The organism is Nonomuraea sp. NEAU-A123 (assembly GCF_018603905.1).
Taxonomy (GTDB): domain Bacteria; phylum Actinomycetota; class Actinomycetes; order Streptosporangiales; family Streptosporangiaceae; genus Nonomuraea.
The window spans coordinates 1-54,496 of sequence record NZ_JAHFZZ010000015.1; the positions used below are offsets into that span (position 1 = coordinate 1).

The following is a 54,496-nucleotide window of genomic DNA, read 5'->3' on the forward strand; positions in this document are numbered from 1 at the left end:
CCGTCTCCTCACGAAAGTCACGCACCGCCTCCAGCATGATCAGCGTCACCGGAAGCGTCGCCGCCGGAGCCACCTTCCCCGTGGAGGTCTTGATGAAGTCGGCCCCGGCCAGCATCGCCAGCCAGGAGGCCCGCCGCACGTTGTCGTAGGTCGACAACTCACCCGTCTCCAGGATCACCTTCAGATGCGCGCCGCCGCACACCGCCTTCACCGCGACGATCTCCTCCAACACCTTGAGATAGTCACCCGACAGGAACGCCCCCCGATCGATCACCATGTCGATCTCGTCGGCGCCCGCCGCGACCGCCAGCGCGGTCTCGGACACCTTCACCTCCAACGAGGAACGCCCGCTCGGGAACGCGGTCGCCACCGAAGCGACCTTCACCCCCGAGCCGCGCAGCACCCCGGCGGCCACGGCCACCAGGTCGGGATAGACGCAGACGGCCGCCACCCGGGGCGCTCCCTCGCCGGGGTGCATCGCCTTGGCGCACATCGCACGGACCTTGCCGTGCGTGTCCGCGCCCTCAAGCGTGGTGAGGTCGACCATCGAGATGGCCAAGTCGATCGCCATGGCCTTGGCGCTGGTCTTGATGGAGCGGGTGCCGAGCATCGCCGCCCGCTGGTCCGCGCCGACCCGGTCGACACCGGGCAGGCCGTGCAGGAATGCTCGCAGCGTCGCGCCGGACGAGCCGACGTCGGCGAGCGAGGTAGTCACAGTTGACACCCCCACAGGATCGCCGACCAGGTGGGCTACCTCCAAACCGGATCTCTAAGGCGGTTCCCGCACATCTCCTAGGTACCCCGCGGCCTGGAGTTTCCCGGAGATAGGGCATCCGCCCGATGTGCCGGTGGGTGCCTTAGCCCGAACCTTAAGAGTGTCAGCAAGGAACAAGAAGGAGTCACCGTGAGTCCCGAGATCGAATACCAGATCATGAAGAGCCACGTGAACGAGCTGCGCCAGGCGGCCGCCCGGCACCGTCAGGTACGCGAGGCTCAGGAGGGCAACAAGTCCGAGCGCCGCTCGGTCTTCGGCAAGCGCCGCTCCTCATGACCATCCCACAAGCGCCCGGCCGCAACCTCCCTCGCGGCCGGGCCATTATTCCTCCATAAATGCGTCGAAAGCGGCTGATGGGGCATGACATGCTGGATGACATGCTGGGACGTTCAGTAAGTCCCGTCTTCGTGGGGCGGGAAGAGGAGCTCACAGTCCTCTCTCAAGCCTTCGACGAGGCCCGGAAGGGCGCCGCGACGGCCGTGCTGGTCGGCGGTGAGGCGGGAGTCGGCAAGACCCGGCTGGTGCAGCGCTTCGCCGAGCAGGCGGCGCGCGACGGCGCCCATGTGCTGTACGGCGGGTGCGTCGAGCTCTCCACGGAGGGCTTGGCCTACGCGCCGTTCACCGCTGCCCTCAGGCAGCTCGTCAGAGAGCAGGGCACCTCCCAGATCGCCGCGCTGCTGCCGGGCGGCGCCGAGCGCGACCTGGCGCGGCTGCTCCCCGAGTTCGGCGAGCCCAGCGGCGACGGCGAGACCGACACCGGCCGGGCCCGCCTGTTCGAGCAGTTCCTGACGCTCCTCGAACGGCTGGCGAGCAACCGGCCGACGATCCTGCTCATCGAGGACATCCACTGGGCCGACCGGTCCAGCCGCGACCTGATCGCCTTCCTCAGCCGCAACCTCAGCGCGGCGCAGATACTGATCGTCATGACCTACCGCTCCGACGACCTGCACCGGCAGCATCCGCTCCGGCCGGTCCTCGCCGAGCTGGGCAGGGTCAGCGGGGTGCTCAGGCTCGACCTGCCCCGCCTGTCGAGGGACGAGGTCGCCCTGCAGATGGCCGGGATACTCGGCAGCGCCCCCGAATACCCCAAGGTGCAGAAGATCTACGAGCGCAGCGAGGGCATCCCGCTGTTCGTCGAGGCCCTGCTGGACTGCGGCGAGGACTGCACGTTCCCCGACTCGATGCAGGACCTGATCCTCGGCTCGGTCGAGCGGCTACCCGAGGAGACCCAGCGCGTGCTGCGCATCGCCGCCGCGGGCGGCATCAGGGTCGGCCACGCCCTGCTCGCCGCGGCCAGCGGCCTGTCCGACCTGGAGCTGGAGACCGCGCTGCGCCCGGCCATCGCCGGGAACGTGCTGCAGATCGCCGACAATCGCGCCTACGTCTTCCGGCACGCGCTGATCCGCGAGGCCGTACACGAGGAGCTGCTGCCCGGCGAGTCCCAGCGGCTGCACGCGCGCTACGCCGAGGAGATCTCCCGCGACCGCAAGCTCGTCCCGCCGGGCCGGGCCGCGGTGGAGCTGGCTCACCACTGGTACGGCGCCCGGAACGACCTGTGGGCGCTCATCTCCGCGTGGGAGGCCGCGCAGAAGTCATTCGTCGCCTTCGCATACACCGAGGCGATCCCGCTGCTCGAACGCGTGCTCATGCTCTGGGACCGGGTCCCGGACGCGGCCGAGCGCATCGGCGCGGACCACACGGCGGTGCTCGAACGGGCCAGTGAGGCCGCCCACGCGGGCGGCGAGCTCGACCGGGGCATCAAGTTCGTCAAGGCGGCACTGTCGGAGCTCGACGAGACCCGGGAACCCGCCCGGGTCGCCGCGCTGATCGTGCGCTGGGCCAACCTCAAGATCTACAAGGGCAAGCTGGGCGTGCTCGAGGACTTCCGCCACGCCCTGCGCCTGGTGCCCGAGCCGAACCTGGCCCGAGCCGAGGTCGTCATGCCGCTGGGCCAGCACCTGATGCTCCGCGGCGACGTCGAGGAGGGCACCCAGCTCATCGAGGAGGGCCTGCGCCTGGTCAGGGAGCTCGGCGACAAGTGCCTCGAAGGCGACCTGCTGCTGAACCTGGCGCTCGGCCACTCGATCGCCGGCGACACGGAGTCGACGCTGGCCACCAACCTGCGCGCCCTGGAGCTGGGCCGCGCGGAGGGCTCCGGGCGGCTGATCACGCGGGCGATCGGCAACAACATCGACGCGCTGAGCGATCTCGGCCGCTCGGACGAGGCACTCGCGCTGAGCGAGGAAGGCTGGCAGCTCGCCAAGCAGTACGGCCGGATGCGGCTCAACGGCCTGTTCATCCTCCTCAACCGGGCCGAGGCGCTGGAGGCGATCGGCCGCTGGGACGAGGCCATCGAGACCGTCGGACAGGCGCTCAGCTTCGGTCCGGCGATGCGCACCTATCAGCATCTGCTCCGCGTACGTGCCGACATCGCGCTGGCCCGAGGCGAGCTCGCGGTCGTCGAAGGCATCCTGTCGGAGCTCGGCGTGCTCAAGGAGCGGCCCGAGGTCTTCCTTCAGGACCTCACCAACAACACCCGCCTGCGCATCGGCTGGCACCTGTTCAGGGGCGAGCCGCAGGCCGCGCTGGCCGTGACGGAGCAGTTCCTGTCCCGGCCGTCCCAGTCTCCCAAGGCCATGCTGGGCTGGCGGCTGCTGGCCCAGCTCAGCAGGGTCTGCGATGCCATGGAGGCCGCCGAGCCGGCCCGGGTCCGCGCGGTGCGCGAGCAGGCCGCCGAGGTGTCGGCGGGCCTCAAGGTCAGCGGGCCGGTGGCGGAGGCCTACCGGCTGTCGTACTCACGCGACTTCGACGCGGCGGCGACCGCCTGGGAGCGGCTCAGACGCCCGCACAACCAGGCCAAGGCCCTCGTACGCGCGGCCACGGCCGCGGCGCGCTCCGGCGACCGGGAGGGCGCGGCGACCCGGCTCACCGTGGCCGCTCCTCTGGCCGCCGCGCTGGGGGCGCGGCCGCTGATGGACGAGATCGAGGCGCTCTCCCGCCGCGTCGGCGTCGTCCAGCAGCAGGCGGCCACCCCCGAGCTGCTCACGCCACGCGAGACCGAGGTGCTCCGGCTGGTGGCGCTCGGGCGTACCAACCGGGACATCGCCGCCGAGCTGTTCATCTCGGCCAAGACCGTCAGCGTGCACGTCTCCAACATCCTGGCCAAGCTGGGCGTGACCACCCGCGGTGAAGCCGCCGCGGCCGCGCACCGGCTCTCGCTGCTGTCCCGCTAGGACACCGCTGGACAGCGGCTACGAAGCGGTTAGAGGATCGCGTCCACCAGCAGGGCGACGCCGAAGATCGCGAACGCGGCGGCGGCACCATACTTGATCGCCTTCTCCGGCAGGTGCTTGCCCAGCAGGCGGCCCACCACGATCGCGAGGGCGTCGGCGGCGACCATGCCCACCGTGGACCCGATCCAGGTGCCCAGCCAGCCGTGCTGCGTCGCCAGCGTGATCGTGGCCAGCATGGTCTTGTCGCCGAGCTCGCTCAGGAAGAACGCCACCGTCACCGCGACCACGGCGTTCCTGGTGGTGCGCCGGGCCTTGCCCGACTCCTCCTCCGTCAGCTCGTCACCGCGCAGCGTCCACAGGGCGAAGCCGAGGAAGGCGATGCCGGCCACGATGGAGATGGCGGTGGTGGGCAGACGGTCGCCGATCAGCCCGCCCACCGCGACGCTGACGAGGTGCACGGCGGTCGTGGCGATCGTGATGCCGGCCAGCACCGGCCAGGTTTTGAAACGGGTGGCGAACGTCATCGCCATGAGCTGGCTCTTGTCACCGAGTTCGGCCACGAAAATGACCACAAGGCTGATCCAGAACGCTTCCAACGGTCCTCTTCCGCGCCACCGAGCCGGAAGCAGGGGCCCAAGGGGATTTCGGGCACGACTTCGGCCCGGTAGCGTCTTGATCCATAGCTACCAGGCCGAAGGTCTCGTCCGCCCGTTCAGGCCCGCGTGACCGGGCGCGCAAGCGCGCCAGCATGTCGATCACGCGATTGGGACTACTCCCCTTCGGTAATTCCGCACAACCCTAACAACGGCCGTCAGGGACCTATTCCGCCAGGGAGCAGCCGACCAGCACCGGCTCGTTGACGAGCGTGACGCCGTACTTCTCCAGCACCCCGTCACGCACCTCCCTGGCCAGCAGCAGCAGGTCGGCCGTGGTGCCCGCGCCGGTGGGGTTGGTCAGGGCCAGTGTGTGCTTGGTGGAGATGCGCACCGGGCCGCGTTCGTAGCCCTTGGGGTAGCCCGCCTGCTCGATCAGCCAGGCGGCGGGCACCTTGACCGAACCGTCCGGCATGTCCCAGCGCGGGTGGCCGGGCGCCCGCTTCGCCAGCTCCTCGGCCTCGGCGGGCGACAGGATCGGGTTGGTGAAGAACGACCCGGCGCTGCGGGTGTCGGGATCGGCCGGATCGAGCACCATGCCCTTGCCGCGCCGCAGCCCCAGCACCGCCCTCCGAGCCTGGTCGAGCGGCACCCGGTCGCCCGGCTCGACGCCGAGCCGTCCGGCCAGCTCCTGGTAGGCCACAGGGCCCGACAGCTCGGACACATCGAGCGCGTACGTCACGCCGAGCACCACATGCCGTGCCAGATCCCGCTTGAACGCGCTGTCGCGATAGGAGAAGCCGCACTGCCGCGCCTCCAGGTCGACCACCTGCCGCGTCTTGCGGTCGTAGGCCCGTACGCACCTGATGGTCTGGGCGACCTCCTGGCCGTAGGCGCCGACGTTCTGGATCGGGGTCGAGCCGACGAGCCCCGGAATGCCGGACATGCACTCGATGCCGGACCAGCCCTCGGCGACCGCGCGGGTGACCAGCGCGTCCCAGTCCTCGCCCGCCTCGACCGTGACCAGGACCTCGTCGCCGTCACGGGAGACGGCCACGCCCTGGGTGACGACCCGGATGACCAGCCCGTCGAACCCCTCGTCGGCCACCACGAGATTGCTCCCGCCGCCGAGCACCAGGGTGGGCTGGGCCAGCCGGTCGGCCTCGGCTATCAGCGAGACGAGGTGCTCCGCCGTACCGGCCTCGACGAATTCGCGGGCGGGGCCGCCCAGCCCCAGGGTGGTGTACGGCGCGAGGTTCTCCATGGGTCCCAAGCTTATGAGGCCCTCAGCATGCGCAGCACCTTGTCGTGGTTTCGCCGGGATTCGCGGTCCCAGTACTCGGGGGACACATCGTGGCGGCGCAACTGCCGTACCGGAAGGCGGTCGGAGGGCACGACCAGCTCGCCCTTCAGGGCCAGCGAGAGCTCCAGGTCGGCGTTCTCCCCGTAGCGGGCGTCCTCGGGCAGCGCGCCGATCGCGGCCGACCGGCGTACCGCCATCAGGTCGCCGCGCAGCGCGCGGACGGGGCCCGGTCCCGCCTCGTGCCATTCCGTGCCGTCCGGCGATGGGTCCGCGCCGCGCCGGCCCGCGGCCACCGCGCCGTCCGCGACCGCCGCGACGAGCGGCGTGAGCGCGTCGCCCGCCAGCGCGACCGAGGTCTCCATCAGCACGTGCACCTCGGACGTGTCGAGGCGCAGCAGCTTGTCGCGGCAGGCGCTCCACGTCGCCGAGCCGCCGCGCCAGTGCGGGGTCTCGGCCACCCGCCACTCGGTGATCCGGTCCGGATGGCGCAGCGCCAGCTTGTGCAGCACCTCACCGGCGCCGTCCACGTCGCCCAGGTCGAGGGCCAGGACATGGGCGTCCGTGTACTCGAGCACCGACTCGACGGACGCCCAGACGTCCTCCGGCCAGCCGTCGATGACCAGGCAGATGGACGCCGTGACCTCGGCGGTCGCCACCCGCTGCCGCTCGGCCGTCACCCCCGCGTCGTCGAGCCGGTTGGCGGCCAGGCTCCCGTCCCAGATGCGCTGGGCGTGCAGCATGTCGTCGCCGGGGTCGCCCCGCTGCTCGGGGTCACCGGAGAAGCCCAGCTCGGCGGCGGGATTGCCACGCGCACCCGCACCTGCCGGCCGAGCGCCCGCCGTACCGACACCGGTCGCGTCGCCGCCCGTCGTGTCGCGGCCCGTGCCCACGGCGCCCGCCACTGTGTCCGCCGGGGCCGCGGCTCTGACCGGACCGAGGTGGCCGGGCGGCTTGTCGGTCACCGCGGAGACCGGGATCGATTCGACCGTGGGCCAGATCCTGACGTGGTGCGGAGCTGTGTTCATAAGCTCCCGCGTACCCGAGAGCCGCCCGGCCTATCATCGCGCCAGGCTCACCGCCACCGGACCCACCGCCACCGGACCCACCGCCACCGGGCCCACCACGCCAGGCTCGCCGCGCTAGGCGAGCTGGACCACCGCGCGTGCCTTGGACAGCACCCGGGCGTCGCCCGCCTTGGCCGTCAGCGCGACGACCACCCGCTTGTCGGGCAGCTTCTCCTCCACGACACCGCTGACCGTGATCGTCGCGCCCTCGTCGTCGTCGGGGACGACCACCATCGAGGAGAACCGCACCCCGAAGTCGACCACCGCGCCGGGATCGCCGACCCAGTCGGTGACGAACCGTCCGCCCTGCGCCATCGTGTACATGCCGTGCGCGATGACGTCCGGCAGCCCGACCGCCTTGGCGAACCGCTCGTTCCAGTGGATCTGGTTGAAGTCGCCCGACGCCCCCGCGTACATCACCAGATTGAGCCTGCGGACTCCGTAGTCGGTGGCCGGGATCTCGTGCCCGACCTCGATCTCGTCGTACTGCACCGTGGCCGTCATCTCAGGCCGCCCCTCCGCGCTCGACGATCGTGTTGTACGTGGTGCAGACCGGCTCGCCGTCGACCGTGGTGATGTCGCTTCGCACGGTCAGCAGCTCGTTGCGCCCGGCGCTGCGGATGTCGGTGATCGTGGAGCTGGTGACCAGCTCGTCGCCGGCGTAGATGGGGCGTACGTACTCGAAACGCTGCTCGCCGTGGACGACCATGGCGAGGTTGAGGCCGAGGTCGGGGTCGGCCAGCGCCTCACCGCCGCTCTGCAGGCTGAACACGATGGGGAAGGTCGGCGGTGCGACCACATCGGGATGCCCGGCGGCCTGGGCGGCGTCCCGGTCGCGGTAGATCGGATTGCCGTCGCCGATCGCGGCGGCGAACTCCCTGATCTTCACCCGGCTGACCTCGTACGAGGCCTTGGACGCGTACGTCCGGCCCACGAAGTCGCGGTTCAAGGCCATCTGTGCTCCCTCGCATGTCCGTTAGGCAGACGCTAACAGAACAAGGTTCGGCTGTCGCCGTGATGACCGCGATTTTGCAACAGTAGGCGGCAGGTAGACACGACAAACCGGCGCCCTGAGGCAGGACGCCGGTTGTGCGTTATGTGGCCAGGAGAGTGCCCCCGGCGAGACCGCGCTCGGAAAGAGCTAGCGGGTCTCGCGGTGCGCGCGGTGGCAGCGGCAGTTGGGGCAGTATTTCTTCAGCTCAAGCCGATCCGGGTCATTGCGCCGGTTCTTCCGCGTGATGTAGTTGCGGTGCTTGCACTCCTGGCAGGCCAGCGTGATCTTCGGCCTAACGTCGGTGGCAGCCACGTGGGAGTGCCTTTCTACGTTTGGGACTGGGACATGCCCAAGCCCAGGTCGGCGACCTGGGGAGGGGCAGTAGCGGAGGCCGGACTTGAACCGGCGACACAACGATTATGAGCCGTTTGCTCTGCCTGACTGAGCTACTCCGCCTTTGAGCCGGACGAACGACCCCGGCCCGTAGAGGATACCTGACCTGGGGAGCACATACGTACTCGGCCAGCTCTGCTGGGCTGGCCAGCCAGTAAGCCTAGCAGCCAGTGCCTGGCAGGCAAAATCGGCGCAAAGCGGCGGCCGACCTATTCGATCGCGGTGACCGTGACGGCGTTGCTCAACGCCGACTTGTTGCCCGCGGCGTCCACCGCCAGCAGCGTGAGGGTGACCGGCCCGGGAGCGTGGGCGTAGGCGAAGGCGACGGAGCTGTTCGGGAACTGAGGGCGGATGAACGGGACGATGTCGCTCTCGAATACGCCGTCGAGATAGAGCTCGTACGTGATCGCGGCCTTCGGCGTGACATTGTCCGTCGAGAGCGAGTAGCCGAAGGACAACTCGAGGAACTGGTACTCGAAGGCCGACAGAATGGTCGGGGCACTGGGCGGGGTGATGTCGGTGGTGGCGGAGGCCGGCCCGGTGAAAACCGAGGCGGCGAGCGAGGCGCCTAAGAACAGGGTGATTGCGCGACGAGACATTGGCTGATTCCCATCTGCCGATGAACAACGACACGTGCGACTCTGCGCACCCTTAACACGTTCTGGGATGACGGATGGTTCAAGCCGACGCAGCTGCGATGGCATGACAGCCGCGGTCGACTCATGCCGCGGCCCGCAGCCGGGCCCCGGCCGTCTGGCCCAGTACGCTCCGCGCCAGCGCGTCGGCATGACGGAACAGCGGCGCATTGACGCCGGGACGGGCGAATCCCGCCGTGCCACGACCGCCGACGACCCACGGCCCCAGGGCGAACCGCCGTGGATGAGCGGCGCCGCCCTGCCCGAGCAGGCGGCGGTCCGGCAGGCGCACGTCCAGCAGACCCGCCGCCTCCCGGCACTCGCCTCTGGCGTAGAGCGCGCTGATGATCGGATCGGTGCTGCGGCTCACGCTCGGCGGGGGCAGCCGCGCCTCGACCAGCGCACGCGCCTCCACCGCGCCGGGGACGGTCGCGCTCGTCGCACGCCAGGTTCCCGCGCGTTCGTCCTGTTCGATCCGCGGGTCGGCGCCCAGGAAGGTGACCACGCCCGCCCGGGCCAGAGCCCGCAGCTCCGCCAGTCGCCGCGCGGGCGGCCCGCTGGCCAGGAAATTGAACAACCTCTGGAACCAAGGGTCGGACGGCGCCTCGGCCAGCACGGCGTGGACGGACAGCAGGCCGTGGATCATCGCCAGGTCGGCGCTGTGCGCCGGGTCGGCCCGCCGCCCCAGATCGGCCGCTATATAGCCGTGCATCCACCGCTGCAGCCCCGCCAAGTCGCCGAACCTTATACCGCGCAGCGGCTGCTCGATCCGCTCCAGGTGCAGCCGGTCGGCGAACCGGGGCACCGCCTTGGTGATCAGCGCGCGCATCTCCTTGCCGCCCCACCCGGCCTCGGTGAAGGCGGCCTCGAACTCGGCCCAGTCCAGCCGGGTCCGTGACGGGTGCGCGTGGAACAGCTCGTGGTAGTACGCGTACGCCAGCTCTTTGGCCACCAGCGGCCGCCGCTCCGCCCCATCGGAACCGAAGAACTTCGGCAGGGCCGCCGGAGAGCCGGAGAGCCGGTAGCCGGTCTTGCCGTGGTAGGGCACTCCTCTGCGCGATCCCACGTGCAGGAGCGGCTCGGCGCCGCTGGGCAGGTAGGTCAGGCTCCCGTCCGCGCCGCTGGTGAAGCGGCCGCCGCGGCCGGAGGTGAGCAGCACCATCAGGTCGATGAACGCCAGGCCCGCGCCGCGCATGAGCACCGGCTTTCCCGCCGGCACCACGTCCAGATCGAGGTCGGCGGCGTAGCCGGTGGGGAGGTAGGCCAGACCGCGGCGGGCGGCGAACGCGGCCTGCTCGACCTCCTGCGACGAGGGGAGCACGCTCTGGTGACCCTGGGCCAGCACCATCGCGTCCACCTCCAGCCACCTCCCGTCGGACAGCTCCAGCCGCTGGCCGGCACGGAGATCGGCCACGTCGAGCGCCACCGCCCGGTGGGCGTGCACCCTGACGTTGCGCGGAGCGGTGCGCACGGCCCGCTCGAACGCGTGCGACAGGTACCGGCTCAGCACCGGACGCGGGGCGAAGAAGCCGGGATCGCAACCGAGCCACTCGGCCAGGGACGGCCCCTGCTGGATCGGCCCCTCGCAGCGCACCGACCCGTCGGTGTGGATGGTGATGTCGGCGGCGGCGGAATTGGCCCACAGCAGGTCCGGCTGATCGGTACGCCAGACACGGCCCGCGCCATGCGGGTGGGGGTCCACTACGTGGATGTCGAGCACGGAGTCCCCCACCAACTCCGGCGCATTTGCACAGATCCGCTCAACGAGACACGTTCCGGTGGGTCCCGCCCCAATCACCGCGATCGCGCTCATCCGTCGGCCTCCCCTAATCAGCTTGAATGACTGCCCCTATATTCTCCCTATTTTCTATCTGTAGAGTTGGTTATTCGGAACTATCACCGGGTGGACGGGGCGGCAGACGAGCCTGTGTCGTGCTGGTCCGCGAGGAGATCGGCTTCTGACCAGCCGGAGTGGCAAGCGATCACATCGCAAGCGGGTCGTACGTCGCGAAAAAATCGCGTACAACGAAAAACGCCCGACTCCAAGTGACCTTGGGTCGGGCGATGCGCCTTGTCAGCGTGCGAGCCCCCAAACGGAATCGAACCGTTGACCTTCTCCTTACCATGGAGACGCTCTGCCGACTGAGCTATAGGGGCCTGTCCGGCGCTGCGGACAGGTGTAACCATACACGGCACTCAGCGATGATGCGAACTCGTCAGCCCCATCAACCGACCGCCTCATAACCGCGCTGGAACGGCAGATCGACGACCTCGCAAAGATCGGCCAGATCGACGTGTCGAGCCACCTCCGCGACCGACACGCAGTCGGCGACGGGAACCCCGTCCCTGCGCACCCGGAGCACCTGCCGGCCGTCACGCTCGGCGAGAACGACCTCGTAGCCGTCTATCCCGACCCATCGCCTGTCCATAGCGGCACACAGTAGCTCCTGGGTCTCTCAATTTCCGGTACGCGACAGGCGTTACACGCCATACCGAGTCGGTAGCGACAAGAATCAGCCGCCCAGCAGGCCGAGAATCGGCGTGCCGAGCGTGCCGAGCCAGCCCGCCGGGACCGGCAGCGGTCCCGCAGGGGATTCGCCCGCCTTGGCGACCGCCCCCGTCGAGGTCAGGACCTCGGCCAGCCGCGTCCAGCGGACGGCCAGCCGCGCGGTGGCCGGTATGGCCGAGCTGGCGTGGGGAATGGCCGCCGCGATGGTCCCCTACCTCGACCTTCGCTGACACTTCGGCACCTGGCAACGCACCCACCGAACCGCGCTGGCAGCCGCCAGGGCCACGTGTCCGGCCGGCGGCCAGCCCTGTCCAGCGGGCGGTCAGGCCCTGGCGATCAGGCCGCCGGTGGGTGCGAGGGAACAGGACCTGGTGCCGGTTTCGAGTCCATCTTGTCCCGCTCCGACCGGCCGATCCGGCGAAGCGTGTCTGGAAGGCGGTCCGAGCGTAGCGAGGCCCTTCAGGGGGCGGGCGTCAGCCCGCCTGGGAGAACGTCCGGAGCGTAGCGGAGGGCCTTTGTGGGCGGGTGGGCATCAGACGGCCGACCACCGAATCGGGTGACGGGTGGGGGGAAAGCGTCCGGAGTAAAGGGGAGGGCCATGGGTGCTGTCCGAATGGCGTGGCGCCTCGGGGATAATCCTGGCGCGGGCGCTACGAGGGATCGCTCAGTAGCGGTAGAAGCCCGCGAAGTCCTTGATTCGCCCGATGTCGTCGACGCGTACCGAGGCTCCGGTCTCGGGTGCGTTCATCATCTTTCCGTGGCCCAGATAGATGCCTACGTGGTGCGTCTTAACGGTTTTTTTCGTGATTTTTCCGAAGAAAACGAGGTCGCCCGGTGCGGCGGAGCCGACCCGGCGCATCCGGCGCACGTGGGCGTCGGTGGTGCCGGGCCCGAGCACGTCGACGCCGAAGGCCCGGGCGTACACCCACCTGGTGAAACCCGAGCAGTCGAGCCCCCGCGTCGTGTCCGCCGGGCAGGGCCGGGTCTTGCCCACGTAGCCCTGGCATGTGCCCTTGGACGGCCCGGGATCCGAGCCGTGGCCGCCTCCCCAGGAGTAGACGACGCCCCGCTGCTCGATCTCGTACGCGATCCTGACGATCACCGAAGGGACGGGGTACCGCAGGAGCGGCACCGACGCGGTGGCGGTCACCAGGACGAGCGCGATCGCCACCCAACGCCATCGCGACCCGGTTGACTCCCGAAAAGTAGACATCGGTATTTATTCTGCTTTATCGGGAGGCCAGGTAGGCGGCCCGGTTTATCGGGCCGCAAGGACGAGCTTCACCGAGCCGACCGTGAAGCGCATGCCCACCTTCCCCTTGGCCTTGGGGTTCGTGGTGAAGGTCAGCGTGACCTTCTGGCCCCGCCGCAGCTCGGCGACGTCGCAGCGGACCGCCGTACCGCTGAAGTCGCAGCCCGATGCCGCGACCACCCGCTGGCCGCCGTACGTGCGCCCGGTCAGCTTGACGTGCGTGACGGTGACCGGTCCCGTGTTGGCCACGGTGACCGTGTAGGACTTCCGGTTCCTGGCCATGCCGGAGACCGTCACCTCGGCGGGCGGGTTGGCCAGCTCCTCCAGCTCGGCCTCGGAGCCGTTGAAGGAGTTCTGGCCACCGGCCAGCGTGCCCTTCTCGGCCGACTGCCAGAACGTGTGCCGCTCCCAGCCCTTGGGCAGCTCACCGGGGTCGCCGCCCCAGCGGGCCAGCCACAGCGGGTTCGCGCCGAACTTGCCGGAGTCGCCGGTGCACGTCTGCCACCAGGCCCGGGTCGTGTAGATGATCGCCCGGCGGCCGGTCTGCTCCCGGTACTTCGCGGTGAACGACTTGACCCAGGCGACCATGTCCTTCTGCGACAGGCCGTAGCAGCCGTCCTTGCCGTTCTTGTCCTTGTACGGGTTCTCCTCCAGGTCGAGCACCCCGGGCAAGGTCCGGCCGTCGATCTTCCAGTCGCCGCCGTTCTGCACGAAGAACTCGGCCTGGGCGGCACCGTCCGACTCGTGCGGCTGCGCGAAATGGTAGGCCCCGCGGAACAGCCCGGCCTCCGCCGCGCCGCCGTACTGCGCGTCGAAGGAGGGGTTGCGGTAGTCGGTCCCCTCGGTGGCGTGCACGAACGCGAACTTCCCGCCACCGGACGCGACACTCGGCCAGTCGATCTCGCCGGTCCAGTTACTGACATCCACCCCGGCGACTCCGTCGGCGGCCCACGCGGTGCCGGTCATGCCGGCCGTGGCGACCGCCGCCAATAACAAAAGACGTTTCACGCGGAAGATCATCGCGGAGCCCCACACGGGCTCGCAAGAAATCTTACATATCGATATAAAACCGCATTTCAGCGGCCAGAAAATCGCCGTCCACAGCCTGTGTACGAAATGGCGTCTCCGCAGGTCAGGCCCGTATATGAACGTGACATTCGCGTTTGCCAAACCGGCTTTATCTGGCTCAAGCTGATATCGATCCTCAATCGAGCCCCCGACCAGGGGTTTCTTCGCCATGCCCGGAGGAGCACGACCATGATCCACGCCCGGGGACTGACCCGAGTGTTCAAGCTGAAGAAAGAGTCCGTCGAAGCCGTACGCGGGATCGATCTCGACGTCGAGGCCGGCCAACTGGTCGCCTTCCTCGGCCCGAACGGCGCCGGCAAATCCACGACCCTCCGCATGCTGACCACTCTGCTGCCACCCACCTCCGGCACCGCCACCGTGGCGGGCCGGGACATCGCCCGCGACCCCGCCGGCGTACGCGCCCGCATCGGATACGTCGGGCAGAGGCACGGCGCCGGCGAGAACTTCCGCGCCCGCGACGAGCTCGTCACCCAGGGCCGCTGCTACGGCCTGACCCCGGCGGCGGCGGGCCGGCGCGCCGACGAGCTGCTCGACCTGCTCGACCTGCGGCCACTGGCGCAGCGCAAGCCCGGCACGCTGTCGGGCGGCCAGCGCCGCCGCCTCGACATCGCGCTCGGCCTCGTCCACCGCCCGGGGCTGCTCTTCCTCGACGAGCCGTCCACCGGCCTCGACCCCAAGAGCCGCGCCGACGTCTGGTCGCACATCCTGCGACTGCGCGAGGCGTACGGCACGACGCTCTTCCTGACCACCCACTACCTCGAAGAGGCCGACAGCATGGCCGAACGCGTGGTGATCATCGACAACGGCGAGATCATCGCGGACGGCACCGCCGAGCGGCTCAAGAACGACCTGGCCGGCGACCGCATCACGATCACCACCACGACCGAGCAGGAAGCGGCCATGGCCGCCCGGATCGCCGACGGCGAGGCGGCGGTCGAAGCGACGGGCGGCGCAGCGGTCGGCGCGGCGGTCGAGGCGGCGGTCGAGGCAAAGGCCGAGGTCCAGGGCACGACCGTGCGGCTGCGCGTCGCGAACGCGGCCGCGGCCCTGCCCGAATACCTGCGCACGCTGGAGGCGGCCGGCGTCAAGGTCGCGACCGCCGAGACCATCCGCCCGACCCTCGACGACGTGTTCCTCACCCTTACCGGGAGAAGCCTCACCGATGACGACCTTCCTGCGTGACACCGCGACCGTCTTCACCCGCGAAGCCACCCCCGCCGTGCGCGAGCCCCTGGGGCTGCTGTTCGCGATGGGTCAGCCGCTGCTGTTCCTGTACCTGTTCGGCTCGCTGCTCGACGGGGCGGTCGGCTCGTCGTGGCAGTGGTTCGTGCCTGGCATCCTGGTCATGATGTGCCTGTCGGGGCCCATGGCCGCGGGCTATCTGATGCTGGTCGAGCTGCTCGGCGGTTCGCTGGAGCGCCTCACGGTGACCCCGCTGAACCGTACGGCCATGCTGGTCGGCCGGACGCTTAAGGAGATGGCGGTCCTGCTCTGCCAGGCCGTACTGATCATCCTGCTGGCGATCCCGCTGGGCTTCCGGCTGTATCCGGCCGGGGTGCTGGCCGGGCTCGCGATGCTCATCGTGCTGGGCGTCGGGCTCGGCGCGCTCTCGTTCGTCCTCGCGATCAAGTCGGTGCCCAGCGGCACCCTGTTCTATGTGGTCACCCAGATGGTGATGTTCCCGGTCCTGCTGCTGTCCGGGGTGCTGCTGCCCGTGGAGTCGGGGCCCGCGTGGCTGCGGGTGGTCGGGCAGATCAACCCGATCTCGTACATCGTGAACGCCCAGCGCGCGCTCTTCTCGGGCGACCTCACCAACCCGTCCATCCTGTACGGCACGGCGGCCACCTGCCTCATCGCCGCGTTGGGCCTCTGGCTGGGCAACCGGGCGATGAACCGCGGCATCTAGGGACTGATCGCCAGGAACAGGAACGCGGCGAACAGCACCAGATGGACGCCGCTCTGCAGGAGCGTCGCCCGCCCCGGCACCACGGTGAGCGTCGTGACGATGAAGGTCAGGCCCAGCAGCACCAGGTGCGTGGCCCCGAGGCCGAGCACCAGCGGCCCCTTCAGCCAGATGGAGGCCACCGCGATGGCCGGAATCGTCAGCCCGATGCTGGCCATCGCGGAGCCCAGGGCCAGGTTGAGGCTGATCTGGATCTGGTCGCGCTTGGCCGCGCGGACCGCGGCGATGGTCTCCGGCAGCAGCACCAGCAGCGCGATCACCACGCCGACGACCGCCTGGGGCAGCCCGGCCGACGAGACCGCCACCTCGATCACCGGCGACTCGACCTTGGCCAGGCCGACGACCGCCACCAACGCCGCCAGCAGCAGCCCGAGGCTGATCATGGTGGCCCGCGCCGACGGCCGCGGCGCGTGCTCCTCAGTGGTGGCGGCCGTGCCCTCGGTGGTGACCGGCAGGAAGTAGTCGCGGTGCCGTACGGTCTGGGTCAGCACGAACAGCCCGTACAGCAGAAGCGACACCACCGCCGCGAACCCGAGCTGCGCGGGAGAGAAGGCGGGCCCCTGCGCGCTCGTCGTGAACGTCGGCAGCGCGAGGCTGAGCGTGCTCAGCGTGGCGACCGTCGCCAGCGCGCCTCCCGTGCCCTCGGCGTTGAACACCACCACCCTGCGCCGGAGCGCGCCGCTGAGCAGCGACAGCCCGACGATGCCGTTACAGGTGATCATGACCGCGGCGAACACCGTGTCGCGGGCCAGCGACGCCGAATGCTCGCCACCTGAGATCATCAGACTGACGATCAGCGCCACCTCGATCACCGTCACAGCCACGGCCAGCACCAGCGATCCGAACGGCTCGCCCACCCGGTGCGCGATGACCTCGGCGTGGTGCACGGCGGCCAGCACGGCGCCGGCGAGCACCACGGCCACGATGACCACCAGGACGAAGGGGAGTTCGCGCCCCCATGACAGCGCCAGAGCGAGGAGCGCCAGCAGGGGGACAGCGACCATCCACCATCGCGATATGTAACGGAGCATATACAGAGTGTTGTCCAATCGTCCGAAGTTAATACCGATCATGCCCTGCCATCCCTTTTGGGGGAAATAGACCATGGATCAAGTGATCGCGACGCAGACCGCACCGTGGATCCCCGTGCCACACCGGCTGGAGGTTGTCCTGTCCTCCCGGCTGCCATCCACCGGAGAGATCACCACGGCCTTCGCCGTCGTACGCGACGACGCCGGCCGGATGCTGCTGACCTGCGTCGATCGGGAGGGACGCGGCTGGGACATGCCCGGCGGCCACCTCGAACCCGGCGAGTCTCCCGTGGACGCCGCCGTCCGCGAGCTGGCCGAGGAGACCGGGCTGGTGCTGGCGGCGGCGGAGCTGTCCGTTTTCGCGTGGCTGCGGATCGAGCTGACGGGGCCGGTGCCCGAGGGGTACCGCTACGGGGCGCTGACGAATCTGGTGATGTTCCAGGCGCGGCTCGACTCGCCGGGGCCCGCCCTCCGGCCCCCTCCAGGATCGGAGAGCACGGGCGCCGCCTGGCTGCCGGCCGAGGAAGTGGAACGGCTCTGCGCCGGGCAGAGCTGGCTGATCGCGTACCGGACGCTCTAGGCGTTGCGGACGCTTCGTTGAACGGAATAATCTCATCTCATGCCCAGGGGAACCTCAGAAGTCAGCGAGCCGATGTACTTCGTGCTCACCGCGCTGCGCGGCGGCCCGTTGCACGGGCACGCGATCAGCAAGTCGATCAAGGAGCTGTCCAGCGGCCGGGTCCAGCCCTCGGTCGGCACGCTCTACGGCATCCTGGAGCGGCTCAACGAGCGGGGTGTGATCGCCGTGGACCGCGAGGAGACGGTCAACGGTCGCAACAGGCGCTACTTCAGGATCACCGATGAGGGCCAGGCGCTGGTGGAGGCCGAGGCCCGGCGGATGCAGGAGGCCGCGTCCCTCGTCCTGCGGCCGACCACGTTCGCGCCCCTCGGCTCGCGCCCGACCGCATGACGGCGCTCGAACGGCGCTACCGCAGGCTCCTGCTGGCCTACCCGAGGCAATACCGCGTGGCGCACGGCGACGAGCTGCTCGACGTTCTGCTCGACTCCGCCACTCCTGGACAGTCTTCCCCGGTTCTCAGGGAGGCGTGGGGGCTGCTCCGGGGCGGCGTGCGCACCCGCATCACCCACCAGGCGAGGGGCAGCGCGTGGGCGGACGGCCTGCATCTCGGGATCACGGCGGTGTCGGCGGCGAACCTGGCCGCGTTGCTGCCGTACACGGGTTCGTTACCGCCCTGGACGCTGCTGTCGGCGCTCGCGCTGCTGGCGGTCATGCGCGGATGGGTGTGGCCGGCGTTGGCGCTCACCTTCGCCACCGGGGTCAAGGCGGTCGCGATCGCCGGTGGCTGGCCACTTCTGGACCTCACCCTTCTGCCGGTGTACCCGTCGGCGCTCAGCGACCGCCCCCTGTTCGAGACCAGCAGCCCGGTCGTGGTGGCTGCGAGCTACGGGGTCGCGCTGTCCGGGCTGGCGGTGCTGATCTGGCGGCGGCATCGGCCGCGCGTCCGGTCGTGGTGGTGGTTCGCGGCGGCGGTGGTGGCCTCGTGGGCGGGCCCTTCGTGGCTGCCGGACAAGACGTGGTTCCCGATCAGCCTGAGCAAGATGGCCGTCGAGGTGGCGGCGCTGGGGCTGGCCGTGGCGGGCGCGTACCTGGCGCGCGACCCGCGCTGGGCGCTGGCCGCGGGCATCTACCTGCTGGTCACGTCGGGCGACCTGGGCCTGCACGCGGACGACCTGACCAGGCAGCACCTCGCCTACTGGGGCGTCCTGATCGTGCTGACCCTGGCGACCGCGTTCGCGCCCTATCGGCAGCGCCGGCACTGCCTGGATTGACCATGCTCTGTTAAACGTAGTATGGTCACCTGCCATGCCCAAGAGATCCCCTCTGGCTCCCGTCGTGGCGCTGGCCGCAATGGTCGTTCTCGGCGGCTGCGGGGGCACCGCCGAGAACGCGTCGCAGCCGTCCCGGACCACGGCGGCCAAGGACACGAAGTACCAGCTCGAATCGGTCAAAGCCGACTGCATGCCGGCAAGGACTTCTATCCGGCGTACCTGCCCAAGGCGGAGGTTGTCCAGCAGCAGGTCAACGAAGAATTCGGTATGTGAGGCTCGGTGAAGTCCCCCCGGAGGCTGCTCGCCTTCGTCATCGCGGGTGTCGTGGTCATCGCCGCCGCCGGCTGGGTCGTGAGCACCCGCCTGCGATCCCCGGCCGACGAGGCCGCGCGCCGTACCGCGCCGAAGGCGTCGCTCGTCACCGCCGCCGTCGAGCGCCGCAAGCTGGTCAGCACGATCGTGGTCAGCGGCACGCTGGCATACGGCTCGCCGCTGCCCCTCACCCTCGCCGGCGTGGTCGGCGGCACCTCTGAGCTGCAGCGGGTCACCCGGGCGCCGCGCCAGGGCAGGCTGGCGGAAGGAGCGGTGTTCATGGAGGTGAACGGGCGCCCGGTGTTCGCGCTGCGCGGCTCCGTGCCGATGCACCGCACGATCGGGCCGGGCACCGAGGGCAAGGACGTCAAGCAGCTCCAGAAGGCGCTGCGCCGGCTCGGGTTCGGCGGGCCCGCCTCGGGGGTGTTCGACCGGGCCACGATCGCCGCCGTCACCCGGATGTACAAGAAGAAGGGGTACGAGGCCCAGCAGCCCACGCTGGCCGACCGGCAGGCCTACGACCAGTTGCGCAAGGCCGTACAGACCGCGCAGGAGACCCTCGCGACCGAGAAGCAGGCGCTCGACCAGGGGCGTGACGTGCTGCCGCTGAAGGTCAAGCTGACCAACGCCAAGACGGACCTGAAGTCGGCGCGGGCCGCCCTGAAGGAGGCGGAAGGACAGCGGCTCACCCCGGAGGACGACGCCAAGCTGGCGGCGGCCGACACGACCGTACGCGCGGCCGAGGAGAAGCTGCTCGAAGCCGAGCAGGCGCTCACCGCGGCCAGGTCCCAGCCGACCGCCACACCGACGACCACTCCGGCCGCCACCGCCGCGCCTCAGCCGACCGCGGACACGAGCCTGCTGGAGCTGCGGGTGGACAACGCCAGGGCCGACCTGGAGCAGGCGCGCGAGGCGTACGGCCGGATCAGGGAGGAGGCCCGGCAGGCCCGCGACAAGCGGCTGGAGGAGCTGCGCAAGGCCGTGCGCACGGCGAACGACGGGCTGGTCACGGCCCAGCAGGCGCTGCGCCAGGCCCGGCAGCTCTCCCCCACCAAGCTCAAGGTGGCCAACGCGGGCAAGGACGTGTCGGCGGCCAGGTCGCTGCTGGCCGAGTTCAGCCGGACCTACGGCACGGCGATCCCCCCGGGCGAGGTCGTGTTCCTGCCGAAGCTGCCCTCCCGGGTGCAGAAGACCGGGGTGAAGGCGGGCCAGACCGTCGAGAACGAGGTCGCGACGGTGACCAGCTCGACGTTCATGGTGACGGGGACGGTCGAGACCGCGGAGTCCGACCTGCTCCGCGCGGGCATGAGCGCGGTCATCGAGCTCGACTCGGGCAAGACGTACCCGGCGACGCTCACCGCGGTCGGCGAGAAGGCCACGGTGCCCGGCCAGGAGAAGGGCGCCGAGAACACGCAGCCGGTCCTGCTCACGCCGAGCTCGATGAAGGGGCTCAAGGGCCTGTCGGGCGCCGCGGTCACGGCCAGGGTGACGGTGGGGGCGACCGAGGAGCCGGTGCTGGTGGTCCCGGTGGCCGCGGTCGTCACGGGAGCCGACGGCAAGGCGCGGGTGCAGGTGGAGTACGCCACAGACAAGACCAAGGAGGTCGAGGTCCGCACCGGCCTGACCGCCGACGGAAACGTCGAGGTCAGCGGCACGCTCAACGCAGGCGACCGGGTGGTGGTCGGCGATGCCTGAGCAGGTCATCGAGCTGACCTCGGTACGCCGGGACTACCCCGCGGAGCCGCCGGTCCGCGCGCTCGACGACGTCTCGTTCGGGGTGGCCCGTGGCGACTACCTGGCGATCGTCGGCCCGTCGGGCTCCGGCAAGTCCACCCTGCTCAACGTCCTGGGCCTGCTGGATCGGCCCAGCTCGGGCAGCTACCGCCTGGACGGCATCGAGACCACCGCCCTGCGCGACGGCGCCAGGACCAGGCTGCGCGGCGACCGCATCGGCTTCGTCTTCCAGTCCTTCCACCTGCTCGCCCACCGCAGCGTCGTGGAGAACGTGATGCTCGCCGAGATCTACGGCGGGCACCCGCGCAAAGGCAGGCGAGAGCGAGCGCTGGCGGCGCTGGACCGGGTCGGGCTCGGCCACCGCGTGAACTTCCTGCCCGACCGCCTGTCCGGCGGCGAACGCCAGCGCGCGGCCATGGCCAGGGCCCTGATGGGCGGGCCGTCCCTGCTGCTGTGCGACGAGCCCACCGGCAACCTCGACAGCCGCAACACCGGGGCGGTGCTCGACCTGTTCGACGAGCTGCGCGAGCAGGGGCTGACGATCGTGGTCATCACGCACGAGCGCGAGGTCAGCACGCGGGCCGGACGCCGGGTCAGGATCACCGACGGCGTGCTGGTGGAGGAGGCGTGATGCACGTACGAGACCTGGCCGGCGAGGCGGTCGCGGGCATGCTCGCCAGACCGGTGCGCTCCGCGCTCACCACGCTCGGCACCGTGCTGGGCATCACCACGCTGGTCATCACGCTCGGCGTGGCCGCCACCGCGGGCAACCAGATCGTCGGTCGCTTCGATGAGCTGGTCGCCACCGCCATCACGGTGGAGGTGCCCGAGACCACGAACGTGCCGCTGGTCGCCTGGGACTCGCTCGAGCGGGTGACCAGGCTGCGCGGCGTGGTCTCCGCGGCGGCGGTGGCCGAGAGCAAGGACAGCGCCAACCTGTCCGTACGCTCCAACGACCTCGTCGACCCGACCAGCGTCACCACGCAGACCCTGACCGTGCTGGCCGCCACCACCGGCCTGCCCGAGGCCGCCCGGGGCCGGATCGTGCGGGGCAGGTTCTACGACGCCGGTCACATCCGGCGTGCGGACCGGGTGGCCGTGCTCGGCGACCAGGCGGCCAAGATGCTCGGCATCACCCGCCTCGACCGAGCTCCGGCGATCTTCATCGGCAGGCACGCGTACACGGTCATCGGCATCCTCGGCGACCTGCGCCGCGAACGGAACCTGAGCACCGCCGTCATGGTGCCGCCCACGGTGGGCAAGCAGTTCGGGCTACGTGACGTGACCAGGGTGCTGGTCAACACCAGCCTGGGCGCCGCCGACCTGATCGCCGGGCAGGCGCCGGACGCGCTCTCCCCCGGCAACGGCGACATGCTCCAGGTGGTCGCCCCGCCCAGCCCCACCAGGGCGCGCGACCAGGCGCAGGACGACGTCAACGCGCTCTTCCTGATCCTCGGCCTGGTCTCGCTCGTGGTGGGCGCGGTCGGCATCGCCAACGTCACGCTCGTCACCGTGATGGAACGCGTCGCCGAGATCGGCCTGCGCCGCTCGCTCGGCGCGGCCCGCCGGCACATCGCCGCCCAGTTCCTGCTGGAGTCGACGCTGATCGGCCTGGCCGGCGGGGTGATCGGCGCGAGCGTCGGCGTGGTCGCCGTCGTCGCCGTCTCGGCCGCCAAGCAGTGGACGCCCCTCCTTGACGTACGGCTGGCGATCGGGGCCCCCATCGCCGGAGCCGTGGTCGGCCTGCTGGCCGGCCTGTACCCGGCACTGCGCGCGGCCAGAATGGAGCCGGTGGACGCGCTCAGGTAGCTTTCGATCATGACGCCGACATCTGGCATCACGCTCACCGTGTGCCCTCCCCTCACCGACCACGACCTCAACGAGCTCTTCGCGGCCTCCTGGCCCGGCCACGACGACACCTCGTTCGCCCGCACGCTCGATCACAGCCTCTGCTGGATCGCCGCCCATCGCGGAGACAGCCTGGTCGGCTTCGTGAACGTCGCCACGGACGGCGGGGTCCACTCCTTCATCCTGGACACCACCGTGCATCCCGCTGAGCGCAGAGCGGGGCTCGGGGTGCTCCTGGTCCGCGCGGCCGCTCACGAGGCGAAGTCCCGCGGCGCCGACTGGCTGCACGTGGACTACGAACCCCATCTCGAAGGCTTCTACGCCCAGTGCGGCTTCCGCCCCACGCCGGCGGGATTGATGCAGCTCTGACGTCCCGCTGGGATGCTAGGGTCCCGTTGGACACCGTGTTCGGTCGGCGATTTCTGGAGGTGCGGGGGCTGAGATTCGTGAGCCGTTCCGCATGACCACCAGTGTCCTTACCGAGCATGGGATTCACATGACATCCATCATCCGACACATCACTGTCGACTGCGCGGAGCCGTACGAACCGTACGAGCTCGCGGAGTTCTGGAGCCACGTACTCGGGCATCCGGTTGACCCGACAGACGAGCCGGGCGACGACGAGGTGGGCCTGGCGGTGCCCGCCGGTCAGCCGACCCTGCTGTTCGTCCGCGTACCTGAGAAGAAGTCGGTCAAGAACCGGCTGCACCTCGACCTCGAACCGGACCAGTCACGAGACCGGGAGGTCGAGCGGGTGTCCGCGCTCGGCGCGACCATCGTCGACGACCGCCGCAAGCCGAACGGCCGGGGCTGGGTGGTCATGGCGGACCCGGCCGGAAACGAGTTCTGCGTCGAGGTCAGCGTGGCCGAACGGGCCGCCGCGGAATAGTCCCGATCTCGGGGCGGATCACCGTATCCGCCCCGAGGATTGCGGGAAGGACCTTCGCGGGGTCTACTTGTCCATGGCCCTTCCCGAACTGGTTCCCTCCGGTCAGCAGGTGGACGTCCAGACGACGAGCTTCTCGCTCGATGTTCTCGGCCGCTTCATCTGCAGCACCTGGCAAGAGGCGACGGGCAGCGGCGGGCCGCCGTTCTCGGCGGTGGTGATCGGCGGCGGCATGTACGGGGCCTACTGCGCGACCAAGATCTACCGTCGGCACCCGGGCAAGCGGGTCCTGCTGCTGGACGCCGGTCCTTTCCTGGTTTCCGAGCACGTTCAGAACCTGGGCCGTATCGGGCTCAACGTCCCCGCTCCCATCTCGCCCAGCGCCGATCCACGCGTGCCGCGGGAGTTGGTGTGGGGGCTGCCGTGGCGGGGCAACGTCGACTTTCCCGGGCTGGCGTACTGCACCGGCGGCAAGTCCCTGTACTGGGGAGGCTGGTGCCCGCGGCTCACGGCGAGTGATCTGCGGCGCTGGCCGGCCTCGACGGCCGCGTACCTGGAGGGCAACTACCTGGAGGTGGAGAGCGAGATCGGCGTCGTGCCCGCTACCGATTTCATCGCGGGAGAGCTCTATACGACGCTGTTCGAGGCGTTCGCGAGCGCCGCCGCGGTGACGCCGGGGTTCGAGACCGGCATCGGCGACCGTGGCGCCGAGATCGCGCCGCTCGCCGTGCAGGGAGACTCGCCGGTGTCCGGGCTCTTCGGCTTCGACAAGTACAGCAGCCTGCCGATGCTGATGGACGCGGTCCGAGAGGACGTGGCCGCCTCCGGGGGGCGCGACGCGGATCGCCGGCTCTTCGTGGTGCCCCTGGCGCACGTCATCAGGGCGCACACGGCGGATGGTGCGGTGACCAGGATCGACGTCGACGCCGCCGGGCAGCCGGAGTCCCTTCAGGTCTCCCCCGGCTGTGCCGTGATTCTGGCCGCGAGCGCGGTGGAGAGCACCCGGCTCGCCCTGTGCTCCTTCCCCACCCCGCTCATGGGCCGCAATCTGATGGCGCATGTACGCAGCGACTTCACCGTCAGGATCCGCCGGACGGCGCTGCCGCGGGTGCCGGACCACGTGCAGACGGGCGCGCTGCTCCTGCGCGGGCTGGTGCCGGCCGGCCGCTTCCACATCCAGGTCACCGCGTCGACGAGCCAGGGCGGATCCGACGAACTCCTGTTCCGCATGCTCCCCGACATCGACCTGCTCGATCGGCAACTGGCCAACACCGATCCCGAGTGGATCACCGTCACCCTGCGCTGCATCGGCGAGATGCGGGGGGACCGGACGACCGCGATACCGGATCCGGACAAGAGCTGGATCAATCTCAGTCCGCACGAAGTCGACGAGTTCGGCATCCCGCGCGCCTACCTGCACATCACGCTCGATCCGCGGGACGAGCAGGTCTGGCAGGCCATGGACACCGCGGCGCTCGCCATCGCCCGGGCGGTCTCCGGCTCCCCGGACCAGATCCAGTACCTGTACGACAACGCATGGCACGCGGCGCCGTTCCCCCTCGACCGGCCGTTCCCCGAATGGCACCGCGGACTCGGTACGACCTACCACGAGTCCGGCACGCTGTGGATGGGCGACGATCCGGCCACCTCGGTGACCAACCCGATGGGGCGCTTCCATCACGTACGGAACGCCTACGCCTGTGACCAGTCGCTGTTCCCGACGGTCGGGTCGGTCAACCCGGTCCTCACGGGACTGACCCTCGCCAGACAACTGGCCGAACAGATTTAACACGCGGCGTCTTGTTAGAGCCCTGCGGCATGTCGATATGGTGATGCCCGGCATCGCCCTGGCGGTAAGTAGAGAGCTGAGGTAGGACACGTGGCGGCACCTGGCTTCGGTGATTTCGCGAGCATGAATGTCGACGCGTTCCTGCGGGATTCACACAAGCGGGTGGCCCGTTTCGCGGAAGCGCAGAAAAGGGCCGCGGACGTGGTCGGCCGGGCCACCACTGCCGACGACCATATCGCGGTCGAGTGCACCGCCTCGGGGGTGAGCAGACTTGATATCGACCCCCGGGCCAAGCGCATGAGCGTCGAGGAGATGTCCGCGGCGATACTCAAAGCGATTCACGAGGCCGACGCGGACGTCAAGCGTCAACTGTCGGAGATTTTGACGGATTCGTTCGACGGGGACACCCTGAACCCGGCCGGCGACCCGGAAGCCGCCAGAGCGCAGGTCGAAGAGGCGCAGAAAGCGTTCGACCGAATGATGAGCGACACGATGGGCGAGCTGAACCGCATGCGCAAGGAGTTCGGCTACTGAGGGGGACCTACTTCAGGCCGTTGGTCAGGATCTTGTCGTACCCCCAAGCGGCCCCGCACGCCACGAGCAGCCCGAAGAGGTCCCACAGAACCTCGTTCCGCAGCACCAGGAGGCGCTGCTCAATCGAGAGAGCCACTGAACGCGCCTGCATTTCAGCGTAGAACCTCCCCCCTCCGCTGAGCGCCCCGGCGAGCGCGAGCCACGCCGTGAACGTGGCAGTGGCGAAGTTGAAGTAGATCCACGCGGTCCAGAGGTTGGCCAGCACTCTGAGGATCCACGAAAGACGATGCGCCGAGTCGGCGGCGGCCTGCGAGCCCATGGCGAACTCGGTGACCTTCTGCCCGAAAGCCGCTCGATCCAGCGCCTGCCAACTGGCCGCGGACACACTGTCGTGCTGATCCCGCATGGACTCGCCGGAGGCGGACACGTTGCCGCTGATGGCACTCCAGCCGTCCGCGGCCTTGTGCAGCAACTGCGGATCCACCGGCACGGTGAGGCCGTACTTGAGCACGGACTTCTGCAGCACCGGCAATATGGCGGCGGCGAAGGCGTATTCGCCGAGTGTCGTCAGCTGCATCCACAGGAGATCGCCGCCACCGCCGGACTCGTACGGACTGGGCGTGCCACCCGGAATGGGGAGCTTAAATCCGCCTGACATTCTCGGTGTTCTCCATTTCCGCGGTGTCCACGTTTCCGGATGCCGTATACAGCTCGTCCCGATGACCGCGCAACGATTGGGCCATGTCGCCCAGCTTCCGCTCGGCGGAGGCGACTATTCTGTCGTGCTCCCGGGCCAACGGAAATCCGACCACTCCCAACGCGCCCCAGCCGAGCCGCATATTCGGCGGAAAGACGCCGGCCTCTTCCAGATGCGACACGGGAGAAGTCCCGGTGGTGTCGTCGACAAGCGCGTCGCCGAGCCTCTTGATCGCCGACCTGTCGTATATCCGGGCTGACTCGTCCGAAAGCAAGTCATCACCATCCGTCCTCGATCAGTCACCAGGAGTCACTTTTCCGATGGTACGTCGACAAGATCATAGAAGTCGGAGGATACGCACGCAGACTTCTGCGCCTTTTGCTCAGCACCGCGCACGGTCGTCCTCGTCCAGCACCTGGCGCACGTACGTGCCGGCTGGGGCGCCGTAGACCCGCTGCACCGCGTCGACGGCGGCGTACAACCGGGGCAGCGCCCACCCGGCCGGCCGCAGCGGCTCCGGCAGTCGCGGTGCGCGCAGGGTGTCGACCAGGGCTGTGCCGAGCAGCCGGCTGAACGTACGCAGCGCCGCCGCGTCCGCCCGAAGCTCGTCCGGGGCCGTGCGGACCGCCGTCTCGATGGCCTCGGCATGCCGGGAGTAGGTGTCGCTCAGCGCCCCGAGATCCCAGGCGTCGTACGCGGCGTGGGCGGCGTCCGCCTCCTCCATCGCGAGGGTGGCCCGGTGCAGCCGGACGCCTTCCGGCGGGGTCAGCAGGGCACCGAGGTGGGCGAAGCGGTCGGTGAGCGCGATGAGCACCCCCTGCTGGAGCAGACCGTACCCGGCGAGCAGCGCGGCCCGGCGCAGCGCGTCGCGGTAGGCGCGCTCACTCTCCGGCACCTGGTACAGCAGCGCGTGGAAGTGCCCGGTCCACGGTGGGGGCTCGTTCGAGGCGCCGCGCCGGATCTGCGCGAAGCCGGCGGCCATGGCGCCGGCCAGCCGGTAGTACGCGCCGCCGCCGCGCCGCTCGCTGACCAACTGGCCGTCGCGCCGCATCCGGGCGACAAGGGCGCGTGCCGCCGCCTCGGTCAGGCCGAGATCCCCCAACAGGCGGGTCAGCCCGGTGCCGGACAGCTCCGGCCGTCCAGAGACGCCGAAGAGGAACGGGACGAGCGCGACTGAGCGCCCACGCGAAGGTCGTGTGAGCGACCAATCCGATGATACATTCCTGTTCACGCTCGTGAGTTTATTCGACATACGAGGAGGGTCTGATGGCACGGTTCCGGGCACTCGCGCTGAACTGGGGACCGACGATCGTGTTCAACGTCGTCCTGCCCTACCTGACGTACATGGTGCTGACCGACCGCGGCGTGTCGACCGTCGCCGCGCTCGCGATCTCCGGAGTCTGGCCCGCCGTCGAGGTGCTCGGCATCTTCCTGATCAAGCACCGCGTCGACGACTTCGGCGTGCTCGCGCTGGTCGTGGTCGGCCTCGGCGTGCTGAGCGCGCTGGTGTTCCGCAGCGCGTCGCTGGTGCTGGTCAAGGACTCGGCGGCCACCGGCCTGTTCGGCCTGGTGCTGCTCGGGTCGCTGCTGATGCGCCGTCCGCTGATGTTCTACTTCGGACGGAAATTCGGCACTGACGGCACCGAGGAGGGGCTGGCCCGGTGGAACGGCCTCTGGGAGTACGCCGGTTTCCGCCGGGTGCAGCGGGTCCTCACCCTTGTGTGGGGCGTCACGTACCTCGCCGAGGCGGTCGCACGGATCGTCCTGTCGTACGTGCTGCCCACCTCGACGATGGTCTTGATCTCCACAGTGATGCCCATCGTGGTCACGGGCGCGCTCGTCGCCTGGACCATCCTGTACGCACGCCGCAGCCGGGCCGCCGCCGTACGCCGCAACCCGGCGGCGTTCTCCACCTGAGATCGACGCCCTGGTACGACGCGCGCCGGAGCGGCTGAGGCCGGTCAGTCGGTGCCGAGCTCCATGGCGGCGCGGTCGAGCATCTCGTCCTCGTCGGAGACCTCACCGCGTGAGGCGATGGCCTCGGCGCCGCCCTCCGGCATCGCGCCGATCAGCTCGGTCGAGGCCGCCGGGGGGATGCCGATGAGCGCGTGATGGGTGGTGCCGACCATGCCGAGGCTGGCGTACTGCTCAAGCTTGGCGCGTGAGTCGGCGATGTCCAGGTTGCGCATGGTGAGCTGGCCGATCCGGTCCACCGGGCCGAACGCCGAGTCTTCGGTGCGCTCCATCGACAGCTTGTCCGGGTGGTAGCTGAAAGCCGGGCCGGAGGTGTCCAGGATCGAGTAGTCCTCACCGCGCCGCAGCCGCAGCGTCACCTCGCCGATGACCGCCGTGCCGACCCAGCGCTGCAGCGACTCTCGCACCATCAGCGCCTGCGGGTCGAGCCAGCGGCCCTCGTACATCAGCCGGCCGAGCCGCCGTCCCTCGTTGTAGTAGTTGGCCAGCGTGTCCTCGTTGTGGATCGCGTTGACCAGCCGCTCGTAGGCCGCGTGCAGCAACGCCATCCCCGGCGCCTCGTAGATGCCGCGGCTCTTGGCCTCGATCACCCGGTTCTCGATCTGGTCCGACATGCCTATGCCGTGCCGCCCACCGATGGCGTTCGCCTCCATCACCAGGTCGACCGGGGTGGCGAACTCCTTGCCGTTGATCGTCACCGGGCGGCCCTGGTCGAACCCGATGGTCACGTCCTCGGTGGCGATCTCGACCGTGGGATCCCAGAATCGCACGCCCATGATCGGGTCCACGGTCTCGATGCCCGTGTCGAGGTGCTCCAGGGTCTTGGCCTCGTGGGTGGCGCCCCAGATGTTGGCGTCGGTCGAGTAGGCCTTCTCGGTGCTGTCGCGGTAGGGCAGGTCGTGGGCCAGCAGCCACTCCGACATCTCCTTGCGACCGCCGAGCTCCGACACGAAGTCCGCGTCGAGCCAGGGCTTGTAGATGCGCAGGTGGGGGTTCGCGAGCAGCCCGTAGCGGTAGAACCGCTCGATGTCGTTGCCCTTGAACGTCGAGCCGTCGCCCCAGATCTGCACGTCGTCCTCGAGCATCGCCCGCACCAGCAGGGTCCCGGTGACGGCACGACCGAGCGGCGTGGTGTTGAAGTAAGGGCGCCCGGCCGAACGGATGTGGAACGCACCGCAGGCGAGCGCGGCCAAGCCCTCCTCGACCAGCGCCGCCCGGCAGTCGACCAGGCGCGCGATCTCGGCACCATACGTCGTCGCACGACCGGGCACCGAGGCGATGTCGGGCTCGTCGTACTGGCCGATGTCGGCTGTGTAGGTGCACGGGACTGCGCCCTTGTCGCGCATCCACGCGACAGCCACCGAGGTGTCGAGGCCGCCCGAGAAGGCGATGCCGACGCGCTCGCCGGTGGGCAAGGAGGTGAGAACCTTGGACATGAGAGAGAGTATGCATTGAAACGCATGCTCATGCAAAGCCCAGGCCGCCCGCGTCTCCCCAGCACATCCACCACCGGGCCCGGCCGACCCTTTCGAGAGGACGGTGTGAGAGAGGAGGATGGCCACCATGGGAGACGAGCAGATCCCGACCATCGGCCGCTGTTATGCGTGCAAGCGCACCTTCCGCTTCACCCCGGCAAGTGTCATGACCGCCATGATCGACCCCGAGACCGGTCTTCTTCCAGGCATGACCGTGTTGGGTACCGTCCGCGAGCCGACACCGGAAGCCGTGGCCAGATCGGTCGAGGAACCTTTCTGCCCTGACTGCGTGAAGAAGGCCGTCGATTTCGCGGACCCGCCCGCCCTTCAATTCGACACATGGCCACGAGGCGACCCGGACCGTGACTGACGGAGCCGTGTCAGTCCAGGCAGAACTCGTTGCCCTCCGGGTCGGTCATCACGATCAAGCCGGCGCTCATCGGAGGTTCGGGCTCGTAGCGCCGCACTCGCTTCGCTCCCAGCGCGACGAGCCGGTCGCACTCGACCTCCAGCGCCGCCATCCGCTCCTCTCCCTGCAGTCCGGGAGCCGCACGGACGTCGAGGTGGACGCGGTTCTTGGCGACCTTGTCCTCCGGCACCTGCTGGAAGAACACCCGTGGCCCGTGCCCGTCCGGGTCCTCGATGGCCGATCTCGTGTTGCGCTGCTCCTCCGGTACGCCGATCCGCGCGAGGAAGTCGTCCCATGCGGCCAGCGGGTCGGCGCCCTCGGGCAGGTCGACCCCGGGCGGGGCGGGGTGGACGTAGCCCAATACGTCGCGCCAGAAGGACGAGAGCGCCCGCGGGTCGTGGGCGTCGAAGGTGACCTGGATGTGGCGGCTCATCGGGTTGCTCCGTTCGTGTGCAGGTAGAGGTCGCGCAGCAGGCAGACCTCGGACAGGTGGTGGATCAGCTCGCGGTGGATGTGCAGCACCAGATCGGCCATGGACGCCTCGGGGTAGGGCTCCTTCGCGCCGACCGGGACCTGCAGCCCGGCCTCGCCGAGGCCGCGCACCCCGGCCAGCCAGACGTCGAGCTGGGCCGCGAGCTGGTCGAGCGCGGTGGCCGCGCCGCCGGCGTACTCCCAGGTCTCGTACGACGCCGCCGGCGCGCCGAAGTGCGCCGCGTTGCACGCGGCGAGCACGCCGACGATGACATGGCCGAGTCGCCAGGCGATCGTGGTGAAGGCCGGGGGGACCGGCTGGGGAAAGGCGTAGTCGATCGTGAAGTCCCCGGCACCGACCTGCACGGGCGCCGTCGAGCTGCCACGCGGCCGCACGCTCCAGGCGTCCGGCACCGGCGCCCAGAAATACTCGTCGTCGGTGAGGCCGTCGAGCCGGGCTCGGACCTGATGGTTCCAGTGGAACTCCCACTGCTCGCGCAGCGTACGGTTCCAGTCGGGTTCGTCTGCGTCCATGGAGTCACCCTCACACCCCAAGCGGACAGAATCGGTCCGCTATCTCTGGCAGGGTGTGGGACATGGACGTGGGTACGACCGAGCGAGTGCTCTCCCTGCTCGGACTGCTGCAGCAGCGCCAGGTCTGGACCGGCCCCGAGCTCGCCGACCGGCTAGGGGTCACGCCGCGTACGGTACGGCGTGATGTCGAGCGGCTGCGCACACTCGGCTATCTGGTGCATGCCAGCCAGGGTGTCGGCGGCGGCTACCAGCTCGGCCAGGGGCAGGACCTGCCGCCGCTGCTTCTCGACGACGATGAGGCGATCGCCACCGCCCTCTCGCTGCTCGTCGGCGCGGGTGGCGCGGTCGCCAGCGCCGGCGACGCCGCGCTCCGGGCACTGACCAAGCTCGACCGGGTGCTGCCCACCCGGTTGCGGCACGAGGTGCGCGCGCTCTCCGGCTCGGTGGAGTCCTTCGGCGGCGGCCGTACGCCGGTCGACCCCGAGGTGCTCATGACGCTGGCCAGAGCCTGCCGCGACGAGGTCGAGGCCGGCTTCGACTACCCGTCCGGGAACGAGGTGCGACGGCGGCGGATCGAGCCCTACCGCCTGGTCGCCTCCGACCGGCGCTGGTACCTCTTCGCCTACGACCTCGATCGCGACGACTGGCGCAGCTTCCGCGTCGACCGGATGACCGACGTGTCCGCCCGGACCTGGCACTTCCGCCCGCGCGCGGCGCCCGACGCGGCGGCGTACGTGCAGGAGAGTGTGGCGAGCCGGGTCTACCAGCACCAGGCGCGCTTCCTCGTGCACGCCTCGGCCGACACGGTGCGCGCGCAGATTCCGGCGTCGGCGGCCGTCGTACGGCGGCGCGGGAGCGAGCTCTGCGAAGTGCTCAGTGGCGCCGGCAGCCTCGACTTCGTGCTCATGCATGTGCTCCTGCTGGGGCACGACTTCGAGGTACTCGACCCTCCGGAGCTCGGGGGGCGCTGTCGCGTGCTGGCGGAGAGGCTGCTGTCGGCCGGTGCGGCGCTCTGACCGCCTCAGCCCGCGGCCTTCTTCATGAGCGCGCCGATCCGTGCCTCGTTGGCGGCGGTCAGCTCCGTCAGAGCGAAGGAGGTCGGCCACATGGTGCCTTCGTCGAGGTTCGCCGGGTCGCTGAAGCCGAGCGTGGCGTACCTCGTCTTGAACTTCTGCGCGCTCTGGAAGAAGCAGACGACCTTGCCGTTCCTGGCGTACGCCGGCATCCCGTACCAGAGCTTCGGCGAGAGGGCCGGCGCGTTGGCTTTGACGATGGCATGGAGCCGCTCGGCGATGACGCGGTCCGGCTCCTCCATCTCGGCGATCTTCGCGAGCACTTCGCTCTCCACGTCCGCCTTGGCCGCGCGTGAGCCGCGCTTGGCGGACGCCTTCAGCTCCTTGGCGCGCTCCTTCATCGCGGCCCGTTCCTCATCCGTGAATCCGTCGAACTTCTCCTCGGCTGCGCCGGTGTTCTCGGCGGATGTCCGCGTGTCCTTCATGGCAGATTTCCTCTCTTGTGGCATGCCAAAGATCCGCCGCGGTGGCGGCTTCTCGGAAAGTGATCGGTTGTTGCCCGGGTGAGAACGGCGGTCAGCCGAGCCAGCGGCCGTCGCGCATGAGGTCGCGTCCCCGCAACTCGTTCGCCTCGCGCCAGGCCTGGATGCGCCGTGGCCGGATCAGGAAGTACTGGTAGGGCTCGTCGAGCTCGCGCGGGTCGAAACCGGTCTTGGCCGCGAACGCGTCGCCTGTCTCCGGGGCGAGGTCGGCGAGGTTCACCGGCTCGGCGGTGCCGTCGACGACTACGACGTCGCGCGTCGGCCCGAAGCCGAGTCGTACCCGGCCGTCCGCCAGCAGGTTGCGGCCGGTGACCGAGGCACTCGGTGTCGAGATGAGGAACGCGGTCCCGTCCCAGAGATACGAGAGCGGGATGAGGTGGACGCCCGCGGAGCCCGGCGTCGCGACCCAGAGATCGACGTCGCTCTCCAGCTTCGCGCGAGTGTCCCGCAGCCTCTCCTCGAGCTCACGCGGCGGCGCGCCTGTCATGCTTCCTCCAGTCACAGCGTGGTTGCCAGCGATGCGGCCTCCCACGCGAACCCGTCCGGGTCGGTGAAAGAACCGGCGTCGCTGCCGAGCATGAGCCGGTGCGATCCGGTGCCGTCCATGGGGACGCCGACATTCTTGGCAAGGGCACGGCGCCCGTACAGCGCCAGCTTGACCGGACTCGACGCGCTGGCGAACTCGACGTACTTGCGGCCGAAGCTCTTCGCCACGACGAGGCCGCGGTCGACGTAGAACCGCTTGCTCGCGGCCACGTCCGTGGCTCCCAGCAGGAGCACCATCTCGTCGAACTGCTGGGTGGCCGGCCCGGTGTCCTTCTTCTCCGACGTCGCGACCTTCCAGATCGTCCCGTCCGGAGCCTGTACGACGCCGCCGTAGCCCCAGAACGACTTCTCGGCAGGCTTCACCGGCGTGGCGCCGGCGTCGAGGGCGGCGCCGATGAAGGCGTCGACGGTGGACGGCTGGGACACCGTGAGCGACAGCACGAACCCACGGAAGCCGGTCGCCGGCACCTCCGAGGCCCGCAGGCGCACGTGAGCGCCCAGACCGAAGGCGGTGTAGAAGCGGTCGGCGGCCGCGATGTCGGCCACTTCGAGGGTGAGGGATGCGATGGAAGTCATAGCTGTCACGCTAGTTGCGGCTCGATGGCCGGCGCTTCTCGATTCCTGACCGGTCTCGTCACCTGCTTCGCCACGCACGAGGGCATCCCCGCCGCACCGCCCGCCGCCTGGCGTTGGTAGGCGCTGGGCGGCATGCCGACCAGCTCGGTGAAGCGGGTGCTGAACGTGCCCAGCGACGAGCAGCCGACCGCGAAACAGACCTCGGTGACGCTGAGGTCGCCACGACGCAGCAGCGCCATCGCGCGCTCGATGCGCCGCGTCATCAGATAGGAGTACGGGGACTCACCGTAGGCGAGCCGGAACTGCCGGCTGAGATGCCCGGCCGATATGTGCGCGCCGCGGGCGAGCGCCTCGACGTCCAGCGGCTGCGCGTACTCCCGGTCGATCCGATCGCGGACGCGGCGCAGGCGCGCGAGATCGTTCAGGCGCTGGGCCGCGGTAAGTGCGCGCCCCCATGCGGGATGACACATGACAGAACTCCCTTTCAGGTCGCTCAATGGCCGAACGGCTCAGCGAAGCTCCTGGATGCGGACCAGGTTGCCCGCGGGATCGCGGAAGGCGCAGTCGCGGACGCCGTACGGCTGCTCCGTCGGCTCCTGGACGACCTCGGCGTCGCCGGCCTGCAGCCTCTCGAAGGTGCCGTCGAGGTCCCGGGTGGCCAGCAGGATCCAGCCATAGGTGCCCTTGGCCATCATCTCGATGATGGTGTGGCGCTCGTCCTCGGTGATGCCGGGGTCGGCGGCCGGCGGCGCCAGGAGGATGGACGTGCCTGGCTGGTCGACGGGACCGACCGTGATCCAGCGCATCATGCCCTGCCCGACGTCGCTGCGTACCTCGAAGCCGAGGGTGTCGCGGTAGAAGGCCAGGGCGGCGTCCGGGTCGTCATGCGGGAGGGAGCTCGTGTGAATGGAGAGGTCCATAACCGTCCACACTAACTGCGGCTCGATGACCAGCGCTTCTCCGATCCTGCTCGGTCCGGCCCTGGGTCGGCTCTAGTGCTGTGGCCCCACCGTCCACGGCCGGAGCTTGTCGGGGTTGCGTACCGCCCAGATGTGCTTGATCCGGTCGCCTGCCACGTCGAACGCCATCACCATCACGGTGACGCCGTCTTGCTGAGCGATCAGACCGGGCTGGCCGTTGACCATACGCTCCAGGATCATCAGATCGGTCGCCAAGCCGGCGATCTCGACGGCGTAGCGCGCGATGTGCTCGCTGCCCACGATGGGGTGGAGCACGGCGCTGACCAGGCCGCCGCCGTCGGCGATCGCCGTGGCGTCCGGGTCGAGCAGGCTGATGAGGGCGGCGATGTCCTTGGCCTGCCAGGCCTGCTTGAAGTCCCGGACGATGCCGGCCTGCCGCGCCGCCGGAGTCGCGGGAGCCTGCGACGTACGAATGCGGCGGCGGGCCGAGGAGGCCAACTGGCGGCAGGCCGCCGGCGTACGGCCGACGATCTCGGCCACTTCGGCGAAGGAGTGGCAGAAGACGTCGTGCAGGATGAACGCGACGCGTTCGGCCGGGGTCATCGATTCGAGCACGACGAGGAAGGCCATGTTGATCGACTCGTCGAGAGTGACCCGCTCGGCCGGGTCGACCACGGTGCCGCCCGGCCGCCCGCTGATCCACTCCGTACGATCGGGCAGCGGCTCAGGGATCCATTCGCCCACGTAGCGCTCCCGCCGAGCCCGTGCCGAGCCGAGCAGGTCCAGGCAGATGCGACTGGCCACCGTCGTCAGCCAGCCGCCGGGCGATTCGATGGCGTCCTGCTGCTGCCGGGACATGGCGTACCAGCGGGCGTAGGTCTCCTGGACGACATCCTCGGCATCGGCCAGGGAGCCGAGCAGCCGATACGCCAGATTGATCAGCTGACGCCGCTCGCTCATGATCGCGCTCAGGCTCGGATCAAGCCGGCCGGGTCCTGGCTCGGATGGGGTGGTCATGGTGTCGTCGGCTCCCTTGGTCGCGGCGGCCCTCACCCATTCGACGAGACAGCACGCCGAACTGTGAGGTCTCCACAGCGATCTCACCCGGTGAGAACCGTCACCGTGCCGACGGTATCGTCGTGCGCGACACACCGCCGCGCTTCGCCAGGGGGTTATCCGTCCGCGACGGACCATGACAGGAAAGGGGAATATCCACTCCTCTCCACTCCTAACGTATAGCGCACCGGGGGGCTTGCCACAAGACCCGGGTCATGCCGCAGAATCGTCCGCCGAGGCCAGAACCCGTGGAGATGGGGATACGTAGTGCGTGTGTTGTTGTCGACGTATGGGTCGCGCGGGGACGTCGAACCGCTGGTGGGACTCGCGGTGCGGCTGCGGGAACTCGGCGCGGAGGTGCGGATGTGCGCGCCGCCGGACAAGGACGCCGGTACACCGCCGGTGTACGTCGGCTTCGGCAGCATGCGCCGCGTCTCGGAGGACGTCGCCAGAGTGGCCATCGAGGTGATCCGCGCGCAGGGCCACCGCGTGCTCGTCGGGTGCGGCTGGGCGGACCTGGGCTTGATCGACGACCGGGACGGTCCGACTCCGACCACCGAGTCCCTGTCGGCCGCGCTCAAGACGGCCCTGACCCCCGAGACCCGCGCACGAGCGACCGCCGTGGCCGCCACGAACCGCACCGACGGGGCGACGGTGGCCGCGAAGCTGCTGCTCGACGCGTTCAGCCGAGAAAGCCGGCCCGTGGCCGTGTGACCCACACGAGATCGCCGAGCCAGAACCCAGAACACGAGCGTGCAATGGTCGCCAGCGACCCCAGATCGGAGCCAATGACGTGAACCCGCTGACCACCAGTGCGTTTGATCTTCCCGACCACCTCTCCCCCAAGGCCGACCCGAAGCTGATCGCCGGCGATGAGCAGCACTTCGCGGCCATCGCGGAGAGCCTTGATCAGTCGATCGCCGACCTGTCCGAGCGCCTCGACGCCGAGCGCAAGGCGCCCGGCGGCAAGGGCCGGCAGGCGTTGGACCGGGACCTGGAGGTCCACCGGCTGACCGCTCGCCTGCGCGCGCTGCGTCGCTTCGGTCTGGACCTGTGCCTCGGGCACATGGTCAGCGCGGACGAACCCGAGCCCGTGTACGTCGGACGGCTCGGCCTTACCGACAGCACGGGTCGCCGGCTGCTCCTCGACTGGCGCTCCCCTGCGGCCGAGCCGTTCTTCGGAGCCACCCACGCCAACCCGATGGGCCTGGCGAGCCGCCGCAGGTATCGCTGGACCCGCGGCCGGATCAGCGACTACTGGGACGAGGTGTTCACCTCGGACGGGTTCGAAGGGCACGCCGCGCTCGACGACCAGTCCGCCTTCATCGCCAGTTTGGGCAGCAACCGGTCGGCCCGGATGCGCGACGTGCTCGGCACCATCCAGGCCGACCAGGACGCCATCATCCGCGCGGGATCCAGCGGCGCTCTCGTCGTCGACGGCGGTCCGGGTACGGGGAAGACCGTCGTCGCGCTGCACCGCTCCGCCTACCTCCTCTACTCCGACCCTCGCCTCGGTCACCGCCGGGGCGGGGTGCTGTTCGTCGGTCCGCACCAGCCCTACCTGGCCTACGTCGCCGATGTCCTCCCCAGCCTCGGAGAGGAGGGCGTACAGACCTGCACCCTGCGGGACCTCGTCGCCGAGGGAGGCGCGGCCGCGATCGAGCCCGACCCGGACGTGGCCCTCCTGAAGTCGTCCGCGGACCTGGTGAAGGCGATCGAGCCGGCCGTCAGGTTCTACGAGAACCTGCCTGCCAAGGGGATGACGGTCACGACCCCCTGGTCCGACATCCGGCTGAGCACCGACGATTGGGCCGAGGCGTTCGAAGCGGCAGAGCCCGGCACTCCGCACAACGACGCGCGCGACCAGATCTGGGAGGAACTCCTCACGATCCTGGCCGACAAGCACAACGACGACGACATCTCGACCGACCTGCTCCGCAAGTCGCTGCTGCGGAACAGGGAGCTGCTCACGGTCTTCAACCGCGCGTGGCCGCTGATCGAAGCGGCTGACCTCGTCGGAGACCTGTGGTCGGTACCCGCCTACCTGCGGATGTGCGCTCCCTGGCTCAGCCCCGATGACGTTCGGCGACTGCAGCGCGAGGACGCCCAGGCCTGGACGGTGTCCGACCTGCCGCTCCTGGACGCGGCACGGCAACGGCTCGGCGACCCGGAGGCGTCGCGAAATAAGCGCCGGCAGAAAGCCGCTGTCGCCGCCGAAACCGAGCGCATGGCCAGGGTCGTCGACAACCTGCTCGAGGCCGATGACGACGGTGAAGGTGTGGTGACGATGCTTCGCGGACAGGACGTTCGGGACGCCCTGGTCGACGAGAACGCGCTGCCCAGCATCGAACCGGACCTGCTCGCCGGCCCGTTCGCCCACATCGTCGTGGACGAGGCTCAGGAGCTGACCGACGCGGAGTGGCAGATGTTGCTGCTGCGCTGCCCGTCCCGGAGCTTCACCATCGTCGGGGATCGTGCCCAGGCCAGGCACGGGTTCACGGAGTCGTGGCAGGAACGGCTCAAGCGGATCGGGCTCGACCGGATCAACCTGGCCTCCCTGAGCATCAACTACCGGACGCCGGAAGAGATCATGGCGGAGGCCGAGCCGGTCATCCGGGCCGTGCTGCCGGACGCCAACGTGCCGACCTCCATCCGCAGCAGCGGTGTCCCCGTCGTACACGGATCCGCTTCGGATCTGCGCTCGATCCTCGACACCTGGCTCGCCGCGCATGCCGACGGGATCGCCTGCGTGATCGGCGACCCCACATTCCAGGGGACGTCGCGCGTCCGGTCGCTGACTCCGGAGCTGTCGAAGGGGCTCGAGTTCGACCTTGTCGTCCTCGTCGACCCGGAGGCGTTCGGCAAGGGCATCGAAGGAGCGGTCGACCGCTATGTCGCGATGACCCGGGCGACCCAGCGACTCGTCATCCTCACGAGCTCCTGACGTCGGGCGGGCTAGATCGCTTCCAGGATCGCCACGACGTCGCCGGCTCGGGGGTCGTCCATGGCCTTCCATTCGGCCAGCGCGGACAGCAGGACGTGTCTGGCCGGTTCGCGGCGACCGGCGTCCGCCAGTGCCTGGCCCAGGTCGGTCAGGGCCGTGGCCAGCCAGCGGCGGTTGCCCTTGCCCTGGTACAGGGCCACCGCCTCGCGGAAGGAGCGCAGGGCCGGGCGCCAATCTCGCAGGGCCGCGTACGCCCGCCCGAGGTGGCTCAAGACGTCGCCGCGCACGTCGGTGTTGCCGTTGAGTGCGGCGGCCTCGAGGGCCCGGCGGAAATAGTGAACCGCGAGTACGTGGTCGCCGGCCAAATGACTCACGGTGCCCAGATTGTCGAGGAGGTGCGCGATTCCGTACTGGCCGCCAAGCCGCTCGTACAGCGTCAGCGCCCGTTCCAGGCAGCGCCTGCCCTCGGCAGGATCGCCGAGTTCGCCGTGGACCAGGCCGATGTTCCCCAGCACCATCGCCTCGCCTCTGGCGTGTCCGGCCTGCTGGAAGCGAGCCAGCGACCGCTTGAAGCAGGACAGGGCGACCGTGTGTTCGCCCATGTCGAAGTGGACACAGCCGAGGGAGTTGAGTGTGTAGCCCTGCCCGGCCGGCTCGCCGGCGATCTCGGCCGCCCGCAGCGCCGACCGGGCGAACTCCAGGCCGTCGTGCCAGGGGATGTACCGGTCGAAGAAGGTGGTCATGGCGATCGAGATGCGCCACGCGTGCCCGGCTCGGCCATGCGCCGCCGCCCAGGCGATCACGGATCGCAGGCAGTGGTACTCCCGTTCCAGCCAGCTCATCGCCTGGCGGTGGTCGCCGAAAGCCAGTCGCGGGATCTCGGTGGTGTACGGCTCGACGAAGTCCCGGACGCGGTGGGGCAGCAGTTGCCGGTCGGCCTCGACGACGGTGTACAGGTACCAGCCCAGCAGCCGGTCCACCGCAGCGTCGCGCTCGCCGACCTGCTCCTCCTCCATGGCGCGGCCGGTGGCGTACAGGTGCACCAGATCGTGCAGCTCGAAGCGGTCCGGCTGGACCTGCTTGACGAGATGGGCGGCGACGAGCTGGTCGAGCAGCGCGTTCGCCTCCCACGGCGATACGCCGACGAGCGCGGCCGCCGCCTCCAGCGAGAGGTCTCCGGTGGGGTGCAGGCCGAGCAGGCGGAACATCCTGGCCACCGGCGGGGTCAGCGCCCTGTAGGACCACAGCAGGGCGGTGTTGAGGTCGGCGAGGGGATCGTCCTCGCCGGTCCGGAACTGCTCCAGACGGGCCTTCTCGTCCTCCAGTGCGCTGACGATCCTGGCCAGACCGCCGCCGCGGTTGGCACGTTCCGCGATGACGGACAGCGCCAGCGGAAGGCCGTCGCAGAGCTCCACCAGGCGTACGGCCGCGTCACGCTCTTCGGCGACCTGTCGCGCGCCGATCACCTTCTCCAGCAGCTCAAGGGATTCGGGCCGGGTGAGGGGGTCGAGAGTGAGCTGGCGGGCGCCGTCTCTCGCGGCCAGCCCGCGTAGCTGGTTGCGGCTGGTGACCAGGACCAGCGAGTTGGACCCCGGCAGCAGGGGCCGTACCTGCGCACTGTCGCGGGCGTTGTCCAGGAGGAGGAGCATGCGCCGGCCCGCCAGCGCGCTGCGCAGCATCGCCGCGCGCGCGTCCAGGTCCGCGGACAGGCTGGTGGCGGAGACGCCCATCGCGCGCAGCAGCGTCTCAATGGCGACCATCGGCTCCACGGGCGCACCGGGGCCGAACCCGCGCAGGTTCAGGTAGAGCTGCCCGCCGGGGAAGCGGTCGGTCAGTTGATGCGCCCAATGGACCGCCAGCGCGGACTTGCCCGCGCCTCCCGGGCCGCCGATCACCACGATCTCGGTACGCCCCGGCACGTCGGCCACGAGCCGGTCCAGCCGGGCCAGCTCGGCCAGCCGCCCGGTGAAGTGCGCGACGCCGGAGGGTAGCTGCTGCGGCGTCATCGCGGCGGCGACCACCTCGATCTCGCCCGCGGTCAGGATGGACTGGTGGGCCCGGCGTAACAGCTCGCCGGGCCGTACGTCCAGGTCCTCGCGGAGCCGGTGGGTGACGCCCTGATAGGCCTCCATGGCCTCCGCCTGCCGTCCCGAGCGGTGCAGGGTGCGGATGAGGTTGGCCCACAGGCGCTCGCTGTAGGGATGCCTGGCGGTGGCGGCCCTGAGGACGGCGATCCCCTGCTCCGGCCTGCCCCATTCGAGGTGGAGGTCCGACCAGCGTTCCAGGGTGCGTAGCTGCTCCTCGACGAGCAGGGAGATCTCCTCGCGATGCAGCGCCTCCGAGGGGACGTTCGCCAGAAGCGGCTCCCCGCAGAGCGCCATCGCCTCGGCCAGCGCGGCCAGCTCCTCGACCGGCTCGCCGCTCTGGGACCGTCTGCGGATTTCCCGATAACGCAGCAGGTCGAGGCTGTCTGGGGTGGCGGTGATGGTGTAGCTGCCGTCGAAGGTCCGGATGAGGCCGGGGGCGCCCAGCGCCTGACGCAGGCGGGTCAGGTGGGTCTGCAGGGCCGCGCGCGCGTTGGCCGACTCGTCGCCGTCCCACATCCGCGTGATCAGGTGGTCGGCGGAGACGCGTTCGTTGGCGTGCAGCAGCAACGTCGCGAGCGCGATGCGCTGCTTGGGCCCGGCCAAGGGGATCTCCGCTCCGCCGCTCCTCACCTGCAGCGGGCCCAGGACGCTGAAGTGGATCAACTGACCCGCCTTGGACCCCTGTGCATTCGCCTGAGCCTAGGGGCCACCGACGCCAAGTTCAAAGACCGGGCGGTGATCGAGAAGCTGGTCGCCGAGGCGTCCCAGGGCAGATCGGGCGGCCCATGATCATTTTTGTGAACCCTTGACACCATCGAGCGTCCGGATCACGGCGACCTCATTGAGCAGCTAGCGAGAAACCCAGCACCACTGCGGCAGAGACGACCACATGTCCGGGGGCGAGATCTTCTTCCGCGGTGGCGCCACCTGCTCCGTGGCCACGGTAGCGCTCGTTACCCACCGATTCCGGATCAACATCTTGGATGTGCAGCACCGGCCCCAGCCCGACGCCAGCTGCCTCGGCGTACAGGAGCGCCTTCGCCCGAGCAGCCTGCACGGCCGCGCGCCGGGCCTGCGCGCGTAGCTCTCCCTTGGCGTGGACATCGAAGTCCACTTCATCGACGCGGTTGACTCCGGCATCCACCACCTCGATGAGCAACTGCTGGAGACCATCGAGGTTCCTGGACTCGATCGTGAACGAAGCCTCGCACTTGTAACCGAGGAATTCCCGCTCCTTGCCGTAACCGTCCCACTCGCTGGTTAGTCGTAGCCTCGAGGCGGATACCGCGGCGTCAGGGATATCGTGACGACGCAACACGCCCCGCAGGCTTGCCACATTGGCCTGGCCGGCCTCGAAAGCCTTCTTAGGAGAAGGCTTCATCCGTTCGACAACCAGCCGAATACGGACCAGATCGGGCGCCGCCTTGACGCTGGCAGCTCCATAGGCACTCACGCCCCACGGGTCTGGATATGGGCGTCTCGTAACATCGAAGCCTCCGACAGCGAGAGATATCGACGTCATCATGCCGTAGGAAGCGCCTTAAGATGATCAAGACCCGCGATCTGATCATCATTCCGGAGCCGGAGTGCCCCCGCCGGAGGCTCGGGTTGGACGCTCATCATCGCTGGAGTCGGGCGCTACGATTCAGGCCTCATCCCAGTGGTCAAGGATGATGACGGGCGCTTCTTCCACATCCAGCCATTCGGCTTCGATCCCCATGCCCGTGGATGCCTCGATGAACGCGAACGCCGCGCTGAGTTTGCCGCGATAATCCTCCGGATCGAGGCTGTCGAGCATGGCGCGGAACTCAGCCAGGATGCTCGGATCGCCCTCCTGGCGGCTGTGCTCGGCGAAGATGAAATCGCGCATTCGCGCCCTGATCTTGCCGTCGGCCGCGTAGAGGATCGTGTATCCCCCGTTGAAGTGCCAGGTCGTCATCCACACGCGTGCCTCTTTGCTGAGTTCGGTGAGGATCTGGTCAGGCGTGGCGAAGCCGCCGGAGAATTCGAGGAAACCCCAGGTTCCTTCGCCTTCGTAGACGAAGAGCACGGGCAAGCCCTCCTCGCCGGCTTCCTCTCTGGGGTACGCCATGACGCGTTGCTCGGGATCACGGCCTCCGTTCAGCCGCCACAGGAGATCGTCCACTGTGATCTCTTCGTCGAGGGGTTGCACCACGGTCCAGCAGAGTGCGTCCTCAAACCACTGCTGCTGCATGAAGAGGCTGCGGTAGTGATCGATCACGTGATCATTTTGACGGGGATCCGCCAGGATTGAACACCCCTTCAGCTCATGTAGTGAGCCGCGGCACGGAACGCAGCACGGACCGGCGTCACACCCGAGCACGCGCGGCTGCTAATCCCGCGCAGTCCCATCTGGCCAGATCACGGTCACTTTCAGCCCGCAGGCACGCGCCTCAGCCACGACCTCGGCCGTCCCCCCGGATCCGGTGCCAGGCTGCCCGTCCCACACGGCCACCATCTCATCCACGGAAGACAGCACGGCCTTATTGGCCGCCTCGTATGCCTCACGGCCGGCACGATCGAAATCCATGATGCGCACGGCTTTGGCCGCCGCCAGCAGCGCATCGAACTGCTCTGCGTGGTCCGGCTTGACCTTCGCCTGCCGGTAATCACGAGAGGGCAGCACAACCTCCAGCACGCCGCCGGCGTTGAGCACGGCGACGGCGAACAGGGTGTCGGCGCCGCGGGCGATGCAGGACACGCCCGTCAGGTCTGTGCTGTTATGCGCGAGGTGCTCCCGGATCGCTGCGGACACGATCGGGATCGACTCGGCCGTCAGGTTCATGTGGCCGGTCACTCCGATGCGCATCATCCGCTCCACATGTCCTAGTACTTTCTAGCGAGCCAGTGTCTCGCGGATCTGTTCACGAAGGCCATATACCGCAGGGTCGTCGCGGGTCGAGATCTCGACGTAGAGTTCGCGAAGTTGCACGCGGACACGATCGGATTGAACTTGCGCGGCCGTCTGTGTCGCCGCTGTCCCCACCGTTACCGCTTGGTCCAGGTCTCCACTGATCAGGTGAGCGAGAGCCAGCCCCACCTGGTCGGAGGGCGAGGCTGCGCATGCTTGTACGCTCGGGCAGCTCGCATGCTCGGCTGATGAAGGTGAGCGCGTCGCTGGCGTACCTGCTCTTGTGTTGCGACAACTCCAGGTACCGGCCGCCGGTCACTCCGGCAAGTTCGGCCGCGTCGAAGTAGGTGATCCATTCAGGGTCGAGATCACAAGAGCTGATCTCGGCGAACGCGTCCTCAGCGGCCCCAGTCGCTCGGCGAAACGCCTCTGGCCTGCCGACCTTCGCGTTACGCCCATGCTTCTCGCGTGTGCAGCATCGAACGGAGCCGCGGAGTCGCGGTCTTCTGGACCCCGTCGGCTCCTCGCCCCCGTCCCCACCGGACTCCTCGCATGGGCCTTCACCGACCGACTGAGCTTCACCCGCCTGATCGGCCTGCGACTGCTCGCCTGGTGGCGGCTGACCCGGATCTACTGCGGCGCGTCAGCTCTGTTGTGTGGCGTCCAGCAGCGCGAGGGCGTTGTGGATGCCTTGCTCAAGGACGGCGTCGGCGAGTTGCCGGTCGGCCAGGGCGCGGGAGAGTTGCAGTGTCCCGATCATTCCGGCATAGATGCTGAGCGTCTTGACGCGTGCCGACTGCGGATCGTGCGGCGCCAGACGCGCGGTGAAGTCGTCGATGATGGCCAGCACGCCGTCGGTATAGGCCTGCCTGGTCGCGTCCGTGCAGCGGCCGATCTCATCGAGCAGGGCAGCCGACGGGCAGCCTTCGCCGGGGTTGTCGCGATGCTCGGCTGACAGGTACTGACGCACGATTTGCTCGACTCCAGCGCGGCCGGGTGCCACCCCGCTGAGGTTTTCGCGCTGTTCGCGGAGCTGGTCGGCGACCGTGATGGCGACCAGGTCCTCTTTGGATGCGAAGTGGGCGTAGAAGGCGCCATTGGTCAGTCCCGCGTCCGCCATGAGCGTGGCGACCCCGGAACCGTCGATGCCATCTTTCTTCAGCCGGCGACCGGCCGTCTCGATGATCCGCTGCCTCGTCGCCTGCTTGTGCTCCCTGCCGTACCGCACCACACGCTCCTCCTCCCGCGGGGGAGGACCCACGCGCCCTCCCCCACATCCCATCTTCGTACGATCATAATCTAAATTCGTCAGAACCCTTGCTCCCGGACCGCGTCTCATCCTATGGTCGTATAGTCATAATCTAAAGGCGATGCATGAGAAGCGTCGCAGCACTTGAGCAGGGGTGTCACCGTGGGAGTCAGTCCGCAGGCGCAGCAGTTCGCACAGTTCCTGGGAAGCGTGAGCGCGAAGTCGTCGGTGCCGGGCCTCGATCTGGCGATCGTGCGCGACATCGTCGAAACGCACCATCTGGCGTCGACGGAGCCGGAAGGCGTCACCTACGCCGAGGTGAACGCGGACGGCGTCCCCGGCATCTGGTGCATCCCCGAGGGGGCCGACCCTGATCGAGCGTTGCTTCACTTCCACTTCGGTGGGTCGGTCACCGCCTCAATGCACTCCGACCGCAAGGCCGCCGGCCACATCGCGAAGGCGGCAGGAGTCCGCTCGCTGGTCGTGGACTTCCGCCTGGCGCCCGAGCATCCCTACCCGGCGCAGCTCGACGACGCCGAGACGGCCTACCGGTGGCTGCTCTCACAAGGCTACGAGCCACGGAACATCGGCAGCACAGGCCACTCGATCGGCGGCACCCTCGCGGTCATGCTGCCGCTCCGTCTGCTCGCGAAGGGCGAGGCGACCCCGGGTGCGATCATCAGCATTTCGCCGTGGACCGACCTCACCCTCCAGAACACGACGGTCGACGGGAATGAGGGGACGGACAAGATGCTCAGCAGGGGCGTGCTCGAGCTCTTCCGCGGAGCATGGCTGCAGGACCCGGCCCTGGAGTTCACCGACCCTCAGATCAGCCTCGTGAATGCCGATCTGACCGGCCTGCCGCCCACGAGCGTCCACTACGGCGAGCACGAACTCCTCGCCGACGACGGCGCCGAGTTCGGGCGCCGGCTCGCGAACTTCAAGGTCATCTCAGAGGTCCGCCCAATGCCGGAAGGGCAGCATTCGTTCATCCTGGGTGCAGGGCGCGTACCCGAGGTGGACCAGGCGATCGAGCAGATGGGTCAGTGGCTCCGCCGCCACCTCGGCGCCTGAACAGAAGCACTTGGCGTCACCGCGACCTTGGCCGTACCGCACAGGTGCTCATGGATGGCTGTAGTGCCAGAAGAAATAAAGAACCGTGAGCGCCACGTACAAGGACGCGCCCACGGAGGCGGTCGATGTCGGTGGAACGAGTTTCGCATACCGGCAACTCGGTGGCCGCGATGGCGCGTGACGCCATCGTCTTCATCCGGGCGATGGGATGGCGCCCAGCAGCAAATAGGAGAGAGAAATACCATGAAAGCATTCATCCTCGACCGCTACGGAAACAACAATAAAGTACGTGCGGGCGTAATGCCGGACCCGGAGGTGCGGGAGAACGATGTACTGGTTCAGATCCACGCCGCAGGCGTGAACCTTCTCGATTCTAAAATCAGGAACGGAGAGTTCAAACTCATTCTGCCCTATCACCTGCCGGTCGTTCTGGGCAATGATGTGGCCGGCGTGGTGGTCCGAGTCGGGTCTCGAGTACGGCGATTCAAGCCCGGCGACAAAGTCTACGCACGGCCAGATCAAGATCGGATCGGCGCTTTCGCAGAACTCATCTCGATAAAAGAAGACAACCTGGCACTGAAGCCAACCAAACTCTCCATGGAAGAAGCGGCCTCCATCCCACTGGTCGGCTTGACCGCTTGGCAAGCATTGGTCGAAGCAGCGAAGCTGAAGGAAGGGCAGAAAGTTTTCATCCAAGCAGGTTCCGGCGGTGTAGGAACATTTGCCATCCAGTTGGCCAAGCATGTCGGCGCGACCGTGGCTACAACAACCAGCTCGGCGAACATCGACCTGGTGAAGCGCCTCGGCGCAGATGTCATAATCGACTACAGAAAAGACGACTTCGAAAAAATTCTGCATGGCTACGATGTGGTCTTGCATAGCCTGGACGACGAGGCGCTCAAAAAATCTCTACGAGTGCTGAGGCCCGGCGGAAAGCTCATATCGATCTCAGGACCACCTGATCCTGATTTCGCGAAAGAGGTCGGATCGCCGTGGATCTTTCGGCCGGTAATGCGCGCTTTGAGCTATCGAACCAGGAGAGCAGCAAAACGTCACCACGTCGGCTATTCGTTTCTCTTCATGAGAGCAAACGGAGATCAGCTGCGCGAGATCAGTTCTCTCGTCGATTCGGGGATCATACACCCAGTCGTGGATCGGGTCTTTCCGTTCGAATCAACCAATGAGGCCATGGCCTATCTCGAAACAGGACGCGCAAAAGGCAAGGTCGTCGTCAAGGTGAGATGAATATCCGGTCGCGGATTCTGGAGGTTTACGTCAGTTCAACGACGGCCGGGGAAGTCGCGCTCGGGCGGCGTAGTCTGATCGATTCGGCCCGGGCCCGCTGGCGGGCGGTCAACACACCTCACCTCGTCGCCTTGGCGATCTCACTTATCCGCTGCGTTCCACCCGACGGGCCAGGGGCTCGGTCCAGCACAAAGTGCCTGCTCACGTAGGGAGTGCGGGTGTTATCGTCCATCGCATGACCGAACTGATCGCTCCCACGGGACGGCTGCATTACTCGTGGCTCACAGCGCATGACGAGTGGCCGCCTGGCACTCACCAGGATGGGGCCGGCTTGCGGCTGGTTGCTGACGATGACCTCAACAGTCCGGAAGGGTTCGCCTCATGGGTGGAGCGACTGCGCCAGCAGTCAGACCGGTCGCTGCCTCTCGGGGAAGGACGCGTCCACGCCACCCACTGGTGGATCGTCGACGGCGAGACCTATCTGGGAGCCATTGACCTTCGTCACTATCTGAACGGCGTTCTGCTGGAAGGTGGCGGGCATATCGGCTACAGCATTCGGCCTTCTGCCAGAAGACAAGGGCTGGCCACGTGGGCGCTGGGAGCGGTTCTGCTCAAGGCGTCGGCGCTCGGTCTGGACCGAGTCCTTCTCACCTGTGACGATGGCAACGCCGGTTCGGCGCGCACCATCGAAAACAACGGCGGCGTCCTGGAGGATGTGCGCAGTACCGAGATCGGGGTGAAGCGCCGCTACTGGATTGCTCTCGATGACGCTGGTCACAGCCATTCATTGATGGCAGCGACGAGGACGGTCGCCTCGTAGCGGACGTCACGCGGGCAGTCGATGAACATGGGCTCGGCCCCTCCCTGACTTGGCTCGCCGCCGCTTCCCGGGGTCCGGACAGGACCCCGGCGACAAGCTGTAGCTGTGCGGGTCGATATCCCGTCAAGCGGCGTCGAGGGCTCCGGTGATCTTGCGGGTCATGTCCGCGATGGTGGGGCTGGGCTGGCCCTGGTGGGTGCGGGTGGCTGCTTCGATGGCGACGAGGACGGTGCTGCGGAAGTTGTCGGCCTCTGCCGGGTCCTGCTGCTTGAGCAGGTTCATGGCTGCGGTCAGGGCGGGCAGTACGTGGTCGGCGAGTGCGGCTACGGACTTGCCGTTCAGGTTGACGCCGGTTGATTTGTCGGCGAGCACGTGCCCGATCAGGCCGGTGGCGGAGGCCAGGGCGATGGAGCCCTCGGTGGCGACCTTGTGGGGCTTGCCGGCGGCATCGGCGGCGGCCAGCAGCGTGACGGCGCCGTAGGCGGCGGTGCGCAGGGTGAGTTTGTCCTGGTCGGAAAGGGCGATGGACATGGTGGCGTGCTCCCTTTGAATCTGTGCGGGCGTTACTGGGCGCGGGTTTGGCGTCAGTTGTCGAGGGCCTGGTACAGGGTGGTCCAGAAGTCGTGGATGAGTCGCGCCGAGTTCGGGGCTGACATGCCGACCTGGGTGAGCAGGATGCCGGTGAGCTGGTTGGCGGGGTCGGCGTAGGTCGAGGTGCCGCTTCCGCCGTCCCAGCCGAACTGGCCGATGGGCGCGTAGTCGCCGCGGTAGGTGCGCACCGCCATCCCCATGCCCCAGCCGCCGTGCTGGCCTTGACCGAAGGACAGGTGGACGTTGTCGACGGCCATGGCGTGCCGGGCGGCCTGCTGCTCGGGCGTGAGGCGGTTGGTGGTCATCAGCTCGACGGCCGGCCGCGACAAGATCCGTTCGCCGCGGTGCGTCCCGCCGTTCAGCAGCATCTGGAAGTAGGCGTGGTAGTCATCGGCGGTGGAGACCAGCCCGCCGCCGCTGCCCTGGAAGGCCGGAGGCCGGCTCCACCGCCCGCCCTCGGCCTCGTCCCACACGTGGAATTCTCCGCTCTGCGGGTCGGGAGCGTACAGGGCCGGCAGCCGGTCGATCTTGTCGGCAGGCACGTGGAAGCCGGTCTCGGCCATCCCCAGCGGGCCGAAGATGCGCTCGCGCAGGAACGTCTCCAACGGCTGGCCCGTGACCCTGGCCACCAGCACGCTGAGCACGTCGTGGCTGATCTGGTACTGCCAGCGCTCTCCCGGCTGGTACATCAGCGGAAGCTCACCCAGACGGCGCATCCACTCATCCGGCTCAGGCATCGGCACCGGCAGATCGGGCGTGAGCCCCCGCTCGAAGATCGCCCCCATGATCGGCGTGCCCAACGCCGTCATATCCATGCCCAGCCCGAACGTGGACGTCACCAGATCCCGCACCGTGATCGGCCGCCGCGCCGGCACCGTGTCCTCCAACGGACCATCGATCCGCGCCAGCACCCGCCGATCAGCCAGCTCCGGCAACCACGGCTCCACCAGATCATCCAGCCGCAACCGGCACTCATCCAGCAGCACCATCACCGCCGCCATCGCCACCGGCTTCGACGTCGACGCCATCCGGAAAATCGTGTCCCGGCGCATCGGCGCGCCACCCTCATGACGCATCGTCCCGAGCGCCTCGACGTGCGTCTCCTCGCCCCGCCCGACCAGGGCGACAAGCCCAGGGATCTTCCCGGACTCGACATGCCGCGCCAGCACCTCACGCAGCCTGCGCAGCCCCGCCTCAGAGAAGCCGCCGTTGCTGTGTTCCATCATGAATCTCCTTGTGCACAGTGTTCGATCTGCGAGACCAGCCTCGGCGAGCTGGAGCTCGGTCATATGGGGACTCCCTCTGTGGCGCCACCGGCGCCGCAAATGTTCGGGAATCGCTGAACGTCTGCGACACTACATTGCGTTCATAAATCAGTCAACAAACGGAGAGCGCCCATTTCACCTGCTCCCCGCGCTAAGAGAGCAGGCATTGCAATGATTGTGAGGCTGAACGCAATGAGCAATGAGAACGAGCATTGCAATGGACTGAGTGTGAATGCATACTGTGCAGCGAGGTGTGCCGGGGCGCCGAGCTTCGCGCATGCCGACAGATAGGAGCCGAACACCGATGCCCGGAGGCAGACTCACCGATGAGGACCGTCAGCACATCGCCGCGGGGCTGGCCGACGGTCTCGGATACGCAGAGATCGGCCGGCGTCTAGGGCGGCCCGCCTCGACCATCATGCGGGAGGTCACCCGCAATGGCGGACCCGACGATTACGGGGCAGACCGGGCGCACGAGGCCACCCGGCATCGTGCGCGCCGACACAAGCACGCACAGCCTCCCGCGCCACCGATCTCCGACACCGGCCATGGGCGTGACCCCCAAGCGGTCCAGGACTTCACGGCGTCCTTCACCGATCTCCTCGTTCAGCAGGGGCTGCCCCGGATGGAGGCCAGGGTGCTGGCCTCCCTGTACATCACCGACTCCGGCGCTCTCACCGCCGCCGACCTGGTCCAGCGGCTCCGCGTCAGCCCCGCGTCGGTCTCGCACGCCGTCGCCTTCCTCGAACAGCAGGGAATGCTCAAACGGGAACGGGTTCCCGGCGCGCGGCGCGAACGCTACGTCATCGAGGATGAGATGTGGCTCCCATCTCTCCTTGCATCTCTGCAGATGAACGAGGCCCTGGTGGCCGTATCGCAGCGCGGAGCCGGGATTCTCGGGGCCACAACCCCGGCGGGTGCCCGTTTCGAGTCCTCCGCCGAACTCCTTCTCCTCGTGACCGAGGCCTTCCGGCAGGTCATAGAGCAGTGGCAGCAGATCCTGGCCGCCCGGAGCGCCCAACCTCCGGACACGCTGACCACACGGGACGAACTCGCGCACTGAACACAAGCGGGCAGCCGGCGGGTGATCGGCAACGCTCTGACAGGCCCGCGGCCGAGAATTCCGCTAAGGACCGAGTAGCCCGCATCTCTTCTCACGAGCGGGTTCGCCGGTATTCATCGCAGGGTGAGTGCGATCTCGGATTCGATGCGGGTCAGCTTCTCCGGGTTGCGGACGTAATAGAGGCCGGTGATGCGGGCGTCTTCGACACGGACCGCTATGACGCCGTCGATCTCGCCGTCCACGCGTAGGACGAGTGCCGGGTTGCCGTTGACCACGGTGGGGTCGCCGGTGAGCGCGACTCCGGCCTTGCCGAGGCCGCCGACGATCATGCGGGCCACCTTGCCGGCGCCGATGATCGGCCGCGGCACGGCCCGTTTGACGCCCCCGCCGTCGCTCACCAGGACGACCTCAGGCGCGAGCACGTCAAGGAGGCCCTGCAGGTCCCTGGTTTCGAGCGCGCGCTGCAACGACTCCAGAGCCGCCCGGGCCTCGCTCGGGGAGACCACCTCGCGAGGGCGGCGGGCATCGACGTGCCGGCGGGCGCGGTGCGCGATCTGGCGTACGGCGGCGGGGCTCTTGCCGACGGCGGCCGCGATCTCGTCGTACCTGACATTGAAAGCCTCGCGCAGCACGAAGACGGCGCGTTCGGTTGGCGACAGCGTCTCCAGGACGAGCATCAGCGCCATTGACACGCTCTCGGCGAGCTCGACGTCCTCGGCCACGTCCGGCGCGGTGAGCAGCGGCTCGGGCAGCCAGGAGCCGACATACGCCTCCTTGCGGCGCCTCATGGTGCGCAGCCGGTCGAGCGACCGCCGGGTCGTGATCCGGACCAGGTAGGCGCGCTGGTCGCGTACCTGCCCCACGTCGACCTTCATCCACCGCAGCCAGGTTTCCTGGAGGACGTCTTCGGCGTCGGCCGCCGATCCGAGCATCTCGTAGGCGACGGTGAAGAGCAGGCTGCGGTGGGCGACGAACACCTCGGTGGCGGAGTCCATCCGGCCGGCACCAGCGAGCGACTCGGCTGTGCCCGTCGTTGGCTCGCTGCGCTCGTTCATAGCCGGCTCCTGCCGTTCGCTCTCAACTGTGCTTCACACACACAAGACGTCGGCCCTCACCGCTGTGTGACACCCGTGATAGGTGGCGCACATCACATGACCGCACTGTCACAGGGATCGGGTCACCGGCGCCTCATGTTCGTCAGGACGCCGCGTGAACGATCCGCGCGGCGCACAACTCCACCACTGATCGCCACCGCAGAAAGAACGGAAAGACATCATGAGCAAGGTCTGGTTCGTCACCGGTTCGTCCCGCGGTCTGGGCCGCAGCTTCGTCGAGGCCGCCCTGTCGCGCGGCGACAAGGTGGCCGCGACCGCCCGGAACACCGCAAGCTTTGACGAGCTGGTCGCCGCCTATGGCGACGCGGTGCTCCCGCTGGAGATGGACGTGACCGACAAGGCCGCCGTCTTCGACAGCGTCAAGCGGGCCAAGGAACACTTCGGCCGTCTGGACGTCATCGTGAACAACGCCGGCTACGCCCAGGTCGGCGCGATCGAGGAGCTGACCGAGCAGCACCTGCGCGACCAGTTGGAGACCAACGTGTTCGGCGCGGTGTGGGTCATTCAGGCCGCGCTGCCCTACCTGCGCGAGCAGGGCTCAGGGCACATCATCCAGCTGTCCTCGGCGGCCGGGCTCATCGCGATGCCGCTCGGCGGCGCCTACCACATCTCCAAGTGGGCGCTGGAAGCCCTGAACGAATCCCTCGCCCAAGAGGTCGCCGACTTCGGCATCAAGGTGACCGTGGTCGAACCCGGCGGCTTCGCCACCAGGTCCGGCAAGAACCCCGACCCACTCGCCAACGGCCACATGGCCGAGCCCGACCCGATCTACGACGGTCTCCGCCGGCGCCTCGCCGAATTCACCGGAAAGCAGCCCACCGGCGACCCCGCCACCGCGGCCCAGGCACTCCTCAAGATCGTCGACTCCGACAACCCGCCCCTGCGGGTCCTCTTCGGCAAGGGCTTCTACCCGATGATCCAGCAGATCTACGCCGACCGGCTCAAGACCTGGGCCGACTGGCAGGACCTTTCAACGGAGGCACACGGCAAGCTCGATCAAGAAGATCGGTGACCCCGGTCTGAGCTTTTCGAGACCTGAGCCGCATCCATGCTCGCCGAACCCGGCATCCAACTGTACGGCCGCGTGCGATCCGGGACCGGACCCATCCCGGTGCAGCTTCGAGGTGACCGTCGGCGACTTCACCCCCAGCAAGGTCGTCACCCTCCTCCAAGAACTCCTGAAGCGCGCCGGCGCCTGACGGTCCCCTTCGCCCACCGGCTCCACGACCACCGGCGGGCCGATCGTTGTCGCCCTCTGGCCTTACATCCCGTCAGCCACGACGTAGCTCATTGATCAACTTGGCCTGGGTGCTCACCTTGCCGAGCAGCCAGCCCTGGAAGAGGCCGATCGCGAAGGCGGCGGCGATCGGCACGTACCTGGCCACACCCTGCGGCACCAGCATCGACAGGCCGTCCAGCTCCTTCGCCGCCCCCGGCGCCGTGACGACCGCGGCGGGCGCCGTCGGGACACCGGAGCGGTCGGCCTCGATCAGGGTGGCGAGGTTCCCGGCGAACTGCCGCAGCAGCTTGTCGGAGACGGCAGTGATCGCGCCCTTGCCGAACTGGACGATCTTTCCCCGGATCAGCAGGTCGGTCCGCATCCGCAGCACCGCGCCGCCTGCCAGCTCCTCCACCGTCAGGGTGACCTCGGCCTCGGCGTCGCCACCGCCGTGGGTGTCGGCGCCCCGGCCCTGCAGCCGCAGCCGGCGCCGGCTCGGATCGACCTCCAGGAACCGCACGGTCCCGGCGTACGTGGCGGTGATAGGGCCGACCTTGACCTTGACGCCGCCCCGGAAGGCGTCGCCGTCGCGGCCGTCGAGCGCGGCGCCCGGCAGGCACGTCACGACCCGTTCCACGTCGTTGATCAGTGCGAACACCTCGTCCGGCGAGGCGTTCACCGCGATCTCGTTGTCCAGGATCATCGGACTTCTCCCACTTCGCGGCGCCGCCCTCGGGCGCAGTCCTCGATCGCGTCGACGATGGTCTGGTAGCCGGTGCACCGGCAGAGGCTGGCCGACACGAGCTCGCGAATCTCCGCTCTGGTCGCATCAGGCCGCTCGGTGAGAAAGCCCTCGGCGAGCATCAGGAAGCCAGGCGTGCAGAACCCGCATTGCAGAGCGTGATGGGCGGAGAACGCCCGCTGGAGGTCGTTCATCTCGCCGCCGCCGGC

At 68.8% G+C, this 54,496-nt stretch carries 60 protein-coding genes and 2 tRNA genes (1 of these 62 cut by a window edge); 25 read left to right on the forward strand and 37 right to left on the reverse strand.

The annotated features are described in order from the left end of the window. Positions 1-715: deoxyribose-phosphate aldolase (gene deoC / locus KLK06_RS37645; RefSeq protein WP_214640695.1), on the reverse strand; the 715-nt coding region annotated here is incomplete at its 3' end. Between the two features lie 189 nt (positions 716-904). Here deoC and KLK06_RS37650 point away from each other — a divergent pair. Beyond that, complete coding sequence (locus KLK06_RS37650; RefSeq protein WP_214640428.1) at positions 905-1,051, forward strand: hypothetical protein; 147 nt, start codon at positions 905-907, stop codon at positions 1,049-1,051. A gap of 89 nt (positions 1,052-1,140) precedes the next feature. Beyond that, entirely contained in the window at positions 1,141-4,008 is a 2,868-nt protein-coding gene (locus KLK06_RS37655; protein ID WP_214640429.1) for an AAA family ATPase, read from the forward strand. A gap of 29 nt (positions 4,009-4,037) precedes the next feature. On the opposite strand, the gene KLK06_RS37660 is transcribed toward KLK06_RS37655, so the two are convergent. From KLK06_RS37660 to KLK06_RS37710, 11 genes are all read right to left on the reverse strand, one after another. Further along, positions 4,038-4,604 carry a TMEM165/GDT1 family protein gene (locus KLK06_RS37660; protein ID WP_214640430.1) on the reverse strand — a complete coding sequence of 189 codons (567 nt, stop codon included), beginning with the start codon at positions 4,602-4,604 and terminating at the stop codon, positions 4,038-4,040. Positions 4,605-4,827: 223 nt separating this feature from the next. Next, positions 4,828-5,865, reverse strand: a complete 1,038-nt coding sequence (locus tag KLK06_RS37665) for a UDP-N-acetylmuramate dehydrogenase (RefSeq protein WP_214640431.1) — start codon at positions 5,863-5,865, stop codon at positions 4,828-4,830. Positions 5,866-5,876: 11 nt separating this feature from the next. Next, positions 5,877-6,929, reverse strand: a complete 1,053-nt coding sequence (locus KLK06_RS37670) for a hypothetical protein (RefSeq protein WP_214640432.1) — start codon at positions 6,927-6,929, stop codon at positions 5,877-5,879. 114 nt (positions 6,930-7,043) lie between these two features. Further along, positions 7,044-7,472: a MaoC family dehydratase gene (locus KLK06_RS37675; RefSeq protein ID WP_214640433.1), complete on the reverse strand. Its 429-nt coding sequence runs from the start codon at positions 7,470-7,472 to the stop codon at positions 7,044-7,046. 1 nt (position 7,473) lies between these two features. Further along, complete coding sequence (locus tag KLK06_RS37680; RefSeq protein ID WP_214640434.1) at positions 7,474-7,923, reverse strand: MaoC family dehydratase N-terminal domain-containing protein; 450 nt, start codon at positions 7,921-7,923, stop codon at positions 7,474-7,476. Between the two features lie 186 nt (positions 7,924-8,109). After that, positions 8,110-8,274, reverse strand: coding sequence for a 50S ribosomal protein L33 (gene rpmG, locus KLK06_RS37685; RefSeq protein ID WP_019632658.1), 165 nt, complete (start codon positions 8,272-8,274; stop codon positions 8,110-8,112). A gap of 70 nt (positions 8,275-8,344) precedes the next feature. Beyond that, positions 8,345-8,418 (reverse strand) — tRNA-Met (locus KLK06_RS37690). 146 nt (positions 8,419-8,564) lie between these two features. Then, positions 8,565-8,954 (reverse strand): hypothetical protein, encoded by a 390-nt coding sequence (locus KLK06_RS37695; RefSeq protein WP_214640435.1) that lies wholly within the window; start codon positions 8,952-8,954, stop codon positions 8,565-8,567. Positions 8,955-9,075: 121 nt separating this feature from the next. After that, complete coding sequence (locus KLK06_RS37700; protein ID WP_214640436.1) at positions 9,076-10,803, reverse strand: FAD/NAD(P)-binding domain-containing protein; 1,728 nt, start codon at positions 10,801-10,803, stop codon at positions 9,076-9,078. Between the two features lie 271 nt (positions 10,804-11,074). After that, positions 11,075-11,147 (reverse strand) — tRNA-Thr (locus KLK06_RS37705). Between the two features lie 68 nt (positions 11,148-11,215). Next, entirely contained in the window at positions 11,216-11,419 is a 204-nt protein-coding gene (locus tag KLK06_RS37710; protein ID WP_214640437.1) for a transposase, read from the reverse strand. Positions 11,420-11,531: 112 nt separating this feature from the next. On the opposite strand from KLK06_RS37710, the gene KLK06_RS37715 reads away from it, so the two are divergent. Continuing rightward, the gene (locus tag KLK06_RS37715; protein WP_214640438.1) at positions 11,532-11,729 is read left to right on the forward strand and encodes a hypothetical protein; all 198 of its coding nucleotides are present in this window, start codon (positions 11,532-11,534) and stop codon (positions 11,727-11,729) included. Between the two features lie 434 nt (positions 11,730-12,163). Here the strand turns inward: KLK06_RS37715 and KLK06_RS37720 are convergent, their stop codons facing one another. Both KLK06_RS37720 and KLK06_RS37725 read right to left on the reverse strand, forming a co-directional pair. After that, positions 12,164-12,670, reverse strand: a complete 507-nt coding sequence (locus tag KLK06_RS37720; protein ID WP_308168625.1) for a C40 family peptidase — start codon at positions 12,668-12,670, stop codon at positions 12,164-12,166. A gap of 87 nt (positions 12,671-12,757) precedes the next feature. Beyond that, positions 12,758-13,759, reverse strand: coding sequence for a lysozyme (locus KLK06_RS37725; RefSeq protein WP_214640440.1), 1,002 nt, complete (start codon positions 13,757-13,759; stop codon positions 12,758-12,760). Positions 13,760-14,008: 249 nt separating this feature from the next. Between KLK06_RS37725 and KLK06_RS37730 the strand changes: the two genes are divergently transcribed. Next, the gene (locus tag KLK06_RS37730; protein WP_214640441.1) at positions 14,009-15,022 is read left to right on the forward strand and encodes an ATP-binding cassette domain-containing protein; all 1,014 of its coding nucleotides are present in this window, start codon (positions 14,009-14,011) and stop codon (positions 15,020-15,022) included. Beyond that, positions 15,003-15,746 (forward strand): ABC transporter permease, encoded by a 744-nt coding sequence (locus KLK06_RS37735; protein ID WP_214640442.1) that lies wholly within the window; start codon positions 15,003-15,005, stop codon positions 15,744-15,746. Before KLK06_RS37730 ends, KLK06_RS37735 begins: the two co-directional genes overlap by 20 nt. Here KLK06_RS37735 and KLK06_RS37740 read toward each other — a convergent pair. Beyond that, a complete protein-coding gene (locus KLK06_RS37740; protein ID WP_214640443.1) occupies positions 15,743-16,807 on the reverse strand; it encodes a calcium:proton antiporter in 1,065 nt (354 codons plus the stop codon). The genes KLK06_RS37735 and KLK06_RS37740 overlap by 4 nt on opposite strands. A gap of 100 nt (positions 16,808-16,907) precedes the next feature. On the opposite strand from KLK06_RS37740, the gene KLK06_RS37745 reads away from it, so the two are divergent. From KLK06_RS37745 to KLK06_RS37790, 10 genes are all read left to right on the forward strand, one after another. Further along, positions 16,908-17,414 (forward strand): NUDIX hydrolase, encoded by a 507-nt coding sequence (locus KLK06_RS37745; RefSeq protein WP_214640444.1) that lies wholly within the window; start codon positions 16,908-16,910, stop codon positions 17,412-17,414. 39 nt (positions 17,415-17,453) lie between these two features. Beyond that, the gene (locus KLK06_RS37750; protein ID WP_214640445.1) at positions 17,454-17,804 is read left to right on the forward strand and encodes a PadR family transcriptional regulator; all 351 of its coding nucleotides are present in this window, start codon (positions 17,454-17,456) and stop codon (positions 17,802-17,804) included. Beyond that, the gene (locus KLK06_RS37755) at positions 17,801-18,685 is read left to right on the forward strand and encodes a hypothetical protein (protein ID WP_214640446.1); all 885 of its coding nucleotides are present in this window, start codon (positions 17,801-17,803) and stop codon (positions 18,683-18,685) included. Before KLK06_RS37750 ends, KLK06_RS37755 begins: the two co-directional genes overlap by 4 nt. A gap of 279 nt (positions 18,686-18,964) precedes the next feature. Next, positions 18,965-20,692, forward strand: coding sequence for a peptidoglycan-binding protein (locus KLK06_RS37760; RefSeq protein WP_308168626.1), 1,728 nt, complete (start codon positions 18,965-18,967; stop codon positions 20,690-20,692). Next, entirely contained in the window at positions 20,685-21,362 is a 678-nt protein-coding gene (locus KLK06_RS37765; RefSeq protein ID WP_214640447.1) for an ABC transporter ATP-binding protein, read from the forward strand. The genes KLK06_RS37760 and KLK06_RS37765 overlap by 8 nt, the downstream gene beginning before the upstream one ends. Further along, positions 21,362-22,540, forward strand: a complete 1,179-nt coding sequence (locus KLK06_RS37770; protein ID WP_214640448.1) for an ABC transporter permease — start codon at positions 21,362-21,364, stop codon at positions 22,538-22,540. The genes KLK06_RS37765 and KLK06_RS37770 overlap by 1 nt, the downstream gene beginning before the upstream one ends. Before the next feature lie 9 nt (positions 22,541-22,549). Further along, positions 22,550-22,948 (forward strand): GNAT family N-acetyltransferase, encoded by a 399-nt coding sequence (locus KLK06_RS37775; RefSeq protein WP_214640449.1) that lies wholly within the window; start codon positions 22,550-22,552, stop codon positions 22,946-22,948. Between the two features lie 127 nt (positions 22,949-23,075). Then, the gene (locus KLK06_RS37780) at positions 23,076-23,468 is read left to right on the forward strand and encodes a VOC family protein (protein WP_214640450.1); all 393 of its coding nucleotides are present in this window, start codon (positions 23,076-23,078) and stop codon (positions 23,466-23,468) included. A gap of 73 nt (positions 23,469-23,541) precedes the next feature. Then, positions 23,542-25,254: a GMC oxidoreductase gene (locus KLK06_RS37785; protein WP_214640451.1), complete on the forward strand. Its 1,713-nt coding sequence runs from the start codon at positions 23,542-23,544 to the stop codon at positions 25,252-25,254. Positions 25,255-25,344: 90 nt separating this feature from the next. Further along, positions 25,345-25,788, forward strand: coding sequence for a YbaB/EbfC family nucleoid-associated protein (locus KLK06_RS37790; protein ID WP_214640452.1), 444 nt, complete (start codon positions 25,345-25,347; stop codon positions 25,786-25,788). 7 nt (positions 25,789-25,795) lie between these two features. Here the strand turns inward: KLK06_RS37790 and KLK06_RS37795 are convergent, their stop codons facing one another. The 3 genes from KLK06_RS37795 to KLK06_RS37805 all read right to left on the reverse strand — a co-directional run bounded on the left by KLK06_RS37795 (position 25,796) and on the right by KLK06_RS37805 (position 27,716). Continuing rightward, positions 25,796-26,446: a hypothetical protein gene (locus KLK06_RS37795; protein ID WP_214640453.1), complete on the reverse strand. Its 651-nt coding sequence runs from the start codon at positions 26,444-26,446 to the stop codon at positions 25,796-25,798. Next, positions 26,430-26,759: a hypothetical protein gene (locus KLK06_RS37800; RefSeq protein WP_214640454.1), complete on the reverse strand. Its 330-nt coding sequence runs from the start codon at positions 26,757-26,759 to the stop codon at positions 26,430-26,432. The genes KLK06_RS37795 and KLK06_RS37800 overlap by 17 nt, the downstream gene beginning before the upstream one ends. A 108-nt stretch (positions 26,760-26,867) precedes the next feature. Beyond that, positions 26,868-27,716: a hypothetical protein gene (locus KLK06_RS37805; RefSeq protein WP_214640455.1), complete on the reverse strand. Its 849-nt coding sequence runs from the start codon at positions 27,714-27,716 to the stop codon at positions 26,868-26,870. A gap of 35 nt (positions 27,717-27,751) precedes the next feature. Here KLK06_RS37805 and KLK06_RS37810 point away from each other — a divergent pair, with 35 nt between their 5' ends. Continuing rightward, a complete protein-coding gene (locus KLK06_RS37810; protein WP_214640456.1) occupies positions 27,752-28,402 on the forward strand; it encodes a VC0807 family protein in 651 nt (216 codons plus the stop codon). Between the two features lie 44 nt (positions 28,403-28,446). Here KLK06_RS37810 and argG read toward each other — a convergent pair whose 3' ends face one another. Further along, positions 28,447-29,895, reverse strand: coding sequence for an argininosuccinate synthase (argG, locus tag KLK06_RS37815; protein WP_214640457.1), 1,449 nt, complete (start codon positions 29,893-29,895; stop codon positions 28,447-28,449). A 127-nt stretch (positions 29,896-30,022) separates the two neighbouring features. On the opposite strand from argG, the gene KLK06_RS37820 reads away from it, so the two are divergent. After that, positions 30,023-30,304, forward strand: a complete 282-nt coding sequence (locus KLK06_RS37820) for a hypothetical protein (protein WP_214640458.1) — start codon at positions 30,023-30,025, stop codon at positions 30,302-30,304. A gap of 10 nt (positions 30,305-30,314) precedes the next feature. On the opposite strand, the gene KLK06_RS37825 is transcribed toward KLK06_RS37820, so the two are convergent. Together KLK06_RS37825 and KLK06_RS37830 are read right to left on the reverse strand one after the other, a co-directional pair. Continuing rightward, positions 30,315-30,776 carry a VOC family protein gene (locus KLK06_RS37825; RefSeq protein ID WP_214640459.1) on the reverse strand — a complete coding sequence of 154 codons (462 nt, stop codon included), beginning with the start codon at positions 30,774-30,776 and terminating at the stop codon, positions 30,315-30,317. Beyond that, positions 30,773-31,348, reverse strand: coding sequence for a DinB family protein (locus tag KLK06_RS37830; RefSeq protein ID WP_214640460.1), 576 nt, complete (start codon positions 31,346-31,348; stop codon positions 30,773-30,775). Before KLK06_RS37830 ends, KLK06_RS37825 begins: the two co-directional genes overlap by 4 nt. 62 nt (positions 31,349-31,410) lie before the next feature. Here KLK06_RS37830 and KLK06_RS37835 point away from each other — a divergent pair, with 62 nt between their 5' ends. After that, a complete protein-coding gene (locus KLK06_RS37835) occupies positions 31,411-32,364 on the forward strand; it encodes a YafY family protein (RefSeq protein WP_214640461.1) in 954 nt (317 codons plus the stop codon). Positions 32,365-32,369: 5 nt separating this feature from the next. Here the strand turns inward: KLK06_RS37835 and KLK06_RS37840 are convergent, their stop codons facing one another. From KLK06_RS37840 to sigJ, 6 genes are all read right to left on the reverse strand, one after another. Then, a complete protein-coding gene (locus tag KLK06_RS37840; RefSeq protein ID WP_250906652.1) occupies positions 32,370-32,846 on the reverse strand; it encodes an iron chaperone in 477 nt (158 codons plus the stop codon). A 91-nt stretch (positions 32,847-32,937) separates the two neighbouring features. Then, entirely contained in the window at positions 32,938-33,390 is a 453-nt protein-coding gene (locus tag KLK06_RS37845; RefSeq protein WP_214640462.1) for a pyridoxamine 5'-phosphate oxidase family protein, read from the reverse strand. 11 nt (positions 33,391-33,401) lie between these two features. Further along, positions 33,402-34,025, reverse strand: a complete 624-nt coding sequence (locus tag KLK06_RS37850) for a glyoxalase (protein ID WP_214640463.1) — start codon at positions 34,023-34,025, stop codon at positions 33,402-33,404. A gap of 5 nt (positions 34,026-34,030) precedes the next feature. Next, positions 34,031-34,495: a helix-turn-helix transcriptional regulator gene (locus KLK06_RS37855; RefSeq protein ID WP_214640464.1), complete on the reverse strand. Its 465-nt coding sequence runs from the start codon at positions 34,493-34,495 to the stop codon at positions 34,031-34,033. 39 nt (positions 34,496-34,534) lie between these two features. After that, positions 34,535-34,945, reverse strand: coding sequence for a VOC family protein (locus tag KLK06_RS37860; protein WP_214640465.1), 411 nt, complete (start codon positions 34,943-34,945; stop codon positions 34,535-34,537). A gap of 72 nt (positions 34,946-35,017) precedes the next feature. Then, entirely contained in the window at positions 35,018-35,962 is a 945-nt protein-coding gene (sigJ, locus tag KLK06_RS37865) for an RNA polymerase sigma factor SigJ (protein ID WP_214640466.1), read from the reverse strand. Between the two features lie 306 nt (positions 35,963-36,268). Between sigJ and KLK06_RS37870 the strand changes: the two genes are divergently transcribed. Together KLK06_RS37870 and helR are read left to right on the forward strand one after the other, a co-directional pair. Further along, the gene (locus KLK06_RS37870) at positions 36,269-36,715 is read left to right on the forward strand and encodes a glycosyltransferase (protein ID WP_214640467.1); all 447 of its coding nucleotides are present in this window, start codon (positions 36,269-36,271) and stop codon (positions 36,713-36,715) included. Between the two features lie 79 nt (positions 36,716-36,794). Continuing rightward, entirely contained in the window at positions 36,795-38,945 is a 2,151-nt protein-coding gene (gene helR, locus KLK06_RS37875; RefSeq protein ID WP_214640468.1) for an RNA polymerase recycling motor ATPase HelR, read from the forward strand. Between the two features lie 11 nt (positions 38,946-38,956). Here helR and KLK06_RS37880 read toward each other — a convergent pair whose 3' ends face one another. The 5 genes from KLK06_RS37880 to KLK06_RS37900 form a co-directional block, all read right to left on the reverse strand. Continuing rightward, complete coding sequence (locus KLK06_RS37880) at positions 38,957-41,695, reverse strand: tetratricopeptide repeat protein (protein ID WP_214640469.1); 2,739 nt, start codon at positions 41,693-41,695, stop codon at positions 38,957-38,959. Positions 41,696-41,870: 175 nt separating this feature from the next. Beyond that, on the reverse strand, positions 41,871-42,485 hold the full coding sequence (locus KLK06_RS37885) for an SIMPL domain-containing protein (protein WP_214640470.1): 615 nt from the start codon (positions 42,483-42,485) through the stop codon (positions 41,871-41,873). Positions 42,486-42,677: 192 nt separating this feature from the next. Further along, entirely contained in the window at positions 42,678-43,274 is a 597-nt protein-coding gene (locus KLK06_RS37890; protein WP_214640471.1) for a hypothetical protein, read from the reverse strand. A gap of 111 nt (positions 43,275-43,385) precedes the next feature. Continuing rightward, positions 43,386-43,865 (reverse strand): hypothetical protein, encoded by a 480-nt coding sequence (locus tag KLK06_RS37895; protein ID WP_214640472.1) that lies wholly within the window; start codon positions 43,863-43,865, stop codon positions 43,386-43,388. Positions 43,866-44,547: 682 nt separating this feature from the next. Continuing rightward, positions 44,548-45,132 (reverse strand): TetR/AcrR family transcriptional regulator, encoded by a 585-nt coding sequence (locus KLK06_RS37900; RefSeq protein ID WP_214640473.1) that lies wholly within the window; start codon positions 45,130-45,132, stop codon positions 44,548-44,550. A gap of 183 nt (positions 45,133-45,315) precedes the next feature. Between KLK06_RS37900 and KLK06_RS37905 the strand changes: the two genes are divergently transcribed. The 3 genes from KLK06_RS37905 (at position 45,316) to KLK06_RS37915 (ending at position 48,292) form a co-directional block, all read left to right on the forward strand. Further along, positions 45,316-46,227, forward strand: coding sequence for an alpha/beta hydrolase (locus KLK06_RS37905; RefSeq protein WP_214640474.1), 912 nt, complete (start codon positions 45,316-45,318; stop codon positions 46,225-46,227). A gap of 243 nt (positions 46,228-46,470) precedes the next feature. Beyond that, entirely contained in the window at positions 46,471-47,472 is a 1,002-nt protein-coding gene (locus KLK06_RS37910; RefSeq protein ID WP_214640475.1) for an NADP-dependent oxidoreductase, read from the forward strand. 235 nt (positions 47,473-47,707) lie between these two features. Beyond that, the gene (locus KLK06_RS37915; RefSeq protein WP_214640476.1) at positions 47,708-48,292 is read left to right on the forward strand and encodes a GNAT family N-acetyltransferase; all 585 of its coding nucleotides are present in this window, start codon (positions 47,708-47,710) and stop codon (positions 48,290-48,292) included. A 123-nt stretch (positions 48,293-48,415) separates the two neighbouring features. On the opposite strand, the gene KLK06_RS37920 is transcribed toward KLK06_RS37915, so the two are convergent. Next, positions 48,416-48,823, reverse strand: a complete 408-nt coding sequence (locus KLK06_RS37920; protein WP_214640477.1) for a hypothetical protein — start codon at positions 48,821-48,823, stop codon at positions 48,416-48,418. A gap of 53 nt (positions 48,824-48,876) precedes the next feature. After that, positions 48,877-50,106 (reverse strand): serine hydrolase, encoded by a 1,230-nt coding sequence (locus KLK06_RS37925; RefSeq protein ID WP_214640698.1) that lies wholly within the window; start codon positions 50,104-50,106, stop codon positions 48,877-48,879. Between the two features lie 346 nt (positions 50,107-50,452). Here KLK06_RS37925 and KLK06_RS37930 point away from each other — a divergent pair, with 346 nt between their 5' ends. After that, positions 50,453-51,211: a helix-turn-helix domain-containing protein gene (locus tag KLK06_RS37930; protein ID WP_214640478.1), complete on the forward strand. Its 759-nt coding sequence runs from the start codon at positions 50,453-50,455 to the stop codon at positions 51,209-51,211. A 113-nt stretch (positions 51,212-51,324) separates the two neighbouring features. Here KLK06_RS37930 and KLK06_RS37935 read toward each other — a convergent pair whose 3' ends face one another. Continuing rightward, complete coding sequence (locus KLK06_RS37935) at positions 51,325-52,266, reverse strand: RNA polymerase sigma-70 factor (RefSeq protein ID WP_214640479.1); 942 nt, start codon at positions 52,264-52,266, stop codon at positions 51,325-51,327. A 220-nt stretch (positions 52,267-52,486) separates the two neighbouring features. Here KLK06_RS37935 and KLK06_RS37940 point away from each other — a divergent pair, with 220 nt between their 5' ends. Next, positions 52,487-53,338 (forward strand): SDR family NAD(P)-dependent oxidoreductase, encoded by an 852-nt coding sequence (locus tag KLK06_RS37940; RefSeq protein WP_214640480.1) that lies wholly within the window; start codon positions 52,487-52,489, stop codon positions 53,336-53,338. 259 nt (positions 53,339-53,597) lie between these two features. Here KLK06_RS37940 and KLK06_RS37945 read toward each other — a convergent pair whose 3' ends face one another. Both KLK06_RS37945 and KLK06_RS37950 read right to left on the reverse strand, forming a co-directional pair. Further along, positions 53,598-54,248, reverse strand: coding sequence for an SRPBCC family protein (locus tag KLK06_RS37945; protein ID WP_214640481.1), 651 nt, complete (start codon positions 54,246-54,248; stop codon positions 53,598-53,600). Next, positions 54,245-54,496 carry the 3' portion of a (2Fe-2S)-binding protein gene (locus KLK06_RS37950; RefSeq protein ID WP_214640482.1) on the reverse strand. The gene runs 246 nt beyond the window's last position, so 252 of the gene's 498 nt are visible here — the last part of the coding sequence; its start codon lies off the right edge, out of view — the gene reads right to left on this strand; it ends in the stop codon at positions 54,245-54,247. Before KLK06_RS37950 ends, KLK06_RS37945 begins: the two co-directional genes overlap by 4 nt.

What these genes read in the sequence shown, in the direction of transcription:
- KLK06_RS37655 (WP_214640429.1), top strand. Translation starts at nt 1,141, where the DNA reads ATGCTGGATGACATGCTGGGACGTTCAGTAAGTCCCGTCTTCGTGGGG.
- KLK06_RS37665 (WP_214640431.1), bottom strand. Translation starts at nt 5,865, where the DNA reads ATGGAGAACCTCGCGCCGTACACCACCCTGGGGCTGGGCGGCCCCGCC.
- KLK06_RS37670 (WP_214640432.1), bottom strand. Translation starts at nt 6,929, where the DNA reads ATGAACACAGCTCCGCACCACGTCAGGATCTGGCCCACGGTCGAATCG.
- KLK06_RS37675 (WP_214640433.1), bottom strand. Translation starts at nt 7,472, where the DNA reads ATGACGGCCACGGTGCAGTACGACGAGATCGAGGTCGGGCACGAGATC.
- KLK06_RS37680 (WP_214640434.1), bottom strand. Translation starts at nt 7,923, where the DNA reads ATGGCCTTGAACCGCGACTTCGTGGGCCGGACGTACGCGTCCAAGGCC.
- KLK06_RS37695 (WP_214640435.1), bottom strand. Translation starts at nt 8,954, where the DNA reads ATGTCTCGTCGCGCAATCACCCTGTTCTTAGGCGCCTCGCTCGCCGCC.
- KLK06_RS37700 (WP_214640436.1), bottom strand. Translation starts at nt 10,803, where the DNA reads ATGAGCGCGATCGCGGTGATTGGGGCGGGACCCACCGGAACGTGTCTC.
- KLK06_RS37710 (WP_214640437.1), bottom strand. Translation starts at nt 11,419, where the DNA reads ATGGACAGGCGATGGGTCGGGATAGACGGCTACGAGGTCGTTCTCGCC.
- KLK06_RS37730 (WP_214640441.1), top strand. Translation starts at nt 14,009, where the DNA reads ATGATCCACGCCCGGGGACTGACCCGAGTGTTCAAGCTGAAGAAAGAG.
- KLK06_RS37735 (WP_214640442.1), top strand. Translation starts at nt 15,003, where the DNA reads ATGACGACCTTCCTGCGTGACACCGCGACCGTCTTCACCCGCGAAGCC.
- KLK06_RS37740 (WP_214640443.1), bottom strand. Translation starts at nt 16,807, where the DNA reads ATGGTCGCTGTCCCCCTGCTGGCGCTCCTCGCTCTGGCGCTGTCATGG.
- KLK06_RS37745 (WP_214640444.1), top strand. Translation starts at nt 16,908, where the DNA reads ATGGATCAAGTGATCGCGACGCAGACCGCACCGTGGATCCCCGTGCCA.
- KLK06_RS37750 (WP_214640445.1), top strand. Translation starts at nt 17,454, where the DNA reads ATGCCCAGGGGAACCTCAGAAGTCAGCGAGCCGATGTACTTCGTGCTC.
- KLK06_RS37755 (WP_214640446.1), top strand. Translation starts at nt 17,801, where the DNA reads ATGACGGCGCTCGAACGGCGCTACCGCAGGCTCCTGCTGGCCTACCCG.
- KLK06_RS37765 (WP_214640447.1), top strand. Translation starts at nt 20,685, where the DNA reads ATGCCTGAGCAGGTCATCGAGCTGACCTCGGTACGCCGGGACTACCCC.
- KLK06_RS37770 (WP_214640448.1), top strand. Translation starts at nt 21,362, where the DNA reads ATGCACGTACGAGACCTGGCCGGCGAGGCGGTCGCGGGCATGCTCGCC.
- KLK06_RS37775 (WP_214640449.1), top strand. Translation starts at nt 22,550, where the DNA reads ATGACGCCGACATCTGGCATCACGCTCACCGTGTGCCCTCCCCTCACC.
- KLK06_RS37780 (WP_214640450.1), top strand. Translation starts at nt 23,076, where the DNA reads ATGACATCCATCATCCGACACATCACTGTCGACTGCGCGGAGCCGTAC.
- KLK06_RS37785 (WP_214640451.1), top strand. Translation starts at nt 23,542, where the DNA reads ATGGCCCTTCCCGAACTGGTTCCCTCCGGTCAGCAGGTGGACGTCCAG.
- KLK06_RS37795 (WP_214640453.1), bottom strand. Translation starts at nt 26,446, where the DNA reads ATGTCAGGCGGATTTAAGCTCCCCATTCCGGGTGGCACGCCCAGTCCG.
- KLK06_RS37810 (WP_214640456.1), top strand. Translation starts at nt 27,752, where the DNA reads ATGGCACGGTTCCGGGCACTCGCGCTGAACTGGGGACCGACGATCGTG.
- argG (WP_214640457.1), bottom strand. Translation starts at nt 29,895, where the DNA reads ATGTCCAAGGTTCTCACCTCCTTGCCCACCGGCGAGCGCGTCGGCATC.
- KLK06_RS37820 (WP_214640458.1), top strand. Translation starts at nt 30,023, where the DNA reads ATGGGAGACGAGCAGATCCCGACCATCGGCCGCTGTTATGCGTGCAAG.
- KLK06_RS37825 (WP_214640459.1), bottom strand. Translation starts at nt 30,776, where the DNA reads ATGAGCCGCCACATCCAGGTCACCTTCGACGCCCACGACCCGCGGGCG.
- KLK06_RS37830 (WP_214640460.1), bottom strand. Translation starts at nt 31,348, where the DNA reads ATGGACGCAGACGAACCCGACTGGAACCGTACGCTGCGCGAGCAGTGG.
- KLK06_RS37835 (WP_214640461.1), top strand. Translation starts at nt 31,411, where the DNA reads ATGGACGTGGGTACGACCGAGCGAGTGCTCTCCCTGCTCGGACTGCTG.
- KLK06_RS37840 (WP_250906652.1), bottom strand. Translation starts at nt 32,846, where the DNA reads ATGAAGGACACGCGGACATCCGCCGAGAACACCGGCGCAGCCGAGGAG.
- KLK06_RS37845 (WP_214640462.1), bottom strand. Translation starts at nt 33,390, where the DNA reads ATGACAGGCGCGCCGCCGCGTGAGCTCGAGGAGAGGCTGCGGGACACT.
- KLK06_RS37850 (WP_214640463.1), bottom strand. Translation starts at nt 34,025, where the DNA reads ATGACTTCCATCGCATCCCTCACCCTCGAAGTGGCCGACATCGCGGCC.
- KLK06_RS37855 (WP_214640464.1), bottom strand. Translation starts at nt 34,495, where the DNA reads ATGTGTCATCCCGCATGGGGGCGCGCACTTACCGCGGCCCAGCGCCTG.
- KLK06_RS37860 (WP_214640465.1), bottom strand. Translation starts at nt 34,945, where the DNA reads ATGGACCTCTCCATTCACACGAGCTCCCTCCCGCATGACGACCCGGAC.
- sigJ (WP_214640466.1), bottom strand. Translation starts at nt 35,962, where the DNA reads ATGACCACCCCATCCGAGCCAGGACCCGGCCGGCTTGATCCGAGCCTG.
- KLK06_RS37895 (WP_214640472.1), bottom strand. Translation starts at nt 43,865, where the DNA reads ATGATGCGCATCGGAGTGACCGGCCACATGAACCTGACGGCCGAGTCG.
- KLK06_RS37910 (WP_214640475.1), top strand. Translation starts at nt 46,471, where the DNA reads ATGAAAGCATTCATCCTCGACCGCTACGGAAACAACAATAAAGTACGT.
- KLK06_RS37915 (WP_214640476.1), top strand. Translation starts at nt 47,708, where the DNA reads ATGACCGAACTGATCGCTCCCACGGGACGGCTGCATTACTCGTGGCTC.
- KLK06_RS37920 (WP_214640477.1), bottom strand. Translation starts at nt 48,823, where the DNA reads ATGTCCATCGCCCTTTCCGACCAGGACAAACTCACCCTGCGCACCGCC.
- KLK06_RS37925 (WP_214640698.1), bottom strand. Translation starts at nt 50,106, where the DNA reads ATGGAACACAGCAACGGCGGCTTCTCTGAGGCGGGGCTGCGCAGGCTG.
- KLK06_RS37930 (WP_214640478.1), top strand. Translation starts at nt 50,453, where the DNA reads ATGCCCGGAGGCAGACTCACCGATGAGGACCGTCAGCACATCGCCGCG.
- KLK06_RS37935 (WP_214640479.1), bottom strand. Translation starts at nt 52,266, where the DNA reads ATGAACGAGCGCAGCGAGCCAACGACGGGCACAGCCGAGTCGCTCGCT.
- KLK06_RS37940 (WP_214640480.1), top strand. Translation starts at nt 52,487, where the DNA reads ATGAGCAAGGTCTGGTTCGTCACCGGTTCGTCCCGCGGTCTGGGCCGC.
- KLK06_RS37945 (WP_214640481.1), bottom strand. Translation starts at nt 54,248, where the DNA reads ATGATCCTGGACAACGAGATCGCGGTGAACGCCTCGCCGGACGAGGTG.